At 66.1% G+C, this 55,769-nt stretch carries 51 protein-coding genes and 1 tRNA gene (1 of these 52 only partly in view); 24 read left to right on the forward strand and 28 right to left on the reverse strand.

Features of this window, described 5'->3' with window-relative positions:
• A protein-coding gene (locus CXQ91_RS08015; protein WP_258073879.1) for a DEAD/DEAH box helicase crosses the window boundary here: on the forward strand, nucleotides 1-1,637 show its 3' portion. The gene continues 778 nt to the left of window position 1, outside the view; the window shows 1,637 of its 2,415 coding nt (coding positions 779-2,415); its start codon lies off the left edge, out of view; it ends in the stop codon at nucleotides 1,635-1,637.
• Between the two features lie 81 nt (nucleotides 1,638-1,718).
• Here CXQ91_RS08015 and CXQ91_RS08020 read toward each other — a convergent pair whose 3' ends face one another.
• The 7 genes from CXQ91_RS08020 to ssd form a co-directional block, all read right to left on the reverse strand.
• Nucleotides 1,719-2,144 carry an Rv3654c family TadE-like protein gene (locus CXQ91_RS08020; RefSeq protein WP_104173385.1) on the reverse strand — a complete coding sequence of 142 codons (426 nt, stop codon included), beginning with the start codon at nucleotides 2,142-2,144 and terminating at the stop codon, nucleotides 1,719-1,721.
• The gene (locus CXQ91_RS08025) at nucleotides 2,141-2,608 is read right to left on the reverse strand and encodes a TadE family type IV pilus minor pilin (RefSeq protein WP_104173386.1); all 468 of its coding nucleotides are present in this window, start codon (nucleotides 2,606-2,608) and stop codon (nucleotides 2,141-2,143) included. Before CXQ91_RS08025 ends, CXQ91_RS08020 begins: the two co-directional genes overlap by 4 nt.
• Complete coding sequence (locus CXQ91_RS08030) at nucleotides 2,605-2,898, reverse strand: DUF4244 domain-containing protein (RefSeq protein ID WP_104173387.1); 294 nt, start codon at nucleotides 2,896-2,898, stop codon at nucleotides 2,605-2,607. The genes CXQ91_RS08025 and CXQ91_RS08030 overlap by 4 nt, the downstream gene beginning before the upstream one ends.
• Nucleotides 2,899-3,076: 178 nt before the next feature.
• A complete protein-coding gene (locus CXQ91_RS08035) occupies nucleotides 3,077-3,688 on the reverse strand; it encodes a type II secretion system F family protein (RefSeq protein WP_104173388.1) in 612 nt (203 codons plus the stop codon).
• Nucleotides 3,685-4,524: a hypothetical protein gene (locus CXQ91_RS08040; protein WP_104173389.1), complete on the reverse strand. Its 840-nt coding sequence runs from the start codon at nucleotides 4,522-4,524 to the stop codon at nucleotides 3,685-3,687. Before CXQ91_RS08040 ends, CXQ91_RS08035 begins: the two co-directional genes overlap by 4 nt.
• A complete protein-coding gene (locus CXQ91_RS08045; RefSeq protein ID WP_258073880.1) occupies nucleotides 4,521-5,822 on the reverse strand; it encodes a TadA family conjugal transfer-associated ATPase in 1,302 nt (433 codons plus the stop codon). The genes CXQ91_RS08040 and CXQ91_RS08045 overlap by 4 nt, the downstream gene beginning before the upstream one ends.
• The gene (gene ssd, locus CXQ91_RS08050; RefSeq protein WP_104173390.1) at nucleotides 5,819-6,838 is read right to left on the reverse strand and encodes a septum site-determining protein Ssd; all 1,020 of its coding nucleotides are present in this window, start codon (nucleotides 6,836-6,838) and stop codon (nucleotides 5,819-5,821) included. The genes CXQ91_RS08045 and ssd overlap by 4 nt, the downstream gene beginning before the upstream one ends.
• A 505-nt stretch (nucleotides 6,839-7,343) precedes the next feature.
• On the opposite strand from ssd, the gene CXQ91_RS08060 reads away from it, so the two are divergent.
• Both CXQ91_RS08060 and CXQ91_RS08065 read left to right on the forward strand, forming a co-directional pair.
• Nucleotides 7,344-9,050 (forward strand): bifunctional 3'-5' exonuclease/DNA polymerase, encoded by a 1,707-nt coding sequence (locus CXQ91_RS08060; RefSeq protein WP_104173392.1) that lies wholly within the window; start codon nucleotides 7,344-7,346, stop codon nucleotides 9,048-9,050.
• A gap of 162 nt (nucleotides 9,051-9,212) precedes the next feature.
• Nucleotides 9,213-9,413, forward strand: a complete 201-nt coding sequence (locus CXQ91_RS08065) for a YegP family protein (protein ID WP_181038821.1) — start codon at nucleotides 9,213-9,215, stop codon at nucleotides 9,411-9,413.
• 32 nt (nucleotides 9,414-9,445) lie between these two features.
• On the opposite strand, the gene CXQ91_RS08070 is transcribed toward CXQ91_RS08065, so the two are convergent.
• The 4 genes from CXQ91_RS08070 to CXQ91_RS08085 all read right to left on the reverse strand — a co-directional run bounded on the left by CXQ91_RS08070 (nucleotide 9,446) and on the right by CXQ91_RS08085 (nucleotide 13,315).
• Nucleotides 9,446-10,123 carry a CoA pyrophosphatase gene (locus tag CXQ91_RS08070; protein ID WP_104173394.1) on the reverse strand — a complete coding sequence of 226 codons (678 nt, stop codon included), beginning with the start codon at nucleotides 10,121-10,123 and terminating at the stop codon, nucleotides 9,446-9,448.
• On the reverse strand, nucleotides 10,120-10,953 hold the full coding sequence (gene nth / locus CXQ91_RS08075; RefSeq protein ID WP_104173395.1) for an endonuclease III: 834 nt from the start codon (nucleotides 10,951-10,953) through the stop codon (nucleotides 10,120-10,122). Before nth ends, CXQ91_RS08070 begins: the two co-directional genes overlap by 4 nt.
• A gap of 10 nt (nucleotides 10,954-10,963) precedes the next feature.
• Entirely contained in the window at nucleotides 10,964-12,448 is a 1,485-nt protein-coding gene (locus tag CXQ91_RS08080; RefSeq protein ID WP_104173396.1) for a hypothetical protein, read from the reverse strand.
• Nucleotides 12,449-12,667: 219 nt separating this feature from the next.
• Nucleotides 12,668-13,315, reverse strand: coding sequence for a hypothetical protein (locus tag CXQ91_RS08085; RefSeq protein WP_219816503.1), 648 nt, complete (start codon nucleotides 13,313-13,315; stop codon nucleotides 12,668-12,670).
• Nucleotides 13,316-13,610: 295 nt separating this feature from the next.
• Between CXQ91_RS08085 and acs the strand changes: the two genes are divergently transcribed.
• The 5 genes from acs (at nucleotide 13,611) to CXQ91_RS08110 (ending at nucleotide 19,969) form a co-directional block, all read left to right on the forward strand.
• Nucleotides 13,611-15,701, forward strand: coding sequence for an acetate--CoA ligase (gene acs / locus CXQ91_RS08090; protein WP_104173451.1), 2,091 nt, complete (start codon nucleotides 13,611-13,613; stop codon nucleotides 15,699-15,701).
• A gap of 212 nt (nucleotides 15,702-15,913) precedes the next feature.
• Nucleotides 15,914-17,224, forward strand: coding sequence for an ABC transporter substrate-binding protein (locus CXQ91_RS08095; RefSeq protein ID WP_258073881.1), 1,311 nt, complete (start codon nucleotides 15,914-15,916; stop codon nucleotides 17,222-17,224).
• 15 nt (nucleotides 17,225-17,239) lie between these two features.
• On the forward strand, nucleotides 17,240-18,211 hold the full coding sequence (locus CXQ91_RS08100) for a carbohydrate ABC transporter permease (protein ID WP_104173399.1): 972 nt from the start codon (nucleotides 17,240-17,242) through the stop codon (nucleotides 18,209-18,211).
• Entirely contained in the window at nucleotides 18,208-19,119 is a 912-nt protein-coding gene (locus CXQ91_RS08105; protein ID WP_104173400.1) for a carbohydrate ABC transporter permease, read from the forward strand. The genes CXQ91_RS08100 and CXQ91_RS08105 overlap by 4 nt, the downstream gene beginning before the upstream one ends.
• A 58-nt stretch (nucleotides 19,120-19,177) precedes the next feature.
• Nucleotides 19,178-19,969 (forward strand): DeoR/GlpR family DNA-binding transcription regulator, encoded by a 792-nt coding sequence (locus CXQ91_RS08110; protein ID WP_104173401.1) that lies wholly within the window; start codon nucleotides 19,178-19,180, stop codon nucleotides 19,967-19,969.
• Nucleotides 19,970-20,018: 49 nt separating this feature from the next.
• Here the strand turns inward: CXQ91_RS08110 and CXQ91_RS08115 are convergent, their stop codons facing one another.
• Complete coding sequence (locus CXQ91_RS08115) at nucleotides 20,019-21,047, reverse strand: LacI family DNA-binding transcriptional regulator (RefSeq protein WP_181038822.1); 1,029 nt, start codon at nucleotides 21,045-21,047, stop codon at nucleotides 20,019-20,021.
• Nucleotides 21,048-21,052: 5 nt separating this feature from the next.
• Complete coding sequence (locus CXQ91_RS08120) at nucleotides 21,053-22,255, reverse strand: Gfo/Idh/MocA family protein (RefSeq protein WP_104173402.1); 1,203 nt, start codon at nucleotides 22,253-22,255, stop codon at nucleotides 21,053-21,055.
• 215 nt (nucleotides 22,256-22,470) lie between these two features.
• Between CXQ91_RS08120 and CXQ91_RS08125 the strand changes: the two genes are divergently transcribed.
• The 4 genes from CXQ91_RS08125 to CXQ91_RS08140 all read left to right on the forward strand — a co-directional run bounded on the left by CXQ91_RS08125 (nucleotide 22,471) and on the right by CXQ91_RS08140 (nucleotide 28,116).
• Nucleotides 22,471-23,427 carry a carbohydrate ABC transporter permease gene (locus CXQ91_RS08125; protein WP_104173403.1) on the forward strand — a complete coding sequence of 319 codons (957 nt, stop codon included), beginning with the start codon at nucleotides 22,471-22,473 and terminating at the stop codon, nucleotides 23,425-23,427.
• 12 nt (nucleotides 23,428-23,439) lie between these two features.
• Nucleotides 23,440-24,369 (forward strand): carbohydrate ABC transporter permease, encoded by a 930-nt coding sequence (locus tag CXQ91_RS08130; RefSeq protein WP_104173404.1) that lies wholly within the window; start codon nucleotides 23,440-23,442, stop codon nucleotides 24,367-24,369.
• Nucleotides 24,370-24,418: 49 nt separating this feature from the next.
• Nucleotides 24,419-25,759, forward strand: coding sequence for a sugar ABC transporter substrate-binding protein (locus tag CXQ91_RS08135; RefSeq protein WP_104173405.1), 1,341 nt, complete (start codon nucleotides 24,419-24,421; stop codon nucleotides 25,757-25,759).
• A 164-nt stretch (nucleotides 25,760-25,923) separates the two neighbouring features.
• On the forward strand, nucleotides 25,924-28,116 hold the full coding sequence (locus CXQ91_RS08140; RefSeq protein ID WP_104173406.1) for an alpha-galactosidase: 2,193 nt from the start codon (nucleotides 25,924-25,926) through the stop codon (nucleotides 28,114-28,116).
• A 95-nt stretch (nucleotides 28,117-28,211) separates the two neighbouring features.
• Here CXQ91_RS08140 and CXQ91_RS08145 read toward each other — a convergent pair whose 3' ends face one another.
• Nucleotides 28,212-29,165, reverse strand: coding sequence for a hypothetical protein (locus tag CXQ91_RS08145; RefSeq protein WP_104173407.1), 954 nt, complete (start codon nucleotides 29,163-29,165; stop codon nucleotides 28,212-28,214).
• A 199-nt stretch (nucleotides 29,166-29,364) separates the two neighbouring features.
• On the opposite strand from CXQ91_RS08145, the gene aroQ reads away from it, so the two are divergent.
• The gene (gene aroQ, locus CXQ91_RS08150; RefSeq protein WP_104173408.1) at nucleotides 29,365-29,841 is read left to right on the forward strand and encodes a type II 3-dehydroquinate dehydratase; all 477 of its coding nucleotides are present in this window, start codon (nucleotides 29,365-29,367) and stop codon (nucleotides 29,839-29,841) included.
• A 1-nt stretch (nucleotide 29,842) separates the two neighbouring features.
• Nucleotides 29,843-30,883, forward strand: a complete 1,041-nt coding sequence (locus CXQ91_RS08155; RefSeq protein WP_104173409.1) for a DUF2332 domain-containing protein — start codon at nucleotides 29,843-29,845, stop codon at nucleotides 30,881-30,883.
• 56 nt (nucleotides 30,884-30,939) lie between these two features.
• On the opposite strand, the gene CXQ91_RS08160 is transcribed toward CXQ91_RS08155, so the two are convergent.
• The gene (locus tag CXQ91_RS08160) at nucleotides 30,940-32,124 is read right to left on the reverse strand and encodes a MarP family serine protease (protein WP_104173410.1); all 1,185 of its coding nucleotides are present in this window, start codon (nucleotides 32,122-32,124) and stop codon (nucleotides 30,940-30,942) included.
• A gap of 271 nt (nucleotides 32,125-32,395) precedes the next feature.
• Between CXQ91_RS08160 and CXQ91_RS08165 the strand changes: the two genes are divergently transcribed.
• Nucleotides 32,396-33,073, forward strand: coding sequence for a Crp/Fnr family transcriptional regulator (locus tag CXQ91_RS08165; RefSeq protein ID WP_011693220.1), 678 nt, complete (start codon nucleotides 32,396-32,398; stop codon nucleotides 33,071-33,073).
• A gap of 102 nt (nucleotides 33,074-33,175) precedes the next feature.
• Here CXQ91_RS08165 and CXQ91_RS08170 read toward each other — a convergent pair whose 3' ends face one another.
• The 3 genes from CXQ91_RS08170 to CXQ91_RS08180 are packed head-to-tail and all read right to left on the reverse strand — an operon-like array spanning nucleotide 33,176 to nucleotide 34,831.
• Nucleotides 33,176-34,087 (reverse strand): NUDIX hydrolase, encoded by a 912-nt coding sequence (locus CXQ91_RS08170; protein WP_104173411.1) that lies wholly within the window; start codon nucleotides 34,085-34,087, stop codon nucleotides 33,176-33,178.
• Nucleotides 34,088-34,103: 16 nt separating this feature from the next.
• A complete protein-coding gene (locus tag CXQ91_RS08175; RefSeq protein WP_104173412.1) occupies nucleotides 34,104-34,673 on the reverse strand; it encodes a RidA family protein in 570 nt (189 codons plus the stop codon).
• A 2-nt stretch (nucleotides 34,674-34,675) separates the two neighbouring features.
• Complete coding sequence (locus CXQ91_RS08180) at nucleotides 34,676-34,831, reverse strand: DUF4177 domain-containing protein (protein ID WP_011693223.1); 156 nt, start codon at nucleotides 34,829-34,831, stop codon at nucleotides 34,676-34,678.
• Nucleotides 34,832-34,868: 37 nt separating this feature from the next.
• Here CXQ91_RS08180 and CXQ91_RS08185 point away from each other — a divergent pair, with 37 nt between their 5' ends.
• The 5 genes from CXQ91_RS08185 to CXQ91_RS08205 all read left to right on the forward strand — a co-directional run bounded on the left by CXQ91_RS08185 (nucleotide 34,869) and on the right by CXQ91_RS08205 (nucleotide 42,083).
• Complete coding sequence (locus tag CXQ91_RS08185; RefSeq protein ID WP_104173413.1) at nucleotides 34,869-37,154, forward strand: transglycosylase domain-containing protein; 2,286 nt, start codon at nucleotides 34,869-34,871, stop codon at nucleotides 37,152-37,154.
• Between the two features lie 7 nt (nucleotides 37,155-37,161).
• Nucleotides 37,162-38,106 carry a metallophosphoesterase gene (locus tag CXQ91_RS08190; RefSeq protein WP_104173414.1) on the forward strand — a complete coding sequence of 315 codons (945 nt, stop codon included), beginning with the start codon at nucleotides 37,162-37,164 and terminating at the stop codon, nucleotides 38,104-38,106.
• 180 nt (nucleotides 38,107-38,286) lie between these two features.
• Nucleotides 38,287-40,104, forward strand: a complete 1,818-nt coding sequence (locus CXQ91_RS08195; protein WP_104173415.1) for an ABC transporter ATP-binding protein — start codon at nucleotides 38,287-38,289, stop codon at nucleotides 40,102-40,104.
• A complete protein-coding gene (locus CXQ91_RS08200) occupies nucleotides 40,101-41,933 on the forward strand; it encodes an ABC transporter ATP-binding protein (RefSeq protein WP_104173416.1) in 1,833 nt (610 codons plus the stop codon). Before CXQ91_RS08195 ends, CXQ91_RS08200 begins: the two co-directional genes overlap by 4 nt.
• Before the next feature lie 73 nt (nucleotides 41,934-42,006).
• Nucleotides 42,007-42,083: transfer RNA gene (locus tag CXQ91_RS08205), tRNA-Pro, on the forward strand.
• Nucleotides 42,084-42,150: 67 nt separating this feature from the next.
• Here CXQ91_RS08205 and CXQ91_RS25235 read toward each other — a convergent pair.
• The 3 genes from CXQ91_RS25235 to CXQ91_RS08215 all read right to left on the reverse strand — a co-directional run bounded on the left by CXQ91_RS25235 (nucleotide 42,151) and on the right by CXQ91_RS08215 (nucleotide 42,821).
• Nucleotides 42,151-42,276, reverse strand: a complete 126-nt coding sequence (locus CXQ91_RS25235; RefSeq protein ID WP_258073882.1) for a hypothetical protein — start codon at nucleotides 42,274-42,276, stop codon at nucleotides 42,151-42,153.
• Nucleotides 42,273-42,494: a hypothetical protein gene (locus CXQ91_RS08210; protein WP_104173417.1), complete on the reverse strand. Its 222-nt coding sequence runs from the start codon at nucleotides 42,492-42,494 to the stop codon at nucleotides 42,273-42,275. The genes CXQ91_RS25235 and CXQ91_RS08210 overlap by 4 nt, the downstream gene beginning before the upstream one ends.
• 99 nt (nucleotides 42,495-42,593) lie before the next feature.
• A complete protein-coding gene (locus CXQ91_RS08215; RefSeq protein ID WP_104173418.1) occupies nucleotides 42,594-42,821 on the reverse strand; it encodes a hypothetical protein in 228 nt (75 codons plus the stop codon).
• Between the two features lie 131 nt (nucleotides 42,822-42,952).
• On the opposite strand from CXQ91_RS08215, the gene CXQ91_RS08220 reads away from it, so the two are divergent.
• Entirely contained in the window at nucleotides 42,953-44,227 is a 1,275-nt protein-coding gene (locus tag CXQ91_RS08220; RefSeq protein ID WP_104173419.1) for a helix-turn-helix transcriptional regulator, read from the forward strand.
• A gap of 22 nt (nucleotides 44,228-44,249) precedes the next feature.
• On the opposite strand, the gene CXQ91_RS08225 is transcribed toward CXQ91_RS08220, so the two are convergent.
• The gene (locus CXQ91_RS08225) at nucleotides 44,250-45,203 is read right to left on the reverse strand and encodes a phosphoribosylaminoimidazolesuccinocarboxamide synthase (RefSeq protein ID WP_104173420.1); all 954 of its coding nucleotides are present in this window, start codon (nucleotides 45,201-45,203) and stop codon (nucleotides 44,250-44,252) included.
• Nucleotide 45,204: 1 nt separating this feature from the next.
• Nucleotides 45,205-46,530: a phosphoribosylamine--glycine ligase gene (gene purD, locus CXQ91_RS08230; RefSeq protein ID WP_104173421.1), complete on the reverse strand. Its 1,326-nt coding sequence runs from the start codon at nucleotides 46,528-46,530 to the stop codon at nucleotides 45,205-45,207.
• 90 nt (nucleotides 46,531-46,620) lie between these two features.
• Here purD and CXQ91_RS08235 point away from each other — a divergent pair, with 90 nt between their 5' ends.
• The 3 genes from CXQ91_RS08235 to CXQ91_RS08245 are packed head-to-tail and all read left to right on the forward strand — an operon-like array spanning nucleotide 46,621 to nucleotide 49,684.
• Entirely contained in the window at nucleotides 46,621-48,222 is a 1,602-nt protein-coding gene (locus tag CXQ91_RS08235) for a molybdopterin-dependent oxidoreductase (RefSeq protein ID WP_104173422.1), read from the forward strand.
• Nucleotides 48,223-48,279: 57 nt separating this feature from the next.
• A complete protein-coding gene (locus tag CXQ91_RS08240; protein WP_104173423.1) occupies nucleotides 48,280-49,296 on the forward strand; it encodes an asparaginase in 1,017 nt (338 codons plus the stop codon).
• Between the two features lies 1 nt (nucleotide 49,297).
• Nucleotides 49,298-49,684 (forward strand): sterol carrier family protein, encoded by a 387-nt coding sequence (locus tag CXQ91_RS08245; RefSeq protein ID WP_104173424.1) that lies wholly within the window; start codon nucleotides 49,298-49,300, stop codon nucleotides 49,682-49,684.
• Nucleotides 49,685-49,700: 16 nt separating this feature from the next.
• Here CXQ91_RS08245 and CXQ91_RS08250 read toward each other — a convergent pair whose 3' ends face one another.
• The 5 genes from CXQ91_RS08250 to CXQ91_RS08270 all read right to left on the reverse strand — a co-directional run bounded on the left by CXQ91_RS08250 (nucleotide 49,701) and on the right by CXQ91_RS08270 (nucleotide 55,382).
• Complete coding sequence (locus tag CXQ91_RS08250) at nucleotides 49,701-50,351, reverse strand: Pr6Pr family membrane protein (protein WP_104173425.1); 651 nt, start codon at nucleotides 50,349-50,351, stop codon at nucleotides 49,701-49,703.
• Nucleotides 50,352-50,485: 134 nt separating this feature from the next.
• Complete coding sequence (locus CXQ91_RS08255) at nucleotides 50,486-51,997, reverse strand: cation:dicarboxylate symporter family transporter (protein WP_104173426.1); 1,512 nt, start codon at nucleotides 51,995-51,997, stop codon at nucleotides 50,486-50,488.
• 220 nt (nucleotides 51,998-52,217) lie between these two features.
• Complete coding sequence (locus CXQ91_RS08260) at nucleotides 52,218-52,997, reverse strand: SDR family oxidoreductase (protein WP_104173427.1); 780 nt, start codon at nucleotides 52,995-52,997, stop codon at nucleotides 52,218-52,220.
• 42 nt (nucleotides 52,998-53,039) lie between these two features.
• The gene (locus CXQ91_RS08265; protein ID WP_104173428.1) at nucleotides 53,040-53,783 is read right to left on the reverse strand and encodes an aspartate/glutamate racemase family protein; all 744 of its coding nucleotides are present in this window, start codon (nucleotides 53,781-53,783) and stop codon (nucleotides 53,040-53,042) included.
• A gap of 30 nt (nucleotides 53,784-53,813) precedes the next feature.
• The gene (locus CXQ91_RS08270; protein WP_104173429.1) at nucleotides 53,814-55,382 is read right to left on the reverse strand and encodes an NCS1 family nucleobase:cation symporter-1; all 1,569 of its coding nucleotides are present in this window, start codon (nucleotides 55,380-55,382) and stop codon (nucleotides 53,814-53,816) included.
• Between the last annotated feature and the right edge of the window lie 387 nt (nucleotides 55,383-55,769).

Consider the following 55,769-nt stretch of genomic DNA (forward strand, 5'->3'; position numbering starts at 1 on the left):
CCGAGGATTCCTCGCCGCACGGCTCCACCACCGTGGCCTTCTGGGAGCCGGCCCTCACGGAACTGCGGGGTGAAAACGGGGCGAAGGAGCGCAGGACCGCCGTTGCTGAAACTGCGGACCTGCTGGCCAACCTGGTTTCCTCCCGCATCCGGACCATTGCGTTCATCAAGTCCCGCCGCGGGGCCGAAACCATCTCCGCCATCACCAAGCGGCTCCTGGACGAGGTGGATCCGAGTCTCCCCCAGCGCGTCGCGGCGTACCGGTCCGGTTACCTGCCAGAAGAGCGGCGGGCGCTGGAGAAAGCCCTTCGGTCAGGGGAACTCCTGGGCGTCTCCAGCACCTCCGCCCTCGAACTTGGCATCGACATCTCCGGCCTCGACGCTGTCCTGGTCGCCGGCTGGCCCGGCACGCGGGCATCCCTCTTCCAGCAGATCGGCCGGGCGGGGCGCGCGGGCCAGGACGCCATCGCCGCGTTCGTGGCCAGCGATGATCCGCTGGACACCTACCTGGTGAACCACCCGGAGGCCATTTTTGACGTCTCCGTGGAAGCCACGGTGTTCGATCCCTCCAATCCCTACGTGCTGGGTCCGCACCTGTGTGCCGCCGCGGCGGAGCTGCCGCTGGGCTACGCAGAGCTGGAGCTGTTCGGACCCACAGCGGAGAAACTCCTGGACCAGCTCGTGTCCCAGGGCTACCTGCGCAAGCGTCCGGCCGGCTGGTTCTGGACCCACCCGCAGAGCGCGGCTGCCATGGTGAACCTGAGGGCAGACGGCGGCGGTCCGGTAAGCATCGTCGACGCCGAGACGGGTTCCCTGCTCGGAACGATGGACTCCCCGCAAACGCATTACCAGGCCCACACGGGTGCCGTGTACGTGCATCAGGGCGACAGCTATGTGGTGGAAGACCTGAACGAGGGAGACCACTGCGTGATGGTGCGCCGCGCCAACCCCGACTACTACACCACTGCCCGCGACGTGACCCAGATCGAAGTCCTGGAGACTCAGCGCACGGCCCAGTGGGGCGACGTTGCCGTGCATTTCGGGGACGTGAAAGTGACAACACAGGTGGTCTCCTTCCAGCGCAAGGCGCTGATTTCGAATGAGATCCTGGGCGAGGAACCGCTGGAGCTCGGTGCCCGGGACCTGTTCACGAAGGCTGTCTGGTTTGTGGTGGACAACCGTTCGCTGACCGGGGCCGGGCTGATCGAAGCCCAGTTCCCCGGCGCACTGCATGCAGCCGAACACGCCGCCATCGGGCTGCTCCCGCTCGTGGCGTCCAGCGACCGCTGGGACATCGGCGGGGTCTCCACTGCCATTCACGCCGACACCGGGGTGCCCACGATCTTTGTGTACGACGGGCACCCGGGCGGCGCCGGTTTTGCCGAACGCGGCTTCGATAAGGCCAAGGTGTGGCTGTCGGCCACCCGTGACGCGATCGCCGCCTGCGAGTGCGACACCGGCTGCCCGTCCTGTGTTCAGTCGCCCAAGTGCGGCAACAAGAACAACCCGCTGGACAAGGCCGCCGCGATCACCTTGATCGACGTGCTGCTGAAAGACGCCACTGAGCAGCAGGGCGGTCCTCAGCCGGCTCCTGCAGGGCAGACGAGGCAGACGGAGGAGCACGCGGCCCCGTTCTGAGCCCCGGTTCTGAGCCCGGTCGGCTGACTACCCGCGGACTGCCTGGCATATGCGACCGCAGGGCTGCCTGGAACGCGCACGTCATGGGGGCGGCCCTGCCCTGGCGTGGCCGGTAGCAGCGCCGAACATGCTGCGGTTCACGAGCTCCGTCCGAATCTCCACAGTTTCACCTCCCCCTTCCGTGCAGCCGACTATCCTTGCCCCCTGCCTGCCCGCAACATCGGCCGCAACCGAGCACGGCGCACCCGGGCTGATTCCCCGCAGGGCGTCGGCGGCCGCCAATGCTGCAAGGTCGGCGGCCGCTGCGGCCCTGGACGCCATCACTGCGGATTGGGCGAGCAGGAGCATCAACGCCATGGCTACCATCACCAGCATCCCGAGCCCGGCGGCAAGTACTGTTCCGGATCCGCGCTCATCCGAACGCTTCGGACGGCTCTCCACCGGATTCAGCGGATACGCAATCCGCTGCCGTGCAGTCCGAGGTTCCGGATTCCGCTGTTTGGTCATGAGGCCGAAGCTTCCGGGCGATGCTCCCCCGCGGGTGCGGACCATGGCACTGACTGACGGATGCCTGCTGATTCGGCGGTTTCGCCCCGCGCCATAGCCCGGGCGGACAGGGTCCAGGGGACCATGGACCCGATGGGACCGGAGACCCTGCCGGAAACCGTGACGCTTAGCCATTCGCCATCGGCCACGATCGACGACGACGCGGAGGCGCCAGCGAGTTGCCGGACAATTCCGTCCACCGCTCCGGCGTCCTCCCCCCGGGCCAGCGCCCGCGCCCCGGCCCGTGCCGCTTCTTCGAGCCGCAACTGGGTAATCCCGGCCGCCGAGCCCGCGAGCAGCAGGGCCAGGAGGAGCAGGACCGCCGGCAGCGCCACCGCAAATTCGGCGGTGACAGCTCCGCGGTCCTTCCCCGGACCCGGGAGTTCCTTCCCGCCCGGCGTCCTACGGCGCACGACGGGCGTCATGGCAACGCCAGTGCTGTCCGGATCAGGTTCAGCAGGAAGCCACGGACTTCATCGCTGCGGAGAATGAACACCAGAATCCCGGCAAAGCCCACTGCCGCCAGGGTGGCGATGGCATATTCTGCGGTGGCCATTCCCATCTCCGATCCCATCAGGCGTCCGCGCGCCCGGGCGGGGACCGGTGCTGCGGCCCTTGCACCGGGGTAGATTTCCCGGACCTCCGCTTCTTCCGCTGTCGCGAGGCCTGAAGGCTCCGGCTGAGTGTACGGACGGTGGTTGGACGTGGTTGACATGGCAGTTCCTTTCATTGGTTTCCGGCTGAATTGCCGGCTGACTCGACTCTCCCTGCTCCGGCAAACGCGGATAAGGCAGAAATTCGGCTAAGTGGAAAAGCCTGTGAAGTCTTGGCTGTGGAGGAACACTCGAACGCCGTCACAGCCGCGCACAAAGACCTCGGGCTCAGGCTCAGGCTCAGGACGGGAGCATGGCGAGCAACACCGGCACAACGCCCAGACAAATGAAGGCGGGCAGCGAACACAGGCCGAGCGGGATAACCAGCCTGACGCCGAGCGCGGCGGCACGCTTTTCCGCCGCGCGGAAGCGCTCCCGGCGCAGCCGGGCGGCCTGGGCGTAGAGAATGGCCGACGACGGCGCCCCCGTCAGGGCGGCAAACCCCAGCGCCTGGCGCAGGATCAGCAGCTCGGGCGTCCGGACCTCGGAACTTCGCCAGGCTGTTTCCCAGTCGGCTCCAATGGCCAGGGCCGACACAACAGGGCGCAGCGACCCGTGATACTCGGGTGAGGCTGAGTCTGCGACCAGCTCCAGGGCCCGACCGATCCCCGAACCGGCATCCAGCATCGCTCCGATCAGCTCCAGCATCATGGCCGTGTCACGCAGGCCCTCATCGGCCCGCAGATCCGGCCCGTCCGTTGTGCCGCCGTCGCCGTTTCTGCCTTCTCCCACGTGCACCTGATGCTGCCTGAGGAGCCTTCTGTGCGCGCCTCCACGGCCGGTCAAAGCCAGCGTCACGGCGGCGGCCAGCGCCAGCGCGAAGAACACGGACGGCAACCATTCCGCCGTCATGGTGTTCCAATGGCAGAGCGGACCAGCCTGGCGGACCACATCCGGCCGGCGGCTGTCAGCACCACGCCCGCGGCGAGCGCAGCCACGCCAAACGGTGTGCCGAGCAGGATGGACAACGGATCCACGCCAAGGGCAACCCCTAACCCCAGACCCAACAGCGGCAGCCAGGTGAGGAGCGTGACGGTAGCCTTCGGCCCTGCCAAGGCAGTCTGCCGGGCGGCTTCGGCGTCATCCTCCACTTCAAGCTGGGCGGCCAAGCGGGTCAGGACGTCCGCAAGCGGGCATCCGCTCGCGGCCGCAATATCGAAGCAGGCGGCTAGCTCGCCCCAGATTCTCCGTTCCCGATTTTGTCCCCCGGAGAAGGCAGCGGCAGACGCTGCCCGAATGGCGTCCGCTACCGGAGAACCCCTCATGGCGGCTGCCCGGGCCACCGACAGCAACGACAATGACGCAGGCGTGAGCGCCGGTCCATCTTCGGCCCCGTGGTGCTCTTCCGCGGCATAGACCAGCCACAGTTCATCCCACAGCCGGGCTGCCGTGCGTCCGCCCTTGAGCAGTGCGGCCAACTGCTGGACAAGAACCGTCATCGGCACAGAGGCGGAGCGTCGGCCGGACTTTCCTGGCCAGATTGCACGCCGGCTCCCGGGTGTTTCCCGCCGGCCGACGCTTCCTGTGCCACGACCTCTGCCAGTACCCAGGCCCCGGCCGCTGCCCCTCCCCTGAGGCGCTGCGCGCCCCGGATCCAGTGCCTTGCGGATCCTGCCTGACCGGCCGCCGGGAGGCCGCAGCGCCAGCCACGCAGCAAGTGCCAACGCGGCGATCAGCAGAACCATCATTCGCTTGCCCCGGGCATTGATCCCCGCGGCACGGATCCCCGGTCCGCCGGCCCGCCTTCCCCGTCCACCATTGCGGAATCGTCAAGGCCAAGCCTCCGGGCCAGCCCTGGCCATGCCGGTCCCAGACTGACGGTTCCCGACTGCACCGCTACGGCCGCGGAAACTTCCAGCCCGTGGGCGGCATCGTCGACGACGCCGATGCATGCAACGTGACGTCCCCCGCGGGACCGTTCAACATGCACCACGACGTCGAGAGCGCTGGCGGCCTGCAGCCGCATGGCGTCCTGGCCCAGCCCGGCGAGGGCGCCCAGGGCCGTGAGCCGCGCAGGCACGGCGGCCGCTGTGTTGGCGTGGATGGTGCCTCCTCCTCCGGTGTGTCCGGTGTTCATGGCGGTCAGCAGTTCACGGACTTCGGCTCCGCGACACTCCCCCACCACCAGCCGGTCAGGCCTCATCCGGAGGGCCTGGCGGACCAGTTCGGCAAGGTCCACGCCACCGCCTCCTTCGAGGTTTCCGTGCCTCGATTCAAGCGACACCACGTGCGGATGGACAGGGTTAAGTTCGGAGGCATCTTCTATGAGGACCAGCCGTTCGCCAGGATGGCTCAGCCCCAGCAACGTGGAGAGAAGGGTGGTCTTGCCTGATCCGGTCGCCCCGCTGATCAGGAAGCTCAGCCGGCGGGAAACCATGCGCTCCAATACGTCCTGGACCAGGCCACCAAACATGCCGCCCTCCCTCAGTTCGTCCAGCGTGAACACCTCGTGCCGGCGGATACGGACGCTCAGCAGGGTTCCTGCGGTCGAAATGGGCGGCAGGACGGCGTGGATGCGGTAGCCGGCCCGGAGCCTGACGTCCACGCACGGGGAACCATCGTCGAGGCGCCGCCCACCGGCCGCCACAAGCCTGGACGCCAGTGCGCGGACCTCCGCTTCGGAGGAAAACGATACCCCCGCACTCTCCAGGCCGTTTCCTCGGTCCAGCCAGACGGAGTCCGGGGCGTTGACGAAGATGTCCGTGACTGACGGGTCCCGGGTCAACACCTGGAGTGGTCCCAGGCCGTTGAGCTCCGCACTGATTCGCTCCACCGCGGCCAGCGACCCCGCCGTCCCGAGGAGTTTGCCGGTGGCCTGCACCGCAGCGGCCACCCGGGACGGTGTCACCGGGCCGGAATCGGCCATTACTGACTCCCGGACGGATTCGAGCAGGCCCGCATCCAGGGCACGGTTCGGGCGCCCCCTGGAGCCCCCGCCAGAACCGGGAAACCGGGACAGCCCCGGCGGCTGCGGGGGTGTGCTCATGGAAGCTCACCGCCCAGCAATTCCAGGACCGACGCCGCGAACCGGCGTACGGTGCGCCGGCGGCCCATTTCCAGCAGACGGCCGAGTTCTGTGGCACTGGCGGTGCCTTTTACCTCCGGGACGAGTCCCTGCAGCGGCAGGCCCACGGATTCGGCGATCAGCGGCCCGTCGAGGACTGCCCCGGCCTTGCCCCTGATGACCAGCGCCGTCTCCACCGGAGGAAGCTCCTGCAGCAGCCTGGCCGAGGCAACGGCTGCTTTCAGCTGTGCAGGAGCCACCACGAGGATGCGGTCACAGTCCCACGCGAACGTCCGCAGCGGCTCCGTTCCGCGCCCGATGTCCACGAGGACCAGTTCGTACCCCCGCCGGGCGGCATCGAGAACCCCGCCGACAGTGGCAGCTTCCACGCCGGACTGGCGTTCGCGGCCGCCCGGCCAGGACAGGAAGGAGAACCCGCCCGCCACGGGCAGTGCATCGGATAGCTGTTCCGGATCAATGCTTCCGCTGGCATCCGAAAGGTCAGTCCAGCGAAGCCCGGGAGATCCCTCGGCAGCGAGCGCAAGCTCGAGGCCGCCACCCCAGGGATCGCCGTCGATCAACAGGACCCTGGCTCCCCATTCCGCGGCTGCCTGCGCGATCCAGATGGCAGCGGTAGTGGCACCGGCACCCCCGCACCCGCCGGTCACGCCCAGAACAAGTCCTCCGGCTTCCGGAGACCGGGAGCGGCTCAGGTATTCGGCCAGCCACGCGGCAGCATCGGGGAGCACCGCCACGCGTTCGGCTCCCAAGGCCGCGGCAAGATGCCAGAGGCTGTCGCCCTCCCCGCCCAGACCCACGAGAACGGCAGGGGCCCGGCGCCGTGGCGGCAGCTCCCGGATATCGCTGCCCACCAGCACGACGGCCGCGGTGTCCCAGAAGGGAGCCGCTTCGGTGGCGTCGGCCACCACGCGGAGCTGGCCGCCGGCAGCGGCCACGATCCGTTCAACCTCGCCGCGCAGGAAGTCGAAGCCCGTCACCAGGAGCGTTTCCGCGGACTCGGCCGGAAGCCATGCTCCCGGAGCCCGTGCACCCGCCGGTGCATTCCTTGCCGGCGGAAAGGCGCGGCCAGGCGCAGTGCCCGGGCCAGGCAGCTTTGCCGCCGCCGGTTGCCGGGCGGGCGTTTGCCGTCCCCACGCTGACCGGCCGGTCGCGGCTCGTGCAGCACGGCGTGCCGCCGGGGCCGGCTCCGGGGGTCCTGCGGCTCCGCCGGCAACTCCACGGGAAGGTGCTCCGGAAGCTGTCGCCGGTCCGGGGCCGGTAGATTCCGGCGAAGGTTTCTGAAGATGCTGCCTGCTCATCCTGACACTGTGCCCAGTAGCCCGCCGGCGCAAAAGACCGCCGGCGCCCCATGTGGACAACGCTCGCAACCGGTGCCTGTGGAGGGAGAGTGCGCCAACACAAACCCCCACGCGGACACACGCTGTCCGCAATTGGCCCGCCCACGGCGCAAACCATGACGCACCACAGGGCAGAATTAGGGCTATGTATCTGCTGCTGTCCGCCCACACCGACGGCGCAGCCCTCCAGGAACTCACAGCGGATGGCACGCCCGCGCCGGCGAACCCGGAACCCCGCCTGACCAGCGCCGGTGAGCTGGCCGGCGTCGTGCTCGGACTCGAAAAGCGGCGCCCGCGCTGGATCTGGCACCGCACGCAGGACTGGTACCCGGCGCTCCTGAACGCCGGCGTCGAGCTGGAACGCTGCTATGACCTCACGCTCTGCGGCGCCATCCTGGCACATTCGGAGTTCACCGCCCACACTGCCTACGCCCGGAACGCGGAAAAGCTCACGCAGGACGACGACCTGCAGCAACCGCCCCGAAGCCTCCAGCCACCGCCCCAGCCGGAACACCAGGGGGCATTGTTCGAGGACTCCGGACTCGGCCCTGCGCGCAGGCACTCACCGGAGGAACTGCGCACCGAGTACGCCGCCCAGCAGGAAGCGCTGAGCCAAGTGGGCACGGACGCGAACCGCAGGCAGCGGCTCCAGCTGCTTCTCGCCGCGGAATCCGCCGGAGCCATGATCGCCGCGGAAATGCAGCACACCGGAGTCCCCTGGCGGGAAGAACTGCACGAACAGATCCTTGCGGACTACCTGGGCCCGCGCCCGCCGCTGGGCCACCGGCCCGCCAAGCTGGAGGCGCTGAACACCGAGCTCCGCAGGCTCCTGAACTCGCCAAGCCTGAACCCGGATTCGCCGCAGGAACTCATGCGTGCCCTGCACCGGAACGGCATCGAGGTGAAGACCACCCGGCAATGGGAGCTGAAGGAATCCAGCCATCCGGCCATCGAGCCGCTCCTTGCCTATAAGAAACTTTCCCGGCTGCATGCGGCCAACGGCTGGGCCTGGCTGGACGCCTGGGTGAAGAACGGCCGCTTCCAGCCCGAGTATGTGGTTGGCGGAGTGGTCTCCGGGCGATGGGCCTCCCGCGGTGGCGGCGCCCTGCAGATTCCGCGCCAGATCCGCGGTGCCGTGCACGCCGATCCGGGCCACAAACTCATCGTGGCTGACGCCTCGCAACTTGAACCGCGGGTCCTGGTGGCCCTGGCCCAGGACTCCAAAATGGCCGAAGCCGCCCGGGACAAGGACCTCTACGCAGGCATCGCAGCGCAGGGCTTCGGCGGTGACCGCGCCAAGGCCAAGATCGCCCTGCTCGGTGCCATCTACGGCGCCACCACGGGCGAATCCGGGCGCCTCATGCCGCAGTTGACCCGCACGTATCCGCGGGCCGTCGGCTTCGTGGAACAGGCCGCGCGCGACGGCGAAGCGGGCGGAACCGTCACCTCACGGCTGGGCCGCAGCAGTCCGCCGCCGTCGGACCGCTGGCTGCAGAGCCAGAAATCCACCACGGCCGAGGAACAGCGGCGGGCAGATGCGATTGCCCGCTCCCGCGGCCGGTTCACGCGCAACTTTGTGGTCCAGGGGTCCGCGGCTGACTGGGCCGCCTGCTGGCTGGCGGAATTACGACGGCGGCTCCGCGCCATGCGGTCAGCCGGCGAACCAGCCGGGGAGCTGGTGTTCTTCCTGCACGACGAAGTCATGGTCCACTGCCCCGACGGTTCAGTGGACGACTGCATCAAGGCCATAGAGGCAGCAGCCGCTGCCGCAAAGGAACTGCTGTTCGGCCGGATTCCGGTCGAGTTTCCGGTGAGCGTGGCCGTCGTGGACTCCTACGACAATGCAAAATAGGCGCTGTAAGACCGCGCCCTGTAATGTACCCGCGGGTAGCTTTGTGAACTGTCTCACCTCCCGGTTAAGCTGGATTAGCCGGTTTGCAGCAGTGGCAGTGCAGCACCGATAAAGGACCGGCCGATGCAATGACGCATGGAATTTTTGGGGAGGCAGCACAGAGTGGCTGGAACATTTGAAATTGTTAGCACGGAAGAAGAAGCTTTCTACTTCCGGCTCACGGCCGACGACGGCACGCTAGTGGCGGTTTCGCCACGGTTCAAGACGCTCAAAGGCGTTGTAGCAGGCATCAACGCCGTCCGTGAGAACGCGGCGACAGGTCTGGTGGTGAACCGTTCCCGGCGGGAACTGGCGCCCGGGTAACCGATTGCCCGCAAGCCCAGCCAACCGGGCAATCACAGATCGATCTGGTGCAGACGGTTACGGTCCCAAGGAACCGACCAGCCCAGGTGGTCGAAGAGTTCGTTCAGGATCATTCCAGTGAAACCCCAGACCACCACCTTGTTCACCACAAAGGCCGGGCTGAGGAATGTCTGGCTGGTGCGGCTGACTTTGGCCATGACCCGGTTGTCGGGATCCAGAAGGTCCCGCACCGGGATCCGGAACACCTGGGCGGATTCGCCGTAGTCCACAACGCGGACCGGCGACGGCGAACGCCACCAGGCCAGGACCGGCGTCACCAGGAAGTTCCCGCGAGGCAGGGCCAGTTGCGGCATGGCCCCCAGAACCTCCACGCCGGCCGAGTCCAGCCCTGTTTCCTCCTCCGCCTCACGGAGGGCCGCTTCGATGGGCGATTCGCCGGGATCGATTCCGCCGCCGGGGAACGCCACCTGGCCGGGGTGATCGTCCAGGGTGTGGGCACGTTCCAACAGGAGAACGTCGAGATCGGCCGGGGCGAGCTGCTTTCCGGAAGCCGCGGGCACGTTATCCAGTGCACCGAACAGCATCAGCACGGCGGCCTTGCGGGCCACGGAGTTGTCGACAGTCAGCTCGCGCCAATATGGATTACGGGCCGGGCCGCTCCCGGCGTCGATGGCGGCAATGAGCTCGGCGAGATCCTGGCGGGCGGTCATGGCTCCCGCTTTTGTGATTCCATCCGGATTTCGGCAGCCCGGTGTGTTTCCGCCAGCAGTTGCGCCAGGAGGGCTTCCTGTCCCGGGGCCAGCTCGTACTTGAGCAGCTTCCGCGCCTTCTCCGGGTCCGTCTCACCGGCCCCGTAGCTGGGGCACCACGTGGCCACCGCGCACGCACCGCAGGCGGGCTTGCGTGAATGGCAGACACGGCGCCCGTGGAACACCACGCGGTGCGAAAGCATGGTCCAGTCCCTCGGCTCGAACAGCTCGGCCACGTCCGCTTCGACGCGCACGGGATCATCCGACTCTGTCCAGCCGAAGCGCCGCGACAGCCGGCCGAAGTGCGTGTCCACTGTGATTCCGGGAATGCCGAAGGCATTGCCCAGCACCACGTTGGCGGTCTTGCGCCCCACACCCGGAAGCGTCACCAGGTCCTGCAGCCGGGGCGGCACCACCCCGTCGTACTCGTCCACAAGCCGGTTGCACAGCGCCATGACGTTCCTTGCCTTGGCGCGGAAGAACCCCGTGGGCTTGAGGATCACCTCGAGGTCGGCCGGGTCGGCCTCGGCCATGCTCCGGGCATCGGGATACCGGGCAAACAGCAGCGGCGTGATCTGGTTGACTACCACGTCGGTGGTCTGCGCCGAGAGCACCGTTGCCACCAGCAGCTCGAACGGGCTGCGGAAGTCCAGCTCGGCGTGCGCGTACGGGTACAGTTCCGCAAGCGCCCGGTTGATCCTGCGGGCGCGGCGCTTCAGCGCCAGCAGTGATTCCCCGGACGCCTGCGGTGTGATGCTGCCCGGCTTCGGTGTGCCGGAGTGGGTGGCCATCGGGGGCCGGCTAGCCGCGCTCGATGTTGCTGAGGTCGCGCAGCACGCCCACCCGTCCATCAGTGTGCTGGACCAGGAATTCGTGTCCGCGGTCTTCCAGGGCAAGAACCCAGCCGCCGGGTTCGATCACGAACGCCGGCGTGCCCGTCCGTTCCTCGACTGCCGTGCGGGGCTGGGCTACGGCGAACCAGAACGCCTCGTGAACCGACTCCTCATCATGCTCTTCGGGGCGGCTGGACGGGTCCACTGTGGCACCGATGGGCTCCTGCGAACTCACCTGCGGGTGCAGCATCGTCTCGGCCGGCGCCGATGCTGCGGGCACCGCGCCCGTGGCGGGGCCGCTTGCGGACCCGTGGCCGGCCGCGGCGGCGGGAACTTCCGCCGCCTGGGTCGCTTTCGGTGCGGACGGTACGACGGCGGCCGCCTGCGTCTGCTCCGCTGCTGAAGGCACGACGTCGGAGGCCGGGGTTGCGGGCGACGCGTCGGCGCCGCGGCTTGCGGCGGCGGCACCTGCCGCTGCAGCGGCCCCCGCGGAGGCAGCGGCTGCGGTGCCGGATCCGGATCCGGCAGCAGCAGCCGGTGTGGCGCCACCCTGCGGGGTGGACCGCTGGTGTGCCGAATCGGGCTGAGCCCAGCTCTGCGAGGCAGAACCCTGCTGACCCGTCCCCTGCTGGGCAGCACCGAACTGCGTTGCCCCGTCGTGCGTTGCCCCATTCTGCGTTGTCCCATACGGGGCCTGGCCAGCCGAAGCCCCCGCATGGGGGCGGTCGCCGTTCACTGCCGCGCCGCCAGCCGCGGCTGCACCACCAGCTGCACCGCCCGGCGTGAGGCGCTTCGCCCACCCGGCCAGCGCACCGGAGCCCGGTTCCTTGGCCGGCTTGGGCTCCTTCGGGGCGCTGGGCTTGCGGAACGGCACGGCGGATTCACGGGCCACTACGTGTGCGGGCGCCTCGGCGCGGTCCAGGAAGTCGCCGGCGAAGAAAGGAATGAAGCGCGCAAGGACAGTGGCGGCAAAAAGCCCCAGGGATCCGATCAGCGACACCAGCACGGCAGGTGCATAGGTCTCGGCACCGGCCAGGAAGAAGAAGCCGAGGGCAAAGGACGCAACCACGGACGCGAACTGGTCGATGGAAAGGGACCCGACACGGAGCTTTGACTCCGGAGTGAGGCGGCGTGCCACGAAGAGTGCGGTCACGATCAGCGGCAGGAGGACTCCCAGCCCCAGGAAGAAGAGACTGCCCAGGTTCCACAGGTTGTACCGCGAAGCGAACATCGGGATCAGCGACCCCACAAACAGAATCAGCGTTGATCCGAAGACGGTGAGGTCCCGGATGGTGAATGGGCCGAGGACCGTTTCATTCTTCCTGGCCGTCAGCCGGCTTCCCGCAGGCTTTGGCCCTTCTGCGTTGGCCGGCTTGCCGGCACTCGCCGGGCTGGACGCCTGACCGGGATGCGGATGGGCGGCCTTATGCTGTCCATGGCTTTGCTGGTTCATTCTGTTCTCCTTAGCATGGTGGCGCCCTGGACAGCGCCTCCTAACGGCAGGCAAGAACAGGACCGCAAGCGGTCCTGTCGCCTCCATCGGATGTCACAACTTCATCTCAGCCTAGCCAAGTGCTTGGCTGATCACTAGCTGACGGGCCGGAGGCGGGCGCGCCGGAATCAGGCGGATTTCGCTTAGCACACGCGCCTGTTTGCGCGGTGAAGGTTTTCGTTAGGACGGGCGGGTCCAGGAATCCAGCGCCTGCGTGTAGCTCGCAGGATCATTGCGCGTCTCCGCCGACACGGCAAGGTGGCGGTTGGTGATCCGGCGGGCAAAGAACCCCGCATACGGAAGCACAACCACAGTATCCAGGCCGTTCTTCCACGCGGCAACCAGGGCGGGCAGGCTTTGTGGTTCCGGGGAATCTGCGGCCTTCCGCCGCGGCTGCCCGTGGGCCGGCGGGCTGCATCGCCGCTGCCAGTCGCCGTACGCGTCGCCGTCGATGCCGTCCCAGCCATATTCAGCCTGCCAGAACGGCGGTATCAAAGGGTTGAGGTCCCGGCCTGGTTGCGAGAACTCGCGGATGTAGCCCGGCGCCGGCCGGACTGTGGGGTCCGGTTCCTGCACCGCGTACCAGTCCCAGGCGCGTCCCCAGGCACGGTGCCAGCGCGCTTCCCATTCGTTCCGGTCCGGTACTGCCGGCAGCCGCGAGGCGCCGCCCTCCGGGACCGGGGAAAGCGGGGGAACGTCGGCGCTGGCCGCTATCCCCCAGGCCTGCCGGATGAACAGCAGGACGGTCAGGTGCTGCGGGTTGTCATCCACCCGGATGACCATGTCCTGCGACCAAGGATTGTGCGGCATCGGTTCCGTGAATCTCATGATTCCCCCAAGTCATCACGTGTCGTGGAGCCAGTCTGACGGATGCGCAGCCGTCGCACCAGAAGCCGCGGTACGCCCCGTCCGGGAACCATTCGGCGCTTAATCCGCGCCGTTCACGGTTCACTATGTGACCGGGCACACGTGCGGTGCCGGGCAGGCGTTAGTGTGTATTTCGGAACAGCTCTTTGCGGTACAGCCGTGATCAGCCGCTGCCCGATGCCGCGCAAGCGGCACGGCTGCGGCACGGTGACGGCGGGTGCCGCCAAGCAAAGATCGATGAATGATGAGGTTCACCATGTCCCAGGACACAACCAGCTCCACGGCCACTGCTGCCCACCCCGAACTGCCAGCCAACAAGTCCTCCGCCGGAGGAGCCGCAAATGCCTCGGCCAACGGGGGCCAGGCCGGGAACGGCGACGCCTTCGAGAACCTCTCCCACGAGAACCGGAAGTTCGCCCCCTCGGAAGACTTCGCCGCGAACGCGGTGGTCACCGCCGAGGATTACGCGGAGGCCGACGCCGATCGGCCCGCTTTCTGGGCCCGTCAGGCCCGTGAAATGCTCACTTGGAGCAAGGACTTCACCCAAGCCCTGGACTGGTCCAACCCTCCCTTCGCCAAGTGGTTCGTCGGCGGCGAGGTCAACGCCGCCTACAACGCCCTGGATCGTCACGTGGAGAACGGGCTCGGCGACCGGGTGGCCATCTATTTCGAGGGCGAACCCGGAGACAGCCGCAGCTACACGTACGCGCAGCTCACCGACGAGGTCAAGAAGGCTGCCAACGCCTTCGAGTCCCTCGGCGTGGCCAAGGGTGACCGAGTGGCCGTCTACCTGCCCATGATTCCCGAGGCCGTCATCACGCTGCTGGCCTGCGCCCGGATCGGCGCCGTCCACTCGGTGGTGTTCGGCGGCTTCTCCGCCGATGCCCTCCGCTCCCGGATCGAGGACGCGGAAGCCAAACTGGTGGTCACCGCCGACGGCACCTACCGCCGCGGCAAGCCCAGCGCCCTGAAGCCCGCGGTCGACGAGGCCCTTGCCAAGTCCGGCCACACCGTCCAGAACGTGGTGGTGGTCAAGCGCAACGGCCAGGACGTCGACTGGCACGAGGGCCGGGACCACTGGTGGGCCGACACTGTTGACGCCGCCTCCCCGGAGCACACAGCCGTGGGCCACGACTCCGAACACCCGCTGTTCATCCTCTACACCTCCGGGACCACCGGCAAGCCCAAGGGGATCCTGCACACCACCGGCGGCTACCTGGCCCAGGGCGCCTACACCCACAAGGCCGTGTTCGACCTGCACCCCGAAACGGACGTGTACTGGTGCACCGCCGACGTCGGCTGGATCACCGGCCACTCCTACGTCGCCTACGCCCCGCTGATCAACGGCGCCACCCAGGTCATGTACGAGGGCACCCCGGACTCCCCGCACCAGGGCCGCTGGTGGGAAATCATCGAGAAGTACAAGGTCTCCATCCTCTACACGGCGCCCACTGCGATCCGCACGTTCATGAAGTGGGGCAAGGACATCCCGGCCAAGTTCGACCTCTCCTCCATCCGCGTCCTGGGCTCCGTGGGCGAACCCATCAACCCCGAAGCCTGGATGTGGTACCGCGACGTCATCGGCGCCAACGCCGGCAAGAACGGCGAGAAGAAGGACAACCCGGCACCGATCGTGGACACCTGGTGGCAGACCGAAACCGGCGCCCAGATGATCGCCCCGCTGCCCGGCGTCACCGCCACGAAGCCCGGCTCGGCCCAGGTCCCGCTGCCCGGCATCGCCGTGGACGTGGTGGATGAAGTCGGCGAGTCCGTGCCCAACGGCCACGGCGGCTTCCTGGTGATCCGCGAACCCTGGCCCGCGATGCTGCGCGGCATCTGGGGCGACCCGGAACGGTTCAAGGAAACCTACTGGTCACGCTTCGAGACCATGTACTTCGCCGGCGACGGCGCCAAGAAGGACGAGGACGGCGACGTCTGGCTCCTGGGCCGCGTGGACGACGTCATGAACATCTCCGGCCACCGCTTGTCCACCGCGGAGATCGAATCGGCCCTGGTCAGCCACCCGGCTGTGGCCGAGGCCGCCGTCGTGGGCGCCGCGGACGAAACCACGGGCCAGGCCGTCGTCGCGTTCGTGATCCTCCGCGAGGACGCCACGGATACCGGCGACGCGATCGTCCAAGAGCTCCGCAACCACGTGGGCAAGGAGATCGGACCCATCGCCAAGCCCAAAACCATCCTCGTGGTCCCGGAACTGCCCAAGACCCGCTCCGGCAAGATCATGCGCCGCCTACTCAAGGACGTCGCCGAAGGCCGCGAAGTGGGCGACGCCACCACCCTGGCAGACAACACCGTCATGGCCCAGATCGCGGCCTCACTCAAGAAGTAACCGCCACTCACGAAAAGCCTGCCGTCAAGGGCAGCATACGGCTCCGTTTACCCCGCCGGGCGCGTGTAAACGGGGCCGTTGTGCTTTGTGACGATTCAAACACGAACTGCGGCCAAAATGTTGTTTCCCGTTCTTTCCTGTTCTCTTTTGAGAGGTTATAGTCATGAGCATGTGAGGTGCCTCACATGCAGCTATTTTTCAAGGGAGAGAACATGGCAGCACAGTTTGATGCGTCGGCAGCTGGTTATCCGAGCCGGCGGACAATCCTCAAGACCGTCGGCGTCGGGGCGGCAGGACTGGCCGGCATCCCGTTCCTCGCAGCCTGCACCGGCGGCAGCGGGCCGTCAGCCACAGGCTCCGACTCCCCCGGACTGACGTTCGGTTCGGGATCCTCGGATGATGTCCCCAAGCGGGCGTACCAGGCAGTCACCGATGCATTTACCGCCAAGACCGGCAAGAAAGTCACCACCAACGTGGTGCCGCACAACGATTTCCAGAACAAGATCAACTCCTACCTGCAGGGCTCACCGGACGACACCTTCACGTGGTTCGCCGGCTACCGCATGCAGTATTACGCGGAGAAAGGACTGCTGGCCCCCATCGACGACGTCTGGGAGAGCATCGGGGGCAACTACTCGGAGGCGCTGAAGAAAGCCTCCACCGGCCCCGACGGCAAGCTGTACTTCGTACCCAACTACAACTACCCGTGGGGGTTCTTCTACCGGAAGAGCCTCTGGACTGAGAAGGGCTACGAAGTTCCCGAGACCTTCGACGCCCTCAAGTCCCTGGCCACGAAGATGAAGGCCGACGGCATCATTCCCATCGGCTTTGCGGACAAGGACGGCTGGCCGGCCATGGGCACCTTCGACTACATCAACATGCGGCTGAACGGCTACCAGTTCCACGTGGACCTGTGCGCCCACAAGGAGTCCTGGGACCAGCAAAAGGTCAGCGCCGTTTTTGACACGTGGGCCGAGCTGCTCCCCTTCCAGGACCCGGCGGCCCTCGGCCAGACCTGGCAGGATGCCGCCAAGGCCCTCGAAGCAAAGAAGACCGGAATGTACCTGCTGGGCTCCTTCGTGACCCAGCAATTCACTGATCCTGCAGTCCTGGCTGATATCGGATTCTTCGCCTTCCCGGAAATCGCCATGGAAGGCCGGGACGCCGTCGAGGCCCCCATCGACGGCCTTCTCCTGTCCAAGAAGGGCGGCGAGAACAAGGCTGCCCGCGACTTCATGGCGTTCCTCGGAACCGCCGAGGCGCAGGACGCGTACGCGGCGGTGGATGCGTCGAACATCGCCACCGCCAAGGGTACGGACACGTCCAAGTTCACCCCGCTCAACAAGACGTGCGCGGATACCATCGCGAACGCCAAATACATCAGCCAGTTCTTCGACCGCGACGCCCTGCCGGCCATGGCCAACAACGTGATGATCCCGGCGCTGCAGACCTTCATCAAGGACGGCAAGATGGACGTCAAAAACCTCGAAACCCAGGCCAAGACACTCTACGCAGCCCAGTAGCGAGGGAAGACTTCCATGAGCAGCACCGCAAGAGACCTGGTTCCGCCCGAAGCCAGGGCGCCCGAGGGCGCTCCCGTCAGGCGGGCCAAGGGCGGGCGGGTCCGCCGCCTGTCCGGACGCGACAAGCTTGTCTTGTCGCTGATGGTGGGCATTCCCACCCTGATCGAGCTGACGCTCGTATGGCTGCCGACGCTGATGTCGGTGGGCCTCAGTTTCACCCGGTGGAACGGCCTGGACCTGGGCGCCATCCGCCCGGCTGGCCTGGACAACTACCAGTACGTCACCCAGGATTACCCGCCGTTCTGGCCCGCCGTGCAGCACAACCTGCTGTGGCTCTTGTTCCTGGCCCTCGTGGCCACCCCGCTGGGGTTGCTGCTGGCCGTGCTTCTGGACCAGAACATCCGCGGCAGCAAGATCTACCAGAGCATTTTCTTTGCGCCGGTCATGCTCTCGCTGGCCCTCATCGGCATCATCTGGCAGCTCTTCTACCAGCGGGACAACGGGCTGCTGAACTTCCTCCTGGGCACCGCCGGGACGCCGCAGGCCGTGGACTGGTTCGGGGACTCCTCCGTCAATATCTGGGCCGCGATGATAGCGGCCACGTGGCGGCATGCCGGGTATGTCATGCTCCTCTACCTGGCCGGGCTCAAGGGGGTTGACCCCAGCCTCAAGGAGGCCGCGGCCATTGACGGGGCCAACGGCTTCCAGACCTTTTTCCGTGTGGTCTTTCCCGCCATGCGGCCCATCAACATCGTGATTGTGGTCATCACCATCATCGAATCGCTGCGCGCCTTTGACGTCGTCTACGTCATCAACCGCGGCACCAACGGCCTGGAAATGCTCAGCGCCCTGGTGATCCAGAACCTCGTGGGTGAAGGACAGGTGATCGGCGTGGGCTCGGCGCTGGCCGTGGTGCTGCTGGTCATTTCCCTCGTCCCCATCGTCTTCTACCTCAGCCGCACCTTCGGCAAGGAGGGCAAAGCATGAGCACCACCACACGGACCGGCAGAACCGATACCGCGGCCGGGCTCCGCTCCGGCAGCCGGCCGAAGCGCCACTACGGCACCCATATCTTCCTCACCGTCATGGCCGTTATGTGGCTGGTCCCGCTGGGCTGGTCTCTCTTCACGGCCCTCCGCCCGGTGGCGTCGACCAACGAGCACGGCTATTTCAGCCTGGCCGGCGACTTCAACTTCAACAACTTCACCCAGGCCTGGACGCAGGGCGGGTTTTCCACCTACTTTTGGAACTCCGTCATCATCACGGTCCCGGCCGTGCTGCTGACACTCTTCCTGGCGTCCCTGATGGCGTTCGCCGTGAGCCGCGTGAGCTGGAAGTTCAACATCACGCTGCTGATCATGTTCACCGCCGGCAACCTGCTGCCGCCGCAGGTCCTCGCCGCGCCGCTGTTCGAAATGGCAAAGCATTTCGAGGTGCCGTACTCCTTCAGCGATTCCGGCAACATGCTGAATACGTACATCGTGGTGATCGCCGTCAACACGGCTTTCCAGATGGGCTTCTGCACCTTCGTGCTGTCCAACTACATGAAAGCTCTCTCCGCCGACCTGACCGAAGCCGCGCTGGTGGACGGCGCCGGTATCTGGCGGCAGTACCGGGAGATCATCATGCCGCTGTGCCGGCCGGCGTTTGCCGCCCTCGGCACGCTGCAGGTCATCTTCATTTACAACGACTATTTCTGGCCGCTGATTTTCATCCAGAGCGGCAACCGGCTCCCGATCACCACGGCCATCAACAACCTCCAGGGCCAGTTCCTGAACAACTACAACCTCCTGGCCGCCGGTGCCGTCATCACAGTCATTCCTACCCTGGTGATCTACCTGCTCCTGCAACGGCAGTTTGTTGCAGGGCTGACTCTTGGTTCCAGCAAGGGGTAGACCATGATGGACTCTGACGGGGACCGCGTTCCCCCAGCCGCAGCCCGAAAGGAACTCCATGCTCCCCGCAGCACGCCACCAGGCAATCGTGGACGCCGTCCAGCGCGAACGGGTGGTCCGCGTCTCGGACCTCGCCCAGCAGCTGGGTGTGTCGCTCATGACCGTCCGGCGGGACATCGAGCTGCTCGAGGAAGGCGGCCGGGTGGAGCGGATCCATGGCGGTGCCAAGCTGCCGGGCGATGCCAGCACCCATGAACCCGGTTTCGAGCAGAAGTCCACGCAGCTAACGGCGGAGAAAAGGGCCATCGCAGTTGAAGCGGCTTCCTTAGTCCACGAGGGCATGGCCGTGGGGCTGGGGGCCGGAACAACCACGTGGGCGCTGGCGAAGGAACTTGTCAACGGCCCGCGCATCACCGTGGTGACCAACTCCATCCGCATTGCCGACCTCTTCCATCACGGCTCGTCGTCCGGCGCGGGACGCTACGGCTCCACGGTGATCCTGATCGGCGGCGAGCGAACGCCGTCGGACGCGCTGGTGGGACCCATTGCGACGGCGGCGCTCAAGCAGCTGCATCTGGACCTGCTGTTCCTGGGCGTGCACGGCATGGATCCCGATGCCGGGTTCACCACCCCCAACCTGCTGGAGGCCGAGACCGACCGTGCGTTCGTGGCGGCCTCACGCAAGGTGGTGGTGGTTGCCGACCACACCAAGTGGGGCACGCAGGGAATGAGCACCATCGCGGGGTTCGAGGAAGCCGACGAAGTCATCAGCGACGCCGGCCTCAGCGGGGAAGCGCGGCGCCTCCTCCAGGAAAGCGTCAGCCGGCTGCGGATCGTCAGCGCGGGGTAGCCCGGCCACGCGACCGCGCGGGTCGGCCGCCCGACTGCCCGGTGGCAGCCTAGGGGCAGCCGCAGGACTGCCTGATGCGCAGTTTCGTGGGGAACAGCCTGTGTTCTGGCGGGCTGCCCTTCGTCTCCCCCACCAACGCACTGACGGCCGCCTCGGCCATGGCGCGCACGGGCTGCTCCACCGTGGTCAGCGCGGGCCAGCTGAATTCCGCCTCTGCCGAACCGTCGAAGGACGTCAGCGCCATGTCCTGCGGCACGGAGATGCCGGCTTCGTGCAGGGCCCGGAGGATCCCGATGGCCTGCATGTCCGAGCTCGCAAAAACAGCCGTGGGGCGGCCTGCCGAAGCGACCAGGCGCTGCCCCGCCTTGTAGCCGCCCTCGCGGGTGAATTCTCCGCGGACAACGGGGCCCTCCGGCAACCCAGCGCCGGCCAGGGCCTGAAGCCAGCCCTGCTCACGTCCGTCGAACTCGTTGGAGACGTTGGAACCCATGGCCAGTGCGATGTTGGTGTGGCCGTGGCCGATCAGGTGCTCCACCCCGATCTTGGCTCCGGCGGCCAGATCCACGCCCACGCTGTTGAAACCGGGCGATTCGCCGCCGTGGTTGAGCAGGACCGAGGGGATCTCCGCCGATTCGAGGTCCGCCAGGTCAGGTTCAAAAAGGACACTGGCCAGCACCACTCCGTCCACCTGGCGGGCTGCCAGGTTGCGGATGTTCCGGCGTTCCTTCGCCACACTGCCGTCTGAGTTCGTCAGGAACAGCGCGAATCCGCGGTCAGCGGCGGCGTCCTCCACAGCGTGGGCCAGCAATGAAAAGAATGGGTTGCTGTTGTCCGGAATGATCAGGCCGATGGTCTCACTGGACCCTAGTTTCAGCGCGCGTGCGGCGGCGTTGGGGCGGTAGCCCAGGACGCGGATTGCGTCCTGGACCTTCGCCTCAGTGGCCGGCGCAACCCGTTTGGGCCCGCCGTTCACGACGTAACTGACCACAGCCGTGCTCACGCCTGCATAGCGGGCAACATCCTTGCGGGTTACCGGGCTTCGGGGCGGGTGGGTTGCGGAAGTGGTCATGGAGTACATGCTAGCTATCCACCCTGCGGTGCGTCGCCAAAGTCGCGGATGGGAAGGCGTTCGCCGTTCCGTTGGGCCGAGGCGTGCGCCACGATCCCGGGAAGGGTGAACCGCGCGGCAACCCAGGCATTGATGGGCGGGAGCGTCCCTTCGTTGACCGCGGTCACAAAGTCGTCCACCAGGAACTGGTGGCTTCCCTCGTGCCCGTTCGGGGCGCCACGGAATTCCTCCGGCAGGCGGCTGCGGTCGTGTACGGGAGCAAGGCCGGAGATGAAGGCGTCCCGCAGTTCGGGTGCGACGTCCGCCAACGACGGGTCATCGAGCGGGATGCTGGGCTTGGTCTCCACCTGTTCAGAGATGTCGTGGACATTCTCCTTGTCCTGCCACACCGTGACCTTGGCGAGCTGCTCGAAGCTGGCTTCGGTGCCGAAGAAACGGAACCGCGACTCCCGGATGTGGGACGGGTAGCCGACGCGGCGCATCTCGTTGGTGCGCATGGCACCGCCGTCGTTCAGTTCAAAAAGCGCCGTGGCGTTGGAGAAGTCGTTGTCGAACATGCTCACGTCCCTGTCGAAGACACCGTCCCCCCGGTCGTCCTTGACGCCGATGCAGCTGACACTGACCGCGTGGGCGGGCAGGGCACCCAGGACACCGCCGATTGCGTGGGTGGGGTACAGCATCGGCGGGTAGCTCGCCGTCGCCTTCCATGCGTCTCCGCCGCTGTACTGGTAGGCGTCATAGAAGCCGAGGTCCATGTCGTGGACGTAGTCGCCCTCGCTATAGAAGATCCGGCCGAACTTGCCGGCGGCGTGCTGGTTGCGCGCGTAGACCGTGGCCGGGTTGTAGTAGCTTGTCTCGCCCATGGCGTAGACGAGCCCGGTTTCCTTCACGGCCTCGATGATGCGTTCGATCTCGTCTTCCGAAACAGCCATGGGGACAGCGGAGTAGACATGCTTGCCGGCGCGCAGCGCCTGCTCCACCAGCGGCCCGTGGGTCCAGCGCTGCGTAAAAATGGCGACGGCGTCGACGTCGGACGCCAGCAGCTCCTCGAAGCTCGCCTTGGTGCCGTCGAGCCCCCAGTGCTCCAGCGCGGCGGCGGCGCGTTCCGGCCGCTCGTCAACGACATAAACCTCGCTCACGCCCGGGTGGAGCTTGAAGAGGTGGGCAAAGTGGCCGCCGAACTGTCCGACGCCGACGACTCCGATAGAAAACGTCATTGATTACCTTTCCTGGTTGCCCGCAGGTCCGGGCATGAAGAGCCCCGTGCGGGCCTGCCGAAAGTCTTTCACCGCAATCTACTCGAGTCAACAGATTGAGAACGTTTCAAAGGTAACTTTCAATGTTTTCAAGAGATAAGGCTTGCTCTACCAAATCTACTCGTGTAGATTTCTATCCAGTTGTTACCCACATCACAGTCAGGAAAGGGTCGAAGATGACCACCCTTACCAAGCAGCAACAGGACCCGGCAGCACGGGCCCGCCGCCCCAAGGCAGCGAAACCTGTCCAGAAGAGCCTCATCCACCGCCTCGGCGACTTGAAGGTGGCACTGTTCTTCATCTTCCCGGCGATGATCGGGTTTGTTCTCTTTTATTTGATCCCCACCATCCGGGGCGTCTACCTCAGCTTTACCGAGTACAGCATCCTGGGTGAGCCCACCTGGATCGGTATGAAGAACTACACCGCCATGCTCGGCGATGAACTGTTCTGGAACGCCATGGCAGTCACCGTCCAGTACGTCGGGCTGAACATCGGATTCCAGACCCTGATCGCCCTCGGACTGGCACTCCTGATGCACCGGGTGGCAAAGTCCACCTTTATCCGGGGCGCGCTGCTGCTTCCCTTCCTCGTGGCGAACGTGATCGTCGCCCTCCTGTGGTTCTGGATGCTCGACTACCAGATGGGCATCGTCAACGAAATCATCAACTGGATGGGCCTGCCGCGCATCGCCTTCTTCGGCAGCGAGCAGTGGGCCATTCCCACCATCGCCGCCGTCAACGTCTGGCGCCACATGGGCTACACCGCCCTGCTGATCTTCGCCGGGCTCCAGTCGATCCCCAACCACGTCTACGAGGTTGCATCGCTCGACGGCTCATCCGCCACCCGGACCTTCTGGAGCATCACCATGCCGCTCCTGCGCCCTGTCATGGTGCTCGTGCTGGTGGTCACCGTGATCGGGTCCTTCCAGGTGTTCGACACGGTGGCCGTCACCACCGCCGGCGGCCCCATCAACGCCTCCCGCGTCATCCAGATGTACATCTACCAAAAGGCCTTCGGCGAATCGGACTTCGGCTACGCCTCGGCACTGTCCGTCATTCTCTTCCTCATTCTTGCCCTGGTGGCCTTCGTGCAAATGAAGTTCCTCAAGGGCAACGAATCGGATCTGGACTAAGGAACCCCAGCCATGAGCACCTCAACACTTACCCGCAAGAAGTCCGTCAACATCGTTCCCGTCAAGAAGCCGGTCAACTGGCGCCGCGTCGGAGCCTGGGCCCTCGTGGCCGTCGCCGTAGCTGTCACCGTGGCGCCCTTCCTCTGGATGCTGCGGACGGCGCTGTCGAGCAACCATTCCCTGGCAGCCAACGCGGGCAACCTGCTCCCCGCGGACTTCAGCCTCGGCGCCTTCAAACGGGTCCTCGGGATGCAGACCCCGGAAGAGGCCATCGCGGAAGGAGGCTCGGGAGCAGCGATCAACTTCTGGCTCTACCTGCGGAACTCGGTCATCTTCGCCACCGTCACCACCGCCGGACAGGTCTTCTTCAGTGCGATGGCCGCCTACGCCTTCTCCCGGCTCCGCTGGCCCGGACGGAACGTGGTGTTCAGCCTCTTCCTGGCCACGATGATGGTCCCGCCGATCTTCACCGCGCTGCCCAACTTCCTCATGATCAAGAACCTGGGGCTGCTCAACACGTTCGCCGGCATGACGCTGCCGTTCCTGTTCATGACCCCGTTCGCCATCTTCTTCCTGCGACAGTTCTTCCTCAGCATGTCCCGGGAAGTCGAGGAAGCCGCCATGCTCGACGGCGCCAAGCACCTCCGTATCTTCTTCCAGATCGTCCTCCCCAACGCCGCCGCACCCCTGGCCACCCTGGCCCTGCTGACGTTCATCGGCCAGTGGAACGAGTACTTCTGGCCGCTGCTGGTGGGCCAGGACGAAAGCGTCCGTGTCCTCACCGTCGGCCTGGGCGTCTTCAAGTCCCAGTCCCCGCAGGGCGCCCCTGACTGGACCGGACTGATGGCCGCAACCCTGGTGGCCGCCATCCCGGTGCTGCTGCTGTTCATCGCCTTCGGCAAGAAGGTAGTGAACTCCATCGGCTTCTCCGGCATCAAGTAATCCCCTTCACTTTCACCCCCTCCCCTGAAACACCCTCGAAAGGTCCATCATGAAGAAAACCATCGGCGCCGCAGCTGTCGCCGCAGCCATCGCGCTCTCCCTCTCGGCCTGCGGCGGCGGAAGTCCCGCCTCCAGCGAAGCCAAGGGCGAGATCAACTACTGGCTGTGGGACGCCAACCAGCTCCCCGCCTACCAGCAGTGTGCAGACGACTTCACCAAGGCCAACCCGGACATCAAGGTCAAGATCACCCAGCGCGGCTGGGACGACTACTGGACCACGCTCACCAACGGCTTCGTCGCCGGCACCGCCCCTGATGTCTTCACCAACCACCTCTCGAAGTACCCCGAATACGCCGCAAAGAAGCAGCTTCTCTCCCTCGATGACGCCGTCTCCAAGGATGGCATCAAGCTGGACAGCTACACCAAGGGCCTCCCCGAGCTCTGGGTCGGCCAGGACGGCAAGCGCTACGGCCTGCCCAAGGACTGGGACACCGTAGGCCTGTTCTACAACACGGCCCTGACCGACTCTGCCGGCATCAGCGCCGAAGACATGGCCAGCCTGGACTGGAACCCCTCCGACGGCGGCAGCTACGAGAAGACCATCGCCCACCTGACCGTGGACAAGAACGGCGTGCGCGGCGACGAAGCGGGCTTCGACAAGAACAACGTGGCCACCTACGGCCTGGGCCTGGCAGGCAGCGGCTCCGGCCAGGGCCAGACCGAGTGGAGCTTCCTGAGTGCCACCACGGGATGGACCCACACGGACAAGAACCCCTGGGGCACCAAGTTCAACTACGACGACCCCAAGTTCCAGGAAACCATCGCCTGGTGGGCCGGCCTCGTCGAGAAGGGCTACATGCCCAAGCTGGAAACCACTGTCGGCGCCAGCCTTGCCGACAACTTTGGTGCCGGCAAGGCCGCCATCAACACCACCGGCGACTGGCTGATCGGCCAGTACCAGAGCTACAAGGGCGTGAAAACCGCGTTCGCCCCCACCCCCAAGGGCCCCGACGGCAAGCGCGCCAGCATGTTCAACGGCCTGGCCGACTCCATCTGGGCCGGCACCAAGAACCCGGCTGCATCCGTCAAGTGGGTTGAATACCTCGCCTCCACCGATTGCCAGGACGTTGTGGCCTCCAAGGCCGTAGTCTTCCCCGCCATCACCAGCTCCTCCGAGAAGGCAGCCGAGGCGTTCAAGGCCAAGGGCACCGATGTCTCGGCCTTCACCACGCACGTCAAGGAAGGCACCACCTTCCTCTTCCCCATCGCGGACAAAGCGGCCAAAGTTGATGGCATCATGAAGCCTGCGATGGACGCCGTGCTCTCCGGCAAGAAGCCTGCCAGCTCCTTGACCGAAGCCAACAACCAGGTGAACGCCCTCTTCAAGTAGGCCGAACCTGACGTGGCTGCGTAAGTGGTCGCAGCCACACCCCCGGGTGCCGCTGTTTCTTCCTCGCGAAGCAGCGGCACCCGGGGGAACCCAACACCACATTCAGAAGAATCCGACGGAGCAGCGTCACATACGCTGACCGTCACAACGAAAGAGAACGCCCTATGAATCCCCTGCACCTCCGCTCCGCCGGCACCAGCCTGGTGATCAGCTTCGACAGCGGGGAGGCCGAGGTCATTCACTGGGGCGCCGATCTGGGCGCTTCACTCCCTGATCTGGCCATCCTCGGCGAAGCTATCCCCAATTCAGCCATCGACGCCACCGTCCCTGCCGGGCTGCTGCCGCAGGCATCCTCCAGCTGGCGCGGACGCCCGGCACTGCGCGGGCACCGGATCGCCGACGGCGTTCCCGGCTACGACTTCTCCGTCCGCCTCCGCGCTTCGGCCGTCGAATTCGGCGAAAATTCCGCCGTCATTCTTCAGTCCGATCCTGATGCCGGCATCACCGTGGAGTCCACCCTGGAACTGCACGACGGCGGCCTGCTGGAAATGCGCCACACCGTCACCAACACCGGCACATCACCCTTTCAGCTCGACGAACTGGCCACCGTGCTGCCGGTGGCTCCTGACGCCGTCGAACTCCTTGACCTGACCGGCCGCTGGTGCCGTGAACGCCACCCGCAGCGCCGGGCCATCCAGCAGGGCACCTGGGTGCGGACCGGCCGGCACGGACGCACCGGCCACGACTCCTCCCTGCTGCTGGCCGCTGGCACGGCAGGCTTCGGCAACCGCCACGGCAAGGTCTGGGCCACCCACCTTGCCTGGAGCGGCAACCACGAACAGTTCGCGGATAGCATCGCGGACGGACGTACAATGATCGGCGGCTCCGAATTGCTGGGCCCGGCCGAAGTCGTCCTCCAGCCGAACGGCAGCTACACCACTCCCGCGCTCTTCGCGGCGTACTCGGACCGCGGCCTGGACGGCATCAGCGAAGCCTTCTACAGCTGGTTCAGGAACCGGCCGCACCATGTGTTACCTGCAGCTACCGCCAAGGCCGGATCCGGCAAGGCCCGCCCGGTGGTGCTGAATGTATGGGAAGCCGTCTACTTCAACCACGACCTCGACACGCTGATCGAACTGGCAGATTCCGCGGCGGACCTGGGCGTGGAGCGCTTCGTCCTCGACGACGGCTGGTTCCGCGGCCGCCGGAACGATCAGGCCGGACTGGGCGACTGGTACGTCGACGAAGGCCTGTGGCCCGCCGGCCTGACCCCGCTGATCGATGCCGTCACCTCCCGGGGCATGGAGTTCGGCCTCTGGGTCGAGCCGGAGATGATCAACCTTGACTCCGACATCGCGCGCGCCCATCCGGAGTGGATCGTCGGCCCCTCCGCGCTGTCGCACAAGGACGGCGGCCGGCTGCCGCTGGCGTGGCGCCACCAGCACATCATTGACCTGGTCAACCCCGAGGCCTGGCAGTACATCTTCGACCGCATCGACGCCCTGCTCCGCGAAAACAACATCAGCTACCTGAAGTGGGACCAGAACCGGGACCTGACCGAGCACGGCCACGCCGGGCGATCCTCCGTCCATGAACAGACCCTCGCGGCCTACCGGCTGTTCGACGAACTCAAGAAGGCCCACCCGGGCATCGAGATTGAAAGTTGCTCCTCCGGCGGCGCACGCGTGGACCTGGGCATCCTGGAACGGACCGACCGGATCTGGGGCTCGGACTGCAACGATGCCCTGGAACGCCAGACCATCCAGCGCTGGACCGGGCTCGTGGTACCGCCGGAACTGGTGGGCGGCCACATCGGCCCCACCACGTCCCACACCACGGCCCGCACGCACGACGTTTCGTTCCGCGCACTCACTGCCCTGTTCGGCCACTTCGGCCTGGAATGGGACGTCCGCCAGGTCCACGGCGCCGAGCGGGAAGAGCTCAAGCGCTTCATCGGCATCTACAAGGAGCACCGCGGCCTCATCCACTCAGGCCGGATGGTCCACGCGGACGTGGCCGAGGATTCGCTGATGTTCCATGGTGTGGTTTCGCAGCGTCCCGCCGCACCGGGTGAAACTGCCGCCCTGTTCACCTTGGTTAGCACCAAGACCGCTTTTGCCGAGCAGCCGGGACGCATCGCCGTGCCGGGACTCGAACCGGAGGGCAACTACCGCGTGGAGGCCATCTTCCCGACGCCGGGCGACGCCGACTATGCGCACAACTTCACGCAGGTGCAGCCGCCGGCGTGGCTGGCCGCCGGAGCAGAAGCCAGCGGCCGGTTCCTGGCCGAGGTGGGCCTGCCGATGCCCGTCCTCAACCCGGAGCACGCGCTGCTCCTGCGCTTCACCGCCGCGTAAGTCACCGCCGCGCAGGTCACGGCTTCGCCGTTTCCACAAAAGCCTGCCGGCCGGGTAACCACCCGGCCGGCAGGCTTTTCTGCCCTCAGGCTCACTTAGCGGGCATCGACGAGGACCACTTCGTACTTGCTGGCCCCGGGAACTCCGAACTTCGCGTTGACCGCGGCGAGCGTATCGCCAAACACTGCCGCCGTCGTCGGGATCTGGAAGTCGGGGCTGGTGATGACGTCCCTGACCTCGAAGGAGTCCAGCCGGGAGTCCAGGCGGACGCGGCTGACCTGGTTGATCATGTTCTGTACCGCCCAGAGGGTGTTCCCCTTCACCACAATGCCGTCCACGTACGGCAGGCTGTCACCGGTGATGTCAGCACTGGCACCCGAGTCCGGGTCCACCGTGTACAGGGCCTGGTTGGCGGTGTGTGCCACGATCAGTGTCCGTACGCCACGGACGGCCGCGATGCCGTTGAGGTTGAAGGCCTCGGGAGTCTCTGCCGCCGGGCCGGTCAGCGTGAGTGTTTTGACGGCGTCGCCCGGTTTGCCGTGGCGATCCACCGGGACAAAGTACAGCTCGCCCTTCGTGGAGTTGGTGAACCAGGCCCCGTCGTCCGTGACCGCGACGTCGTTGATGAAGGCAGGATCCCCGGTCAGCTGGTAGGTGGCCACGGTCTTTCGCGTGTCAGTGTCGTAGACATAGGCCTGTCCGGTGGCGCCCCCGGCCACGAAGAGCAGGTCGTTCTCCACATCCACTTTCATGCCCACTGCCATCCGGCCATCGGGTACGTCTATGTAGAGCCTGGCGGTGCCCCTGCGGATATCGCCGCGGAAAATGTCCCCCTTGAAGAGGTCCCCGGCGAAGAAGGTTGTGCCTTTCCCCTCGGCAATGCCTTCGGCGGATGAGGCCCCCGGAAGTTCAATCACCTTGTCATGGCCGTTTGCTGACGGCGGCCCGGCAGACGCCACGGGCGCCGGGATTAAGAGTGCCGCAAGGGCCACGAGTCCCACGGCGGCACGGCGAATTGTTTGTCCTGAATCCTCATTTTTCCGGCGCATGATGACGCTCTCTCCAGATCGGGCTTTCCGCGCGAGCTGACCGGTACGGGAGCTCCGCACGATGGTCCTTCAAGTGTAGGCACCGCCACAACGGGTGGCCAGAGGCGCAGGCTGGCCTACGCCCGCGTGCTGTGGCCCGCCCGCTCAGGCAGCCGTAAAGAACAACGCGCACAGCACGCAAAGCGATAGATTGGCACACATGACTGAAGCCTCCCCCGCCACCGATGCCGGCCGCGGCACCATCCTGGTCCTCAACGGGCCCAACCTGAACCTGCTGGGAACCCGAGAGCCGGAGAAGTACGGCACGGCAACCCTGGCCGACGTCGAACAGCTCGCCAAGGACGCCGGTGCGGCCCACGGCGTGGAGGTTGAATGCTTCCAGTCCAACCACGAGGGTGCGCTGGTTGATGCGATCCACGCCGCGCGGGGCAAGGCCATCGGCATCGTCCTCAACGCCGGAGCGTACACGCACACGTCCGTAGCCATCCGCGATGCCATCTCCGCAGTGCAGGTGCCGGCCGTGGAGGTTCACATCACCAACGTGCACGCCCGCGAGGAGTTCCGGCACCACTCCTACCTCTCGGACATCAGCGAGGCCGTGATCGCCGGCGCCGGCGTCATGGGCTACCGCTTCGCCGTCGAATACCTCGCAGAGCTGCATGCCGGCAAGGCCTGAGATGCCATCCGCCGGTGCGGGGAAGGCGGGCACGGCGGACTGGTACCGGAACTTCGGCACTGTTGACGCGCCGGGTTCCTCCCCTTGCTACGCCGAATGGTCGCTGGGAATCGCCGGCGATCCCGGACTGATCCGCCGCATCGATGAATGGCCGCACAACAAGCGTCAGCCCCTGCTGATCCTGGCCGCCGCGCGCTTCCTCGGCGCCGGAATCACTCCGTACCCCGAATTCCGCGAGTTCCTGCTGGCCCGCTGGGACGAGGTCACCAGGATTGTGCTCTCCCGCGCCACCCAGACCAACGAGGCAGGCCGCTGCGCCACCCTGCTGCCGTCCCTCGCCGGCATCGCCGCGGCCGAAGGCCGTCCGCTCGCCCTGATCGAGGTGGGAGCGTCGGCCGGCCTGGCGCTGTTTCCGGACAAATATGCCTACGAGTACGACGACGGCACGTCCGTCACGCGGCTGGCTCCGGGCCCGGATGCCCGGCCAGCGGCGGACGGACCGCCCGTCCTGCGGTGCACGGTGTCAGGTGCCGTCCCGCTCCCCACGGAACTCCCCGAGGTGGTGTGGCGGGCCGGAATCGACCTGAGCCCCCTCGACATCAGCAATCCCGACGACGTCGCCTGGCTGGAGGCCCTCATCTGGCCCGAGCAGGACTTCCGCCGCGACCGGCTCCGCCGGGCCATCGCCGTAGCGCAGCAGGACCCGCCGCTCCTGGTGGCAGGTGACCTGAACGAACAGCTCGTTGCCCTGGCGGCCCAAGCACCCTCCGATGCAGCCCTGGTGGTGTTCCACAGTGCCGTGATGGCCTACCTGGACGCCTCGGAGCGGCAAGCGTTCAGGGCGACGATCGGCAGGCTGGCGGCAGAGCGCGGTTGCCACTGGTTGTCCAATGAAGGCCACACGGTGATCGCCCAGGCGGACGGCTCGGTAGTGGTGCCGGAGATGGATGAGGCCCGGCTGCGGGGCCGCTTCCTGCTGCTCCAGGACGGAGTTCCGGCGGCCATCGCCGGACCGCACGGCCAAAGCCTGGAGTGGCTCTAGGCGCAGCGGCGGCAGCGCTGCCATATCCGGTGGCCCAGCTACTTCTGGACGCGCTGCTACTTCTGGATGCACTGCCCGGACGACACGGCACTGCTCAGACCCGCTGCCTGGGCAGCGACCGGTCCAAGATCGTCCATGGTGATGGCGAAGCCCATGTCGGCATCCGAGGTGGCCTTGGCGAATATCACACCGGCGACCAAGCCGTCGGTGGTCAGGAGCGGCCCGCCCGAGTTGCCCGGCTGGACATCGCCGGCAAGCCGGTAGACGTCTTCGGATGCCGCATTGTTGCCGTAGATGTCCGGCACGAGGACAGTGGCGATGTCCTGCACTGTGGCCGGTTTGGACTGGAACGGCCCGCCGTGCGGGTAGCCGGCGAAAGCGGCCGGGCTGCCGGCTGGCAGGTCGGCGCTCAGCTGGAGCGGGGACGACGGCAGGCCGTCAACGGCAAGGATGGCAAGGTCGTGCTGGCTGTCGAAGTAGACCACCCTGCCTGGCATGGCTCCTCCGCCGGGGATCTCGACCACGGGCTGCGACACGCCCGCCACCACATGGGCGTTGGTCACAACGCGCCCCGGCGACACCACGAAGCCGCTCCCGGTCTGGTTCTGGCCGCACTGGTAGGCAGTACCGGCGATTTTCAGGACCGACTCCCCCGCCCGGTTCAGGGCCGGCGTGTCGGTGTTCGCGTTGGGAACGGCCACCTGCTGGCCCTGGCCGAGACCCTCGATGAGCGTGGGAATGCCGTCACCGATCACCGTGGAGCGCAGCTGCGCCACGGCCGTTTTCACCGGCACGGGGGTGAGGCCGTCGATGAAGCGGATGACCTTGGACTCCGCCAACTGCTGGGACACAAACGGAACGCCCAGCGCGCTGATGCTGAAGGACAGCATGGACATGACCAGTGCGGCCACCACCACGTTGACGCCGCCGCCCACCACGCGGTCCATGGCCCGCAGCGGCTGGATCCGCACGGCACTGCGGATTTTGCGGCCGATCATGGTTCCCAGCGCATGCCCCAGGACCATCAGCACGACGGCGGTAGCCACAATCGCGGTGAGCCTCCAGCCGCTGTCCTCCACGAGGTTGCTGACGATCGGCACGGACACGAAGGCGGCCACGGCGCCGACAACAAACCCGGCGATGCCGCCAAGCGTCACCAGGAAGCCATTGCGAAGGCCATAGATCAGGTAGGACAGCAGCGTCAGGATCAAGGCCAGGTCCAAGATGGTCAAGCCGAACACACGGGCTCCTCACGAAACAGGTAAGCCCCAATTCTAGTGGCGAAGCCTGACAGTTTGCCGACGACGGGCGGACCCGGGCGCAACCCGCAAGACGCTCCCAAACGCTGTGCAAAACCCTCCCAAAGCCAGCTCCGGTAGGCCCGGTTCAGCCCGGGAAGGGCCTCCAGGGCCCCGTTTCAGGCGTTTCGCGTGCCAAGTACGTCACAGAAGCTTCAAAATTCTGAAACAATGGCTGAAGCGCCCCAGCCGACACATTTACTCAGGAGATTTCATGGACATCGAGGTATTGCGCCGCGCACCCTTATTTGCCACGCTCGACGACGAAGCATTCCGACTGCTCACGGACGAACTCACAGAGGTGGACCTGTCACGCGGAGCATCGGTTTTCCGTGAAGGCGACCAGGGTGATCAGCTCTACTTCATCGTCTCCGGCAAGGTGAAGCTTGGCCGCACGTCCCCGGACGGACGCGAGTCCCTGCTGGCCATCCTTGGCCCGGGCGAGCTCTTCGGCGAAATGGCACTGTTTGACCCGAGCCCGCGCACCGCCACGGCAACTGCCGTCTCGGAGACCCGCCTCGCCGGCCTGAAGAACGAAAGCCTCAACGCCCTGCTGCGCACCCGCCCGGAAGTTTCGGCCCAGCTGCTGCAGGCCCTGGCCCGCCGTCTGCGCCGCACCAACGATTCCCTTTCGGACCTCGTGTTCTCCGACGTTCCGGGCCGCGTGGCCAAGGCACTGCTGGACCTGGCCGACCGCTTCGGCCGCCCGGCAACCGACGGCGTCCTGGTGGCCCACGAGCTCACCCAGGAAGAACTCGCCCAGCTGGTGGGTGCGTCCCGCGAAACCGTGAACAAGGCCCTGGCCGAGTTCGTGCAGCGCGGCTGGCTCCGCCTCGAAGCCCGCGCCGTCGTGATCCTGGACATGCAGCGCCTCCGCCAGCGCTCCCGCTAGTTCCGGACGCGCAAAATACGCTGCGAACCATAAAGAGAATGGCGGCACCCGGATCCGGGTGTCGCCATTCTCTTTGCGTGTCTTCAGGAAAATAGCGCGTCGTTAACGCTCCCGCTGGGGCTCGCCGGCAACCGTCTTGGCGGCCTCGACTTCGAGCATCAGGGTGCCGTTTTCTTCGACCAGCTTCGGCTGGTACACGTGGGCCTTGCGCTTATAGCTCAGGTAGGCGATGCAGCCGTTGGCGGCGGCCATTTTCTCGAGCATGATTTCGGAACCGGGCACCAGCAGCTGGCCGAGCTTCAGGCCGGTGGTGTTTTCCTGGCCCACTTCGTCGCCCAGGGCAGTGGTGTCGCGTTCGGCGATGACCTTGCTGGCGCAGACCCAGCGGCCCCACACGCCCTTGCTTCCCAGCAGGGTGGGCTGCTGGTTCACGGGCACGGTGGCGGCGAAGTAGCGGGTGTTGAAGCGGCGGTGGGTGAAGTCCGGGCTGAGCCAGTTGACCAGCGGTTTGAGCAGGTCGGAGCGGATGGACAGGCCGCGCTTGGCCAGGACGTCCGTGAAGGATTTCTCCTGGTTGGCCACGGCTTCGCGGGCGCGCATCCATTCCGGGGTGGAGGTGGCTTCCACCGTGGTGGAAAAGTCCGGGCCGGCCAGCAGGACGCCGGTCTCCTCGAAGAGTTCGCGGATGGCGCCCACCACGTAGCGGCGCGCCAGCCCGACGTCGTCCGTTCCCATCTGCTCCGCCCAATGCTGCGCTGTGGGGCCAAGCCAGCCCACGGCGTCGTCGTCGGACGCCTCGAGGGAGCCGCCGGGAAAGGCGAGCACACCGAGCGGGGAAGAACCAGGGCGGTAGCCCAGCCAGGTTTCCAGTCCTGTGGGCGCATCGCGCAGCAGGACAACGGAGGAAGCGGGACGGGCGGCACGTGGTGTCCGCTCGCCGTGTTCGAGCCAGCTTTGTGCTGCCCCCTCGAGATCGGGAGGCAGCACAAACAGGCGACGGGCTAACTGGGGCAAGGGAAGTGACCGGCCCTTAGCTAAATTCGGCGATCAGTTCGACTTCCACCGGCGAGTCCAGCGGCAGGACCGACACGCCGACGGCGGAGCGGGCGTGCTGGCCGGCGTCGCCCAGGACTTTGCCCAGGAGTTCCGACGCGCCGTTGATGACTCCCGGCTGACCCGTAAAGGACGGATCGGAGGCCACAAAGCCAACAACCTTGACGATCCGGGTGATGCGGTCGAGGTCGCCGATCACGCTCTTGACGGCCGCAAGCGCATTGACGGCACAGACTGCGGCAAAGCGCTTGGCGTCTTCGGGAGACACCGTGGGCTCGTCCGCGAAGCCTTCAGTGCCCGTGGACACCTTGCCCGTAGCTTCGAGTTTGCCGTTAATAAAGGGCAGCTGTCCGGAGGTGTAAACGTGGTTCCCGGAGATGATGGCCGGCACGTAGGCAGCCACCGGGGCCGCGACCTCCGGAAGGGCCAGTCCCAGCTCGGCCAGCCGCTGTTCGACGGCGGATGCCGGCGCTCCGTTTTCCGCGCCGGGGGCCGGATTTTCGGCGTGGGCCGGGGTTTCCGGAGCCGTGCCTGCAGGGCTTGTCATAACTACTGCTTCTCCCTCTTGAGGTAGGCAACGAGGCCGTTGCCGTCAGGACCGGTGACGACCTGGACGAGCTCCCAGCCGTCCTCTCCCCACTGGTCCAGGATCTGCTTCGTGGCGTGAATAATGAGCGGAATCGTGGCGTACTCCCATTTGGTCATGAGCTAAAGACTAGTCCTTGCCGGTAAAGTGGAAAACATGGCGACTGGTAAGAACCCTTTATTCGACACGGCCACCACCCTCGGAAAGATCCTTGCTTTCCTTGGCGTGAGCGCGATTTGTGGTGTCCTGGTGGCAGGCCTGCTGGTCCCGGCGGCGGCTGTTTCCGGCAGCACAGCCAGCGGTTCCATCGAGTTCTTCGACACTCTCCCGGCAGAGCTGCAGGTAGATCCGCCCAGCCAGTCCACCAAGATCCTTGCCGCTGACGGCAGCCTGATCGCCAACCTTTATGCCGAAAACCGCACGCGTGTTTCTCTGGACCAGATGTCGCCATACATCAAGGACGCTGTGATCGCCATCGAGGACAGCCGCTTCTATGAGCACGGCGGCGTGGACACCACGGGCATCATGCGTGCGCTGGTCAGCACGGCCCGAGGCAACAAGCAGGGCGCGTCCACCATCACGCAGCAGTACGTGAACAACGTCATCAACGCGTCGCTCGAGGCCGAAGGCAACACCGAGGACATCAAGCTCAACGGCGTCAACAAGGGCGTGGGAGACAAGCTCCGCGAGATGAAGCTGGCCATCGCCCTGGAGAAGAAGTTCACCAAGGAGCAGATCCTCGAGGGCTACCTCAACATCGTGTTCTTCAACCGGGACGCCTACGGCATCGAAGCCGCGTCCAAGTTCTTCTTCAGCACCGCAGCCAAGGACCTCACGCTCCCCCAGGCCGCACTGCTGGCCGGTGTGGTCAACAGCCCGTCGTTCTACGACCCCATCACCAACCCGGACAACGCGAAGAACCGCCGCGACCAGGTGCTGAACGCCATGTACACCCAGGGCAAGATCAACCAGGCCGACTATGAGGCGGCTGTGGCCACACCGGTGGAAACCAAGGTCACGCCCGCCCGCCAGGGTTGCGCCTACGCCTCCACGGCCCCGTACTTCTGTGACTACGTCCTGCACCTGCTGCTGAACGACCCCGCCTACGGCGCCGATGCCACCGAGCGCGAGCGTAAGATCTTCCGCGGCGGCCTGACCATCACCACCACCCTTGACCCGAACGCCCAGAACGCGGCGCAGGCCCAGGTGGATGGTGCTGCCGGCGCCAACCCGGACAAGTGGGGCGCTTCCATGGTGTCGGTCCAGCCGAACACCGGCAAGATCACCAATATGGCCCAGAACACGGTATGGCTGCCCTCGGACGGCAAATTCCAGGCCGAACAGAACTTCAACGTGGACACCCTCGATGCAGACGGCAACGACCTAAACGGTCTAGGCGGGTTCCAGCCCGGTTCCACCATGAAGCCGTTCACGTTTGCGGAGTGGCTCAACGAGGGCAAGTCCATGAACACCGTGGTCAACGGCGCCGTGCGGAAGTACCCGCTGAGCTACCAGTTCCGGAACAGCTGCGGCGTGACCACAGGCGCCTACAACTCTGCGGAAGCGGGCCTCGGTGCGGCGGATGACCTGCAAAACGCCGAGGATGGCTACTACCGTTCGATGTCGGTGCTGCAGGGCCTTTACAACTCCATCAACACCATCACGTTCGCCTCGGCCGCGCAGCTGGACTTCTGCGGTATCCAGAAGATTGTTGACGCCGTGGGACTGCACTCCGGGCTGCCCCAGCGGGACGACACCGGCAAGGTGGTCGAGGCACAGCCGAAGATCAACATGTTCACCCTGGCCAACCTGCTCGGCTCCACGCAGACTTCGCCGCTGACCATGGCCAGCGCATTCGCCACGTTCTCCAATGACGGCAAGTACTGCGCTCCGATCGCCATCACCTCCGTTACGGACCAGACCGGCGCCCAGCTGCCGGCCCAGTCCACCAACTGCCGGGACGCCCTCAAACCCGAAGTCGCGCGCGGCGTGAACTATGCGCTCCAGGAAGTGCTCAACCAGGGATCCGGTTCACTTATCCAGCCCCGGATTTCGACCAAGACCAGCTTCCCCATCGCGGCGAAGACCGGTACCTCCAACAACAACGGCTCCACCTGGGTGGTGGGCCACACCACCGGCCTTGCCACAGCGGCCTGGTTCGGCGATCCCCTGGGTGACCAGAAGCGTGCCGGCCAGAACGTCACCATCAACGGCAAGTTCTACAAGGGCATCGACGGCTACATGATCGCCGGCCCGATGTTCTCCAACTTCATGTCCCAGGTGGCTCCGGCGTACGGAACCAACCCGTTCACCGCACCGCCGTCCAACATGATCGGCGGGGCGCCCACGCGGCAGACCACACCGTCGACGCAGAGCACGGCGCCGGCACCCTCCAGTCCTTCGCCGGCGCCCAGCAAGGACAACGGCAAGGGCAACGGGTAGCGCTCGGATGGGGGACGCAACGTCGCTGGCAAGCCGCGCCCGAAGCATCGGGCGCGGCTTTGCCGTCACCGCCGCGGCCGGCGCGGCTGTAGGACTGGCAACGGCGGGCTACGGACTGTGGGAAAAGAACCAGTTCGTCCTCCGTGAGGAAGCCCTGCCCATCCTTCCCGCCGGATTCGGACCGTTCCGGATCCTGCACCTGAGTGACATCCACTTTGTCCCGGGGCAGGACCGGAAGGCCCAATGGCTGTCCTCGCTGGCGGAACTGGAACCGGACCTGGTGGTCAACACCGGCGACAACCTCAGCCATGTCAAGGCGATTGACCCGCTGCTGAAGGCACTGGCGCCGCTGCTGGAGTATCCGGGCGTGTTCGTGCCGGGCTCCAACGACTACTTCGCGCCCGCCCTCAAGAACCCTGCGTCCTACTTCCTGGGTCCCTCAAAGGCCCAGACGAATCGGGTGGAGCTTGACTGGCCGCGGCTGCGCTCCTACTTCGGGATGTCCGGCTGGGTGGACCTGACCAACCGCAACCAGTCCGTGGTGCTGAACGGCCTGCGCTTCGATTTCTCCGGGGTGGACGACCCCCACCTGAAGCTGGAGCGCTACGCCGGCTGGCCCCGCGGGACCAAGGGCCAGGACACCACGCCCCATCTTCGGGTGGCGGTCATCCACGCCCCGTACCAGCGCGTGCTGGACCACTTCACCGAGGACGGCGCGGACCTGCTACTGGCCGGCCACACCCACGGCGGCCAGATCTGCGTGCCCGGATACGGCGCCCTGGTGGCCAACTGCGACATCCCCACATGGCGGGCCAAGGGCCTCAACGACTGGGAAAGCAACGGAAGCACGACGCCGGTCAACGTCTCCGGCGGGATCGGCACCTCACGCTTCGCACCCGTGCGCATCGCCTGCCGGCCTGAGGCCGTGCTGCTGACGCTGACCGCGGCCTGACGGGTTTCGACCAGCCCAACCACCGGGCGGACCAGCTCAACCGCGGCCGGGGCATATTGCGAAACGCAATGACTGGCCAAGATTCCCGCGCCGCCCGGAATCCTGTGAACCGTGTCACTGCATGGCCTAAGGTAGTTGCTAAAGGAAACTACATTCGCAGTTGAGCTTTAAGAAGCGGGCATGGCCAAGCAGACTCCATTCTTCACGTCAATCAGCCGACTCTATCCCCATGTGAAGCCGATCATCCCGCGGCTTTTTATGGGGCTTCTGTGCGCACTCCTGGCCAGCATCGTGGCGTTGGCCATCCCGCAGGTGCTGCGGGTGCTCATCAATGACTCCCTCCAGCCGGGCGGCGCAACGGACGCAGTCTGGATTGCCTCGCTCATCATCCTGGGCCTGGGCATCGCCGAAGCCGGGCTTGTTGCCCTCCGACGCCAGTTCGTCATCAACCCGGCAACCACGGTGGAAACGCGGATGCGCGTATCGCTCTACGGCCACCTCCAGGACCTGACGGTGTCCTTCCACGACCGCTGGGGCTCCGGGCAGCTGCTGTCCCGGGCGATGACGGACCTGAACTTCCTGCGGCGCTGGATGGCGTTCGGCGCCATCATGCTGGTGGTGACCACCCTGACGGTGGTGATCGGCGTCGTCGTGATGTTTTCCATGAGCTGGCAGCTGGCGCTGATCTTCCTGGCCGCGGCCGCGCCCATCATGATCTACGGTTTCCGGTTCCGGACGCGCTTCAGCAAGGTGGCCCGCCGGAGCCAAGACCAGGCCGGCGACCTCGCCACCACCGTGGAGGAATCGGTGCACGGCATCCGGGTGCTGAAGGCGTTCGGCCGCAGCCGCGAGGCCCTGGAAAACTTCAACGAGCAGGCCGAGGAACTGCGGCAGACCGAGATCGCGAAGGCCAAGCACCTCGCGACCTTCAGCATGGTGGTCACCCTCCTCCCGGAACTCGCGCTGGGCGCCGGGCTGGTGGTGGGCGTCATGCTGGCCGCGGACGGCCAGCTCAGCATCGGCGCCCTGGTGGCGTTCTTCGCCACCGCTGCCGTCATCGCCGCTCCGGTGGAATTCTGCGGCATGCTGCTGGCCATGGCGCTGACAGCCAAGACGGCCATTGACCGGCATTTTGAGGTCATGGACGCGGCCAACACCATCACCAGCCCGGAGCAGCCCCGGAATCCCGCCCGGCTCACGGGGGCCCTCAGTTTCAACTCCGCCACATTCGCGTTCGAGGACGCCCCGGACAAGCCCATCCTCAAGGAAGTCAGCCTGGCCATCCGGCCTGGCGAAACCATGGCGCTGGTGGGCATCACCGGCAGCGGCAAGAGCGCGCTGCTCCAGCTGGTCCCCCGGCTCTATGACGTCACCGCGGGCTCCATCACCATCGACGGCGTGGACCTGCGCGAGTTCTCCGTGGAGGAACTGCGCACGGTGGTGGGCGTGGCTTTCGAAGACACCACGCTGTTTTCCAATTCCGTCCGGGACAACGTCCTGCTTGGCGCAAGGGAGCGGAGCCAGGAAACGCTGGAGGAAGCCCTCGACGTTGCACAGGCACATTTTGCCTACTCCCTCCCCGAGGGCCTGGACACCCTGATCGGCGAGGAAGGACTCAGCCTTTCCGGCGGCCAGCGGCAGCGCATCGCCCTGGCCCGCGCCATCGCCGCGAAGCCCAAGGTGCTGGTTTTGGACGATCCCCTGTCCGCCCTGGACGTCAACACCGAGGAACTCGTCGAAGCGAGGCTGCGCGAAGTCCTGGCGGACACCACCACTCTGATCGTCGCCCACCGGCCGTCCACCGTGGCGCTGGCCGACCGGGTGGCGCTGCTCGAGGAAGGGCGGATCGCCGCCGTCGGCACCCATGCGGAACTGCTGGCGCACAACGAGCACTACCGCTACGTGATTGCCAGCCTGGAAACCGGGCCCAGGGACCTGGATTCCGAACTGTCGGACCTCTCAGAATTAAGCGACGAGTCCGAGGAGATTTCCCGATGAGCACCGCAACGTTCGGCACCGCCAACGAGGACAACGCCCACCTGACCAAAAGCGAAAGCAAGACCGTCCGACGGCGGTCGCTCGCCTTACTCGGGTCCCTGATCCGTCCGGTCCGGCTGAGGTTCTGGCTCACCATCGCCATGGTGGTCCTCTCGCAGGCCGCCCGGGTGGCCGGACCGGCGCTGATCGCCTTCGGCATCGACCACGCCCTACCGGCGCTCCGGACCGGGGACAACGTGCCGCTGGTGCTCACCGGTGTCGCGTACCTGGCCGCTGCGATCGCCACCGCCGGCCTCACCGCCCTGTACGTGACCTCGACGGCCAAACTGAGCCAGGCGATGCTGCTGGACCTGCGGGTCCGCGTCTTCCGGCACACACAGCGGCTCAGCCTTGAATTCCATGAGAAGTACACATCCGGCCGCATCATTGCCCGGCAGACCTCGGACCTCGAAGCACTGCGTGAGCTCCTGGACTCCGGCGTCAGTTCGCTCGCCTCGGGGATGCTCTTTATGGTGTTCACCGCCGTCACGGTGTTCGCCCTGGACTGGCGCAGCGGCCTCATTGTGCTGGCCGCCGGCGTTCCCATGTTCTTCCTGGCCCGCTGGTACCAGAAGCACTCCCAGATCGCTTTCCGCGAATCCCGCGTGGTGTCCGCGCGCCTGATCGTGCACTTCGTGGAAACCATGACCGGCATCCGGGCAGTCAAGGCCTTCCGCAAGGAGCGCGAAAACGCAGCCCGCTACGGCGAACTGTCCGAGGACTACCGAAAGGTCACCGTCCGGTCGATCAACCTCAACGGCGTCTTCCAGCCGGGGCTGGTGCTGATCGGCAACGTCTGCGTCGCTGTGGTGCTGCTCTTCGGCGGTTTCCGGGTGCTGGGCGGGGAGCTCGCCGTCGGCGTGCTGTTGGCCCTGATCCTGTCCACCAAGCGCTTTTTCCAGCCCGTCGACCAGATGGCCATGTTCTATAACTCCTTCCAGAGCGCCCAGGCGGCCTTGGAGAAGGTCTCCGGCCTCCTGGAGGAGGTACCCACTGTAAGGCCTCCGAAGAACCCCGTAGCGCTCCGCGATGCCCGCGGGACCATCGCCTTCAACGGCGTGGAATTCCGGTACGGCGACGGGCCCGTAATCATTCCGACTCTTGACCTGCACATCCCGGCCGGGCAGATCGTTGCCCTGGTGGGTCAGACCGGCGCCGGCAAGTCCACGCTGGCCAAGCTGATCGCCCGCTTCTACGACGTGTCCGAGGGGTCGGTGACACTGGACGGCGTGGACCTCCGGAGCCTCACCACGCCGGACCTGCGGCGGAACGTCGTGATGGTCACCCAGGAGGCCTTCCTGTTCAGCGGGTCCGTGGCAGACAACATTGCCCTCGGCCGTCCGGAGGCGTCCCGGGAGGAAATCGAGGAAGCCGCGCGGGCGGTGGGCGCCCACGAATTCATCATGGAACTGCCGGAAGGCTTCGACACTGACGTGAACAAGCGCGGCGGGCGTGTCTCGGCCGGCCAGCGCCAGCTCATCAGCTTTGCCCGGGCCTTCCTGGCCCGCCCGGCGGTGCTCATCCTCGACGAGGCCACGTCCTCACTGGACATCCCCTCGGAGCGCCTGGTCCAGCACGGTCTCGCCAGCCTCCTGGCGGGCGTGGCGGGGCACGACGCCGGGCGCACGGCGTTGATCATCGCCCACCGCCTGTCCACGGTGGAGACCGCGGACCGTGTCCTGGTGGTCCATGACGGACAGGTGGTAGAGGACGGCACACCGGAGGAGCTGATCGGCGGGGGCGGGCGGTTCGCGCAACTGCACGGGGCGTGGAAGGACTCGCTCGTCTAGAACTGAATTCGGCGCCGATTTCACATCCGGGGCAACCATCCGCTATTCTTGTAAAGTTGCTTTTGCAGCGGATCGGGATGTAGCGCAGCTTGGTAGCGCGCTTCGTTCGGGACGAAGAGGTCGCAGGTTCAAATCCTGTCATCCCGACCAAAAGTAAGAGGGTCTTCCATTCGGAAGGCCCTCTTTGCTTTGTCCTGCCGCCCCGCCGGGCCCGGCGTCAGAGGCTGTCGAAAGTGGTCCTCTGGTTGGCCTGGCCGTCCCCCAGCAGGGGAATCCTGGGCCGGTTGGAACCGTCGTCCTCCCGGTAGTCCCCTCGCGTTTCGTAGGTCCGTACCTGGTTCACGTACCGGTGCCGAAGCCGGAGTCCATAGCCAAAGAGCACCAGCGCCTCCAACGCGATGCGATGCCTACGATCCCCCACGCCAGCGTTCCGGCGTCGGCCGTCCCGGTGAGCACGGCGAAGATCGGGAACCCGGCCACAGCGGCCACGATCAGAGAGGTCCCAGCTATGGTCCACACCGCGTAGGCGCGCTTCAAGTCATTCGATGCCCTGCGCTTCATGACACTCCCCTTGCGTCGTTTGAGTAAAAAAATGGCTCCGGGACATGGTTCGCGCATGTCCCGGAGCCTGTGTTCCCTTGCGGGAGGTACGTCAACCGTCTACATCGGGTCCGGCCAGTTGCCGATGGAAGCCTGGAACATGGGATCCGGCCAGTTGCCGATGGCCTGTGAAGCCTGCATAGGATCGGGCCAGTTGCCGATAGTGGTGGTGCTTCCCAGCTGATCCGCCCAGTTACCGACAGGACCTGCAGACAACACTGCGGGGGCTGCGGCTGAAAATGCCAGTGCGCCTGCCAAAACGGCGGCGGCTGCGATCTTCTTCAACATTAGGTTTCCTCAATACGAGTCGGATTCGTTACAAAGTCAGCACTGCCCTTGTTGACATACATTGTAAAATGTTTTCCACAGAGACTGTCAAGCATTTGGTATAAAGACTGTCCGGAATAAGGAGGAAACCCGTGGGGAACGGATTCGGGGAGAAGCTCCGCGCCGAACGACTCGAACGTGGGTTGACGCAAGCAGAACTGGGAAAGGACCTCTATTCTCCCAGCTACATCTCCCTCTTGGAAACAGGTCGGCGCGAACCAACCGCCGATGTTATAGAAGAGTTAGCCCGCAGGCTCGAGCTGGCCCCCAAAGCGTTGGAAGCCTGGAGCCAGCCTATCTCGGTCAGCGACGCCGAGTACGTACTGGCCGGGCTCTACGCACGCCAGGCCTGGGATCTCCGGGACTACCCCCTCGCGGCGGCGCACGCCGCCACCGCCGCCCAGATAGCCCTCGAGGGCAAGAACACCAGTGCCTGGTGGAACATGACCTACATGCAGGCGGAATGCCTCATGAAGCAGGGCCAGCTGCAGGAATGCCAGAACATCATGCTGCACCTCCTCGAACACCCCATGGCCACTGAGTCCGCCGGCCTGGGGGTGCGCGCCCGGCAGATGCTCGCCGCGGTGTGCCACGGGCAGGGCCAGCTGGCCACGGCCGTCGAGCACGCCCAAAAGGCCGTGGAACTGTGCTCCCAGCTGCCGAAGGGGTCAACGCTGATCATCGGTGCCCTGCGCGCACTGATCGGCGCCCTGGCCGAAAGCGGCCGGCTGGACGAGGCCTGGACCTACTGCCAGGCCATGAACGACCAGATGGACGACCAGTCCATCTCGCAGCTCGCAGGCGAAGTGGCCTGGGTGATTGGCAACGTGGCCTTTATGCGGCATGACTACCCCGAGGGCATTAAGTACCACGAACGGGCCGCCAAGCTGCTCTCGCCGGCCAATGACATCGAACTCTGGGCCCGCTTCAACAAAGCCTCCGCTGCAGTCCGGCTCTCGTCCGGCATCGTGGAACCGGAAACCCTCTCAGCGATCGAGCGCGCCGAACTGGCACTGTCCATCGTGGGCGGCAACAAAACGGACCAGCTCGAGGTGGCGTTCATCCGCGCACGCTGGCTGTACCTCACCGGTGACATCCCTGCCGCGGTAGCGAAGCTGCGTGAGATCCATGCCGAGCGCAAGGCCCTGGCCCGCCACACCGCAGGCGAAGTGTCGCTGCTGCTGGGGAAGTCGCTTAAGGCCGCCGGGGAATCCGACGAGGCGCTGGTGCTCCTCGAGGAAGCCCAGAAGGAGTTCAGTGCCGCCGGCGCCTCCGACAGGGTGCAGCAGGCCATGGACGCCGTGCTGGAGATCAAGCTGGCCCAGCGGCGCGCTGCCGCGGCCGAAGCCGCGGCAGAGGCCAGCTAGGCAGGTCCTTTAGGCGAACCGGCTAGGCGAATTTGAGCCCGGTGAGTTTTTCGTACGCCTCAACGTAGCGGCCGCGCGTCCGGGTCACCACGTCCTCCGGCAGGGCCGGCGGCGGCGCATCCGAGGCCCGGTCCCAGCCGGACTCGGCGGACGTCAGCCAGTCGCGGACGTACTGCTTGTCGTAGGAGGGCTGTGACTTGCCCGGTTCGTAGGTGGCCGCATCCCAGAACCGCGACGAGTCCGGGGTCAGGACCTCATCACCCAGGGTAATGACGCCGCTGGCCACGTCGAAGCCGAACTCCACCTTGGTGTCTGCGAGGATGATGCCGCGTTCACGGGCGATTTCCTCGGCCCTGGTGTAGATCTTCAGTGTCAGCTCACGCAGGCGCGCGGCAACGTCGTCGCCAACGAGCCCCACTACGGCGTCGTAGGTGATGTTTTCGTCGTGCTCCCCCACCTCCGCCTTCGCGGACGGCGTGAAGATGGCCTCATCAAGGCGTGAACCGTCCACCAGGCCCTCCGGCAGCGGAATGCTGCACACGGTGCGGGACTGCTGGTACTCCAGGAGCCCGGAGCCGGTGAGGTAGCCGCGGGCGATGCATTCCACCGGGAACATATCCAGTTTCTTGCAGATCATGGCGCGGCCTTCGACGGCAGCGGGAACTCCGTCCTGCACGGTCGATGCGAGCACGTGGTGCTCCACGCCCAGCTGCCCGAACCACCACAGGCTGAGCTGGGTGAGGATGCGGCCCTTGTCCGGGATCTCGCTCGAAAGCACGTGGTCGTAGGCGCTGATGCGGTCGCTGGCCACTACCAGGACGCAGTCCTGGCCGAACTGCGCCGTGAGGGAATCGTCCGCCGGAACGTAAAGGTCCCGGACTTTCCCGGAGTACACGTGGCGCCAGCCCGGCAGGTCCAGCGTTTCGGTGTCGAGGCCCGTCTTGGGGGCTGCGTCCGGCTGGGAATTCTCAGTCATGCTATGCCTTTGCCTTCGTCACGGGCAGCGTTCCGGTGGCGGATCCGTTGGTGGACGCCACCTTGATTTCGCCGCGCGCCGCCTTCCGACCGATATCGGTGCGGAACTGTCCGCCTTCAAGCTGCACCAGCTCCACGCCGTCGTACGCCCGTTCCCGGGCCTCCACGAGGTCGGTTCCCAGCGCCACAACGGCGAGCACGCGGCCGCCCGCGGAGACTACCTTGCCTTCCTCGTCCAGCTTGGTGCCGGCGTGGATCACGTGCACGCCCTCCAGCTCATCAACCTTCTTGAGCCCGCGGATGCGGTCCCCGGTCCGCGGGGTGTCCGGGTAGTTTTCGGAGGCCACCACGACGGCGACTGCGGTGTCCTTGGACCAGCGCAGCTCTTCCGCCTTGTCCAGTTCGCCCTTGGCGGCCGCCAGCAGCAGCGAGCCAAGCGGGGTCTTGAGCCGGGCCAGGACGGCCTGGGTTTCGGGATCGCCGAAGCGGACGTTGAACTCGATGACGCGGGTGCCGCGCTTGGTCAGGGCAAGGCCAACGAACAGCACGCCTACGAACGGGGTGCCTCGGCGCGCCATCTCATTGACCGTGGGCTGAGCTACGCGGTCAATGACCTCCTGGACCAGGCCTTCCGGAGCCCACTCCAGCGGGGTGTACGCGCCCATGCCGCCGGTGTTGGGGCCCTCGTCGTTGTCGAAGATGCGCTTGAAGTCCTGCGCCGGGGAGAGCGCCACCGTGTTGCGGCCGTCGCACAGGACGAACACGGAAACCTCGGGGCCGTCCAGGAACTCCTCAATAACCACGGAGCCGCCCACGTCAAAACAGGTCTGGGCGTGGGCCAGGGCTTCGTCCCGGTTCTTGGTGACCACAACGCCCTTGCCCGCCGCCAGGCCGTCGTCCTTCACCACGTAGGGGGCGCCGAAGGTGTCCAGCGCATCGGCGGCTTCCTCGGCGTTACTGGCAACGCGCGCCATGGCGGTCGGAACGCCGGCCTCGGCCATGACCTGCTTGGCGAAGGCCTTGGACGCCTCGAGCTGGGCGGCGGCCTTGCTGGGCCCGAACACCGGGATCCCTGCTGCACGGACGGCGTCGGACACTCCAGCCGCCAGGGGCGCCTCGGGACCAACCACCACCAGGTCCACCGTCAGCTTGGTGGCCAGGGCGGCAACAGCGTCCGGGTCATTGGCGTCGATGGCGTGCGTGGGGACCAGTTTGCCGATGCCCGCGTTGCCCGGAGCCGCATGGACTTCCGAAACGTTGGGGTCTGCAAGCAGGGAACGGACAATGGCGTGTTCGCGGCCACCAGGGCCAATGACTAGTACCTTCACAGTCTCCAAGGGTACTTTGTGCACCCGGTCCGGTCCTAAGCCGTGACCTGCCCCATCAATCCTTAAGGCCGGCAGCTACGAACCCCCGGCATGAAGAAGCTCACGAACTGGCTCCAGGGCCCCACCGCGCTGGCCGCCCTGGCAGGCGTGGCCGCGGCCGCCGTCGTCCTTTCCGTTGCGGAACTGATCGGCGCCTTCTTCACGGCGCGGGCAACGCCGCTCATTGCCCTCGGCTCCACCTTTATCGACTTCACGCCGCCATGGCTGAAGGATTTTGCCATCGCCACGTTCGGCACCAATGACAAGGCAGCACTGTTCGCGGGAATGGGCCTGACCATCCTCCTGCTGGCCTGTGTGCTGGGCGTTGTGGCCTACCGGAAGTGGGCGCTGGGCGTGGCCGGCGTCCTGCTGATGGGCGCGGTCATTGTCGCCAGCGTGGTCACCCGGGCCAGCGTGAAGCCGCTGGACGCCATCCCGTCGCTGATCGGCACCGTGGCCGGGCTGGTGGTGCTGCGCCTGCTGATGACGCGGCTGTGGCGGATGCGCCCGTGGCGCGGTGTCGCAGCCGATGTGGCAGCCGATGTGGCAGCCGATGTGGCAGCCAAGGACACCGAACGTCCGGCCACAACGCGCCGTGCCTTCTTCGCCGCGTCCGGGATTACTGCTGCGGCGGCCGCCATCGCGGCCACCGGAGGCCGCTTGCTCAGCGCGGCACGCAGCAACGTGGCCCAGGCCCGTGAATCCCTGCAGCTCCCTGCGCCGGCCAGGGCCGCCCCCGCCGTCCCGGCCGGCGTGCAGTCAGCCGCCCGGGGCGTCACGCCGTGGGTCACTCCAAACAATGAGTTCTACCGGATCGACACCGCCCTGAGCGTGCCGGAGATCAACGTCCAGGACTGGGAGCTCCGCGTCCACGGCCTGGTGGAGCAGGAAGTCACGCTGACATTCCAGGACCTGCTCGACGCCGAGCTGATCGAGTCGCACGTGACGCTCACCTGTGTGTCGAATCCCGTCGGCGGAAACCTCGCCGGAAACGCCAAATGGCTGGGGCTTCCCCTGCGCGAGGTCCTCAAAATGGCGCGCCCCAAGGACGGTGCCGACATGGTGCTGTCCACGTCCGAGGACGGTTTCAGCGCGTCGACTCCGCTCGAAGTGCTGCAGGACGACCGGGACGCCATGCTGGCGATCGGCATGAACGGCGAGCCCCTGCCGCTTGAACACGGATACCCCGTGCGCATGGTGGTCCCCGGCCTGTACGGCTTTGTCTCCGCCACCAAATGGGTTGTGGACCTGGAAGTCACCCGCTTCGCGGACAGCAAGGCGTACTGGACAGACCGCGGCTGGTCCGAGCGCGGCCCCATCAAGACCATGGCCCGGGTGGAGGTGCCCAAGTCCTTCGCGCAGGTCCCGGCCGGCAAGGTGGCCATCGGCGGCACGGCCTGGGCCCAGACCCGCGGGATCACCAAGGTCGAAGTGCAGATCGACAACGGCCCCTGGACCGAGGCCGTGCTGTCCGCGGAAGCCTCCGTGGTGACGTGGCGGCAGTGGTCGTTCGAATGGGACGCCACGCCCGGGCCGCACTACATCAAGGCCCGCGCCACCGACGGCACCGGCCAGGTCCAGACGGACAAGCGCGCCGATCCCGTGCCCGACGGCGCCTCCGGCTGGCAGTCGGTCATGGTGACGGTGCAATAGCCCGGCCATGGCCCCGGATTTCCCGGGTTTCCAGCACCTGCACCATAGACTTTAGCCATGCCAGAAAATCCGCATGCCACATTCACAGTGGAGTCCGCCGTCGAACTGGCAGTCGTGGAACGAAGCGGTTTCGTCGAATCCCGGCACATCGGCTCAGCCGTGGTTCTTGCCGCCGACGGAACGGTGGTCACGCAGCTCGGCGACATCACCACCCCCATCTACGCCCGCTCTGCGCTGAAGCCGCTGCAGGCCCTCGCCGCCATGCAGGCCGGCGTCCCACTGCGCGGCGCCCAGGTTGCCCTAGCCTGTGCCAGCCACACCGGGTCGCTGGACCACATGGATGTGGTGGAGGGGATGCTCAAGGCAGCCGGCGTCAAGGAAGAGCAGCTGCAGTGTCCCACCGCCTGGCCGCAGGACGAGAACGCCCGCCACTGGCTCATCCGGTCGGAGCAGGGCAAGTCCAAGCTTGCGTTCAACTGCTCGGGAAAGCACGCCGCCTTCCTGTGGGCCTGCACGGAGAACGGCTGGGACACCCACAGCTACCTTGAGCCCAACCATCCGCTGCAGCAGCGCGTCCGGTCCGCCATCGAGGAGTATTCCGGCGAGCGGATTGCGCACCTGGGCATCGACGGCTGCGGCGCTCCCGTGGCGGCCATTTCCCTGACGGGGCTGGCACGGGCCTACTCCCGGCTGGCCAAGGCTCCGGGGGACAAGAATTCGAACGCGCGTGCCGCCACCATCGCCACGTCCATGCTTGACTACCCGTGGGCCGTCCAGGGCAAGGGCGAGCCCAACACCATCGTGATGGACGAACTGGAGATCATCGCCAAGATCGGCGCGGAAGGCGTGCTGGCCATGGCCACCAGCACGGGCGTTTCCGTGGCCATCAAGGTCCTGGACGGAAACCTGCGCGCCACCACCCTGGTGGGCCTCACCCTGCTGGCCGCCTCCGGCGCGGTGGACATCCCGGGCGTCTCCAGCGTGCTGGAAAAAGTCGTGGAGCCCGTGCTCGGCGGAGGACGGCCCGTGGGCAAGATCCGGCTCGGCCACGCCGTCTCGGCGCTGCTGGACTGACATGGCAATTTCACGCCGCCGCATCGATATCGACGAGGGCCGCGCCGCGCTGGCCGCCTGGCGGGAAGCGGGCGTTCCGGCGTCGGGCGTTCCGGCGTCGGGGGTTCCGCGTGCGGTGACCGCGACGGCGGTGCGCTACTCGCTGGAAGAGGTCACCGCGAGGGCGCCGGGCAACTCCGTCGAGGTGCGCGTTCCGCCGTTCGGCGTCACGCAGTGTGTGGAGGGCCCGCGCCATACGCGCGGTACTCCCCCGAACGTCATAGAGTGCGACGCCGCCACCTGGCTGGCGATGGTCACCGGCCAGTTGAACTGGTCGGACGCCGTGGCGTCCGGGAAGGTAGCCGCGTCGGGGCTGCGGGCGGACCTGTCGGAACTGCTCCCGCTGTAGTCCCCGGCAGGACGCTTCAGCGGACCTTGGCCGGAACCTCAGCAGCCGGGTGCGGGACGGTGTTCTGGAGCCTGGTGGACAGCGCAATCACCACGGCCAGGACAAACGCCAGCACCGCGATCAGCAGGGACATGATTGCCACGTGTCCGTAGCCGTCGATCCGCGGATCAAGGAACGGGTAGGGGTACCAGTCCGCGAAAGGACCGCGGAGCAGGCTGTACACCAGGTATGCCAGCGGGTAAGCCAGCCAGATCAGGGATTCCCTGAGCGAGATCCGCTTCCGGGGAAGGTCCACGAGCCAGTCGATCACGATCACGGTGGGCATGGTGTAGTGCAGCACCACGTTGATCCAGGGGACCGCCGTGTCCACTTCGATATTGCTCAGCAGCAGGCTGTAGGTAATCCCGGTGATGGTCATGTACATGGTGGCCGCGCCGCGCAGCAGCTCCAGCCACCGGGTGGTCCGGCCCTGCCAGGCGTACCAGCCCGCGATCCCGAACGTTGCGGTGGCGATGATGTTCGACTCGACAGTGAAGAAGCTGAAGAAGTTCAGCGGCCGGTAGTTGGCGATGTTCTGGACGTTGTACGTGAACTGACCCACGAGTGCGGCCAGGCAGAGCGCCGCGAAGAAAAACCTGAATAGTGCAAGTCCCCTGTTTGCCGTCATGAGGAAATCCTAGGCGACGCGCCCGGCTCCGGCTCAGCAACGCGCAGCCCCGCCCCGGTGGCTTCCGGGGCGGGGCTGCGTTTGTGCCGGTGCTGAAGTTTTCCGGTTGCGGGTGCGCTGTTTTGGGCGTCCCGCTATTCGTGGTTGATGGCTGCCGAGCTGCGCTCCGGCGGACCTGCATGGGCGCCGGCGGGCTGGCTCATCTGGAATCCGGGGATGTCCTCAGGGTTGGGACCGCCGCGGAATTTGGGCGACGGCGTCTCTCCGCCGCTGATCCGGGCAAGTTCCTGGTCCTCGAAGTCATCCTCGACGCCGAGCATGATGGCCGAGTCGTGGTTGGTGATTTCACCTCGGAAGGCACGGACCATGACGCTGCGGTCGAACTGGCCCTCCCATTTGGAGACCACGAAGGTTGCCACGCAGTTGCCCAGCAGGTTGACCACAACCCGCATGGAGTCCATCAGGCGGTCCGCGCCAAGGAGCAGTGCGACCCCGGCAACCGGGAAGATCCCGAGGGCGGCCGCGGTGGCGGACAGCGCAAGGAACGAGGAGCCGGGAACACCGGCCATGCCCTTGGAGGTCAGGAGCAGGACACCGAGCGCAGCCAGCTGCTGGCCGAGGTCCAGGTGATGGCCGAAGGCCTGCGCCAGGAAGAGCAGCGAGATCGAAAGGTAGATCGCGGCGCCGTCGAGGTTGAACGAATAGCCGGTGGGAACCACCAGGCCGGTGGTGGCGCGTGAGCAGCCGGCGTTGGTCAGCTTGGTCATGATGCGCGGCATGACGGCCTCGGTGGAGGCGGTGCCGAGCGCCAGCAGGAACTCCTCGCGGGTGTACTTCAGGAAGTGCCAGAGCGGGACGCGGGCAAAGCCCCAGGCCACGAGGAACAGCAGTCCGATGAAGACAATGGCCGCGCCGTAGCAGGCGGCAATGAGCAACGCGTAGGTGCTGAGCGTGTCGAGTCCGTACTGGCCGATGATGAAGGCCATGGCGCCGAAAGCACCGATCGGTGCCACCTTCATGATCCAGGACATGATCTTGAAGATGAGCTCCAGGACCGTCTCCATGAGGCTGATGACCGGCATGCAGCGCTCGCGTCCGATGACCACGATGGCCGCGCCGAAGAACACCGAGAAGAAGAGGACCTGCAGGAGGCTGTTGTTCGCGAAGGCGCCGATGACGCTCGTGGGAATGATGTCCAGGATGAAGTGTGCCGCGTCTTTGGGCGGTGTGGTGCCGGTTTTTGCCGTCAGGGCTTCCTGGGACAAGGTGCTGGGGTCGATGTTCAGCCCGGCGCCGGGCTGGACGATGTTGCCTACGACCAGTCCGAAGACCAACGCAAACAGCGTGGCCGCGGTGAAGTAGAGAAGGGCTTTGACTCCGACCCTTCCGACCGCCTTGACGTCGCCTACGGCCGAGATGCCGGTGACAATCACCAAGAAAATCAGCGGCGCGATGATCATCTTAATGAGCTGGATGAATCCATCACCGAGAGGCCTCAGCTGCGAGCCGAGGTCCGGCCAGAAATGTCCGATAAGAACACCTGCCACGACGGCGATCAGAATTTGGAAGAAGAGCGACCTATACAGGGGCTTCTTCTTCGACGGCGCCGAACTCGCCTTCAGCGCCGCGGAATCTGGGATCTTCATTGATCTGTACCTATCAATCGGGAACAGCCCCGGAGATCGGGGTCTGTTTCCAAAGTAACCCCGCTCACATTATTCCGCAAGGGGAAAATGAGTTTTCACAATGCGGAAATGACTGGAAATTTCCGGGCATGAAAAAACCGCCACGCAAACGGACGCCCGCCCGGGGAATCCCCGGTGCGGACGTCCGCTTCCGAAACGGAAAGGTGTGGATTCTTCTTTGTCAGCCCCGGCCGATGAACGGCATGCCGGCAGCCGTGATCACCACCGAGCCAACGCTGGCCGACGGCGGCATGCCTGCCATCAGGAGCACCGCACGGGCGGCATCCTGCACCGGGAACGTGGGCTCCACCCTGCGGCTGCCGTCAGCCTGCAGGGCGCCGGAGTCCACGCCGATGGCGCCCATGATGTCCGTGGCCGTATTGCCGATGTCGATCTGGCCGCAGGTGATGCCGAAGCCCCTGCCGTCCAGCTCGATGCTCTTGGTCAGGCCTGTCATGGCGTGCTTGGTGACCGTATAGGCCACTGTCCGGGGCCGCGGCGAATGCGCGGAAATGGACCCGTTGTTGATGATCCGGCCGCCCTGCGGCTCCTGGGCTTTCATGGCCCGCACGGCCGCCGCGGCGCACAGCATGGAGCCGGTGAGGTTCACCGCCACCACTGCGTCCCAGTCGGCCACGCTGATTTCATCCACTGACGCGGCCGGGCCGAACACGCCCGCGTTATTGAACAGGACGTCGACCCTCCCCCACTTCCCGAGGGCCGCAGCGAAAAGGCGCTCGACGTCGTCGGACACCGTGACGTCGCAGGGCACGGTCAGTGCCTGGCGGTGGCCGGCCGCGGACTCCAGCAGCGGAGCCTCGCGGCGGCCGGCCAACACCACACGGTAGCCCTCGGCCAGCATCAGCCTCGCCACCGCCCTGCCAATCCCGGAACCTGCACCGGTCACGACGGCGACCGGCCCCGGCCGGTGGGGTGGTACGGGCCGGTGGGTTGCAGTCATTCGTCGCTCCTTGCGTTGAGGGCCGGGCTGCCGACGCCCGTGCTACCGTGCAGCGGGCACTTCCGCTGCTGTTATGGGCCAGCCTATGACTGTCTTGGGCCGCGGGGTGGCGTAGGTCCGGACTTTGGACGTGGACAGCCCCAGCCGCACGAGGGATTCCGCGATGGTGACGGCCGCCGCCACTCCGTCCACCACCGGAACCCCGGCACGCTTGCGGATCTCCTCGTCCAGCCCGGCCATGCCGCCGCAGCCCAGGACAATGACCTCGGCCTTGTCCTCGCGGACGGCAATCAGCGCCTGTTCGATGATCGCTTCGACGGCCCGCTCGGGCTCCTCTTCCAGCTCCAGGACGGCCATGCCACTGGCCCGCACCGAGGCGCACCGCGCATCGAGGCCGGCCAGCTTGAGCCGGTCCTCGATGAGCGGAACCGCCCGGTCAAGGGTGGTGACCACGGAGTATTTGTGGCCCAGGAACATGGCCGTGGAGGCGGCAGCCTCGGTGATGTCGACGACGGGGACGTCCAGGAGCTCCTGCAGCCCTTCGCGGCCGTGCTCGCCGTAACCGGCCTGGATGACGGCGTCGAACGGTTCGGGGTAGTTGACCACGGCATCCATGACGGCGATCGCCGCCAGGTAGCTTTCGAAGTTGCCCTCGCAGGAGTCCGCCCCGAACCGCGGCGTGATTCCGATGATCTCAGTGCCCGGGGCTGCGGCGGACCGCGCCTGGGCGGCGATGGAATCGGTCATGGACTGTGTGGTGTTCACATTGGCGACAAGTATGCGCATGGTTGTCTCTTCCGTCTCGGGGCGGGATTGTCAGTGGGTGCTCGCCACGGCGATGGCTTCGCCGTCGACGTCTTCCAGCCGCTGCGAGCGGTCGGCGATGAAGTAGTACACCACCGCGGCGATGCCGGCCGCGAAGAACCACGCGAACGGGGCTGCAGCCTCCAGCGCGGGAACGAACGCGATCAGGAGCGCGACGGCGGCCGCCGGGACCAGTGCGATGATCGCCCGGGGGTTGAAGCCCTTCTTGTAGTAGTACGCCCCGGAGGGGTCTTCCGAGTACAGCTCGACGACGTTGACGCGGCCGCGGCGCAGCAGCCAGTAGTCGGCCATGACGACGCCGAACAGCGGGCCGAGGAGTGCCCCGAGTCCGCCCAGGAAGTACACGATCACGAGCGGATTGTTGTACAGGTTCCACGGCAGGATGATGAGCCCGATGGTGCCGCTGACCCAGGCCGCCTTGCGGAAGTTCAGGTGCTTCGGGAAGAGGTTGGTCAGGGCGTAGACGGGGGCCACGAAGTTGGCCATCAGGTTCACGGCGATGGTCAGGATGAGCAGCGCGAGGCAGGCCAGGACCAGGAACAGCGTGTTCGGAATGGTCTGGACAATGTCGGACGGGCTCTGGATGACCGTGCCGTTGATCTTGAACTGGCCGCCTGCCATGACCACCACGATGGCGCCGAAGAGGAGCATGTTGATGGGGATGCCCCAGAAGTTGCCGCGCACCACCGCCTTCTTGGAGACGGCCGAGCGGGTGAAGTCGCAGAAGTTCAGGACGAAGGTTCCGTAGATGGCCACCCAGAGGGCGCCGCCGGCGAAGATGGTGCGCCACATGTCCGCGCCTTCGAGGGCGTTGTCCGATGCCCAGGCGATGGAGCCGCCGGCCTCAACGAAGATCCAGATGGCGATGGACGCCATGGTCACCAGGATGATGGGGCCGGCAAAGGCCTCGTACTTGCGGATCATTTCCATGCCGAAGCTGACGATGACCAGCTGGACGATCCAGAGGAACGCAAAGGCGGCCCAGCCCAGCGTGGACAGGCCAAGGATGGAGTTGGTGTCCATTTCGTGGAGCGAAGGGACCATGGCCACCAGCATGACGCGGAGAACCACGGATGCCAGGTAGGTCTGGATGCCGAACCAGGCCACGGCCACGGCGCCGCGGAGGAGGCTGGCGATCTGGGCGCCCCTGATGCCGAAGCTGATCCGGCTCATGACGGGAAACGGCACACCGGTCTTGACGCCCATGAACCCTGAGAAGCTCAGGAGGGCGAACAGCAGGATGGCACCGACGCCCAGGGCCAGGAGAATCTGCCAGCCGCCGAGACCAAGTGCGAAGAGCCCGATGGCGAAGGCATAGTTTCCAAGGCTGTGGACGTCATTGGCCCAGAGGGTGAAGATGCTGTAGCTGGTCCAGCGTCGGCCTTCCCGCTTCGTCGGGGCAAGGTCGATGTTGTAGAGGCTGGGGCTGATGGTGCGCCCGGCTGCGGCGCTTGCTGTTTCGCACAGGGCGTCGACGCCCGTTGCGGGATGGACCGGCTGGCCCGACAACTCTGTCGGGACGGGAGCCGTTTCGACGCCGACTGATGGGGTCGTCTGCATCTGGATCTCCAGTTCTAAGGGATGGGTGGAGGAGGGAAGTCTGAGCTTCCGACGACTAATTCCACAAAGCGGAAATTAGGTTTTGAAGAGTGGAATAACTGTATGACCTGGATCACCTCCGGGTCAAGGAGTTTCCGCGGGTGGCGGCGGTCACAATCGGTCCGCAGGGCCTGCCCGGTACGCCCGGCGGGCCAACCGCGCGTCATCACCTTGACCATGCGCACTCTTCTGCATAATCTCGAATGGCAAGAATGTTTTCTCACAATATGAAAACTTAGAGCCCAGACATTCAAAGATGAAAAGAGGCTGCCGTGGCTGCAGGAGAAGATACCTCCCATATCCTCAGCGGGTTGACTAACCAGCTGCCTGATCGTGATCCGGAAGAGA

Origin of the sequence: Arthrobacter sp. Y81 (assembly GCF_002929335.1) — a bacterium.
GTDB lineage: Bacteria > Actinomycetota > Actinomycetes > Actinomycetales > Micrococcaceae > Arthrobacter.

What these genes read in the sequence shown, in the direction of transcription:
- CXQ91_RS08020 (WP_104173385.1), bottom strand. Translation starts at nt 2,144, where the DNA reads ATGACCAAACAGCGGAATCCGGAACCTCGGACTGCACGGCAGCGGATT.
- CXQ91_RS08025 (WP_104173386.1), bottom strand. Translation starts at nt 2,608, where the DNA reads ATGACGCCCGTCGTGCGCCGTAGGACGCCGGGCGGGAAGGAACTCCCG.
- CXQ91_RS08030 (WP_104173387.1), bottom strand. Translation starts at nt 2,898, where the DNA reads ATGTCAACCACGTCCAACCACCGTCCGTACACTCAGCCGGAGCCTTCA.
- CXQ91_RS08035 (WP_104173388.1), bottom strand. Translation starts at nt 3,688, where the DNA reads ATGACGGCGGAATGGTTGCCGTCCGTGTTCTTCGCGCTGGCGCTGGCC.
- CXQ91_RS08040 (WP_104173389.1), bottom strand. Translation starts at nt 4,524, where the DNA reads ATGATGGTTCTGCTGATCGCCGCGTTGGCACTTGCTGCGTGGCTGGCG.
- CXQ91_RS08045 (WP_258073880.1), bottom strand. Translation starts at nt 5,822, where the DNA reads ATGAGCACACCCCCGCAGCCGCCGGGGCTGTCCCGGTTTCCCGGTTCT.
- CXQ91_RS08060 (WP_104173392.1), top strand. Translation starts at nt 7,344, where the DNA reads ATGTATCTGCTGCTGTCCGCCCACACCGACGGCGCAGCCCTCCAGGAA.
- CXQ91_RS08070 (WP_104173394.1), bottom strand. Translation starts at nt 10,123, where the DNA reads ATGACCGCCCGCCAGGATCTCGCCGAGCTCATTGCCGCCATCGACGCC.
- nth (WP_104173395.1), bottom strand. Translation starts at nt 10,953, where the DNA reads ATGGCCACCCACTCCGGCACACCGAAGCCGGGCAGCATCACACCGCAG.
- CXQ91_RS08080 (WP_104173396.1), bottom strand. Translation starts at nt 12,448, where the DNA reads ATGAACCAGCAAAGCCATGGACAGCATAAGGCCGCCCATCCGCATCCC.
- CXQ91_RS08085 (WP_219816503.1), bottom strand. Translation starts at nt 13,315, where the DNA reads ATGAGATTCACGGAACCGATGCCGCACAATCCTTGGTCGCAGGACATG.
- acs (WP_104173451.1), top strand. Translation starts at nt 13,611, where the DNA reads ATGTCCCAGGACACAACCAGCTCCACGGCCACTGCTGCCCACCCCGAA.
- CXQ91_RS08095 (WP_258073881.1), top strand. Translation starts at nt 15,914, where the DNA reads ATGGCAGCACAGTTTGATGCGTCGGCAGCTGGTTATCCGAGCCGGCGG.
- CXQ91_RS08100 (WP_104173399.1), top strand. Translation starts at nt 17,240, where the DNA reads ATGAGCAGCACCGCAAGAGACCTGGTTCCGCCCGAAGCCAGGGCGCCC.
- CXQ91_RS08105 (WP_104173400.1), top strand. Translation starts at nt 18,208, where the DNA reads ATGAGCACCACCACACGGACCGGCAGAACCGATACCGCGGCCGGGCTC.
- CXQ91_RS08110 (WP_104173401.1), top strand. Translation starts at nt 19,178, where the DNA reads ATGCTCCCCGCAGCACGCCACCAGGCAATCGTGGACGCCGTCCAGCGC.
- CXQ91_RS08115 (WP_181038822.1), bottom strand. Translation starts at nt 21,047, where the DNA reads ATGTACTCCATGACCACTTCCGCAACCCACCCGCCCCGAAGCCCGGTA.
- CXQ91_RS08120 (WP_104173402.1), bottom strand. Translation starts at nt 22,255, where the DNA reads ATGACGTTTTCTATCGGAGTCGTCGGCGTCGGACAGTTCGGCGGCCAC.
- CXQ91_RS08125 (WP_104173403.1), top strand. Translation starts at nt 22,471, where the DNA reads ATGACCACCCTTACCAAGCAGCAACAGGACCCGGCAGCACGGGCCCGC.
- CXQ91_RS08130 (WP_104173404.1), top strand. Translation starts at nt 23,440, where the DNA reads ATGAGCACCTCAACACTTACCCGCAAGAAGTCCGTCAACATCGTTCCC.
- CXQ91_RS08135 (WP_104173405.1), top strand. Translation starts at nt 24,419, where the DNA reads ATGAAGAAAACCATCGGCGCCGCAGCTGTCGCCGCAGCCATCGCGCTC.
- CXQ91_RS08140 (WP_104173406.1), top strand. Translation starts at nt 25,924, where the DNA reads ATGAATCCCCTGCACCTCCGCTCCGCCGGCACCAGCCTGGTGATCAGC.
- CXQ91_RS08145 (WP_104173407.1), bottom strand. Translation starts at nt 29,165, where the DNA reads ATGCGCCGGAAAAATGAGGATTCAGGACAAACAATTCGCCGTGCCGCC.
- aroQ (WP_104173408.1), top strand. Translation starts at nt 29,365, where the DNA reads ATGACTGAAGCCTCCCCCGCCACCGATGCCGGCCGCGGCACCATCCTG.
- CXQ91_RS08155 (WP_104173409.1), top strand. Translation starts at nt 29,843, where the DNA reads ATGCCATCCGCCGGTGCGGGGAAGGCGGGCACGGCGGACTGGTACCGG.
- CXQ91_RS08165 (WP_011693220.1), top strand. Translation starts at nt 32,396, where the DNA reads ATGGACATCGAGGTATTGCGCCGCGCACCCTTATTTGCCACGCTCGAC.
- CXQ91_RS08175 (WP_104173412.1), bottom strand. Translation starts at nt 34,673, where the DNA reads ATGACAAGCCCTGCAGGCACGGCTCCGGAAACCCCGGCCCACGCCGAA.
- CXQ91_RS08180 (WP_011693223.1), bottom strand. Translation starts at nt 34,831, where the DNA reads ATGACCAAATGGGAGTACGCCACGATTCCGCTCATTATTCACGCCACG.
- CXQ91_RS08185 (WP_104173413.1), top strand. Translation starts at nt 34,869, where the DNA reads ATGGCGACTGGTAAGAACCCTTTATTCGACACGGCCACCACCCTCGGA.
- CXQ91_RS08190 (WP_104173414.1), top strand. Translation starts at nt 37,162, where the DNA reads ATGGGGGACGCAACGTCGCTGGCAAGCCGCGCCCGAAGCATCGGGCGC.
- CXQ91_RS08195 (WP_104173415.1), top strand. Translation starts at nt 38,287, where the DNA reads ATGGCCAAGCAGACTCCATTCTTCACGTCAATCAGCCGACTCTATCCC.
- CXQ91_RS08200 (WP_104173416.1), top strand. Translation starts at nt 40,101, where the DNA reads ATGAGCACCGCAACGTTCGGCACCGCCAACGAGGACAACGCCCACCTG.
- CXQ91_RS08210 (WP_104173417.1), bottom strand. Translation starts at nt 42,494, where the DNA reads ATGAAGCGCAGGGCATCGAATGACTTGAAGCGCGCCTACGCGGTGTGG.
- CXQ91_RS08215 (WP_104173418.1), bottom strand. Translation starts at nt 42,821, where the DNA reads ATGTTGAAGAAGATCGCAGCCGCCGCCGTTTTGGCAGGCGCACTGGCA.
- CXQ91_RS08225 (WP_104173420.1), bottom strand. Translation starts at nt 45,203, where the DNA reads ATGACTGAGAATTCCCAGCCGGACGCAGCCCCCAAGACGGGCCTCGAC.
- CXQ91_RS08235 (WP_104173422.1), top strand. Translation starts at nt 46,621, where the DNA reads ATGAAGAAGCTCACGAACTGGCTCCAGGGCCCCACCGCGCTGGCCGCC.
- CXQ91_RS08240 (WP_104173423.1), top strand. Translation starts at nt 48,280, where the DNA reads ATGCCAGAAAATCCGCATGCCACATTCACAGTGGAGTCCGCCGTCGAA.
- CXQ91_RS08245 (WP_104173424.1), top strand. Translation starts at nt 49,298, where the DNA reads ATGGCAATTTCACGCCGCCGCATCGATATCGACGAGGGCCGCGCCGCG.
- CXQ91_RS08250 (WP_104173425.1), bottom strand. Translation starts at nt 50,351, where the DNA reads ATGACGGCAAACAGGGGACTTGCACTATTCAGGTTTTTCTTCGCGGCG.
- CXQ91_RS08255 (WP_104173426.1), bottom strand. Translation starts at nt 51,997, where the DNA reads ATGAAGATCCCAGATTCCGCGGCGCTGAAGGCGAGTTCGGCGCCGTCG.
- CXQ91_RS08260 (WP_104173427.1), bottom strand. Translation starts at nt 52,997, where the DNA reads ATGACTGCAACCCACCGGCCCGTACCACCCCACCGGCCGGGGCCGGTC.
- CXQ91_RS08265 (WP_104173428.1), bottom strand. Translation starts at nt 53,783, where the DNA reads ATGCGCATACTTGTCGCCAATGTGAACACCACACAGTCCATGACCGAT.
- CXQ91_RS08270 (WP_104173429.1), bottom strand. Translation starts at nt 55,382, where the DNA reads ATGCAGACGACCCCATCAGTCGGCGTCGAAACGGCTCCCGTCCCGACA.